This is a genomic window from Mesorhizobium sp. WSM4833, assembly GCF_055811095.1.
This window is the reverse complement of sequence record NZ_JBVVQG010000008.1, coordinates 1-56,978: the sequence shown is the minus strand read 5'-3', so window position 1 is coordinate 56,978 and position 56,978 is coordinate 1. Positions and strand designations below refer to the sequence as shown.

The window sequence follows — 56,978 nt, the reverse complement described above, 5'->3', positions numbered from 1 at the left end:
CGTCGCCGGCGCTCGCCTGCCCCCAGGACCACAGCATCAGCGCCAGGCCGATCACCGCAGCGCGCATGACCAGCAGCAGCACTCCTTGCGTGGTGCCGTTGATGGTGCCGCGCACCCAGGTGCGCCGTGTACGCGCACGCCATTTGGCGACGACCTTGGCCAGGCGGCGTTCTTCGCGCTCCTCGGCGCCAAAGCCCTTGACCACGGCGTTGCAGCTGACCGCGTCGGCCAGCGAGCCGCCGAGGCGGGTATCCCAGGTGTTGGCGAGCCTTGCCGCCGGCGCGACATAGCCAAGTGACAGCAGCGCCGTCACCGTGATGAACAGCACCGAACCGGCAGCAACGACCGCACCCATCAACGGCCAGAACCAGCCGAGCAGCAACGTCGACCCGACCAGCATGACGACCGACGGCAGCAGTGCGATGAGGATGGTGTCGTTGAGCAGGTCGAGCGCCCACATGCCGCGCGTCACCTTGCGGACGGTCGAGCCGGCAAAGCTGTTGGCATGCCAGTCGGTGGAAAAGCGCTGAACGCGATGGAAAGCATCGGCGGCGATGTCGGCCATCATCTTCAAGGTCAGCTCGACGATGCCCATGAACGCCAGGTTGCGCAACACGACGCCGGCCAGCGCCAGCGCCATCAACATCGAGAACGCCGTCAGCGCGGCATTCCAGGCAATCGCGTCGGCGCCGGCGCTGCTGGCGACGGCGTCGACCAGCCGGCCGGAATAGAGCGGCGTCAGCACATCGGCCAGCGTCGACAGCAGGAAGCTGGCCATGATGAGCGAAAGCCGCCACGGCTGGCGCCGCCAATGGGTGAGCGTGAAGCCGAGAACGCTGCGAAAGGCGCTCGCGCGCAAATCGATCTTAAAACGAGCCATGATGTCATTCGGGCACAAACGAGCCCGATCCCAGTAGGTCGAAAATTGAAGAAGCCGCGCAAGGGGCCAATGAGTGCCCGGAAAGCGGAGTGGCATATTTGGCGTCTCGCCCATAATCGGGCGGCGACCGGCATCGGCAAAAGCCTGTGCTCGATTCGGCATCGGCACGAAGGGCAAACCTTCGCGGAGCGCCGGATGAGACCTAGGCTTCGCGGCCTCGCATTACCATGTGAAATACTGCCATTCGGACCTCCCGCAAGACAATTGCGGAGCGGTTCTTATAGAGACGCTCCGATGCACCGCCAAGACGGGCTGACGCCAAAAGCGTATCTGGTCCAACCACTGCGATTATTTTGCAACAATGGCGGGCAAGCCGCGCCTCATTCAGGAACGCGATCCAAGCGCATGTAGCGGCCATCGGTCGATGGCTTGAACCCGAGCTTTTCATACATGCCATGGGCATCGCTGGTCGACAGGCTCCAATGGAAAACGGTCCTGACCTCCGGATGGTCGATCAGGGCCTGGACGAGCCGGCTTCCTATGCCTTGCCCGCGATTCTCCGGCCAGATGATGAGATCGGCGAGATAGGCGAATACGGTGCGGTCGGTGATCGCCCGGCCGAAGCCGACTTGCCTGCCATCGACATAGGCGCCGACGCAAAGCGAATTGGCAAAGGCGCGGCGATGGACTTCGTCAGTGCGTCCGGCGCCCCAATAGCTTGCCATCAACAGGTCCGATGTCGCACGGAAATCGATCCGTGACATGTCGAAGCTGATCTCACAATCGGGCATGGTTGTCTCCGGCCGCGCCGCGTGCGCTTTCGGTACCTAGCTGCGATCCCTGAAACGATTGGTGATGGGGTAGCGGCGGTCGCGGCCAAAATTCTTTTTCGTGATCTTCACGCCCGGCGCCGCCTGCCGTCGCTTGTATTCTGCGATGTAGAGCAGGTGCTCGATGCGCGTCACCGTCGCCCGGTCATGGCCGCGCGCGACGATGTCGTCGACACCCATCTCATTCTCGACCAGGCATTCGAGGATATCGTCCAGCACCGGATAGGGCGGCAGCGAATCCTGGTCGGTCTGGTTCTCGCGCAATTCCGCCGACGGTGCCTTGTCGATGATGTTCTTCGGGATCACCTCGCCCGAGGGGCCCAGCGCACCCGGCGGCACGTGGCTGTTGCGCCAGCGCGACAGCGCGTAGACCTGCATCTTGTAGAGGTCCTTGATCGGATTGAAGCCGCCATTCATGTCGCCATAGAGCGTGGCATAACCGACCGACATCTCGCTCTTGTTGCCGGTGGTGACGACCATTGAGCCGAACTTGTTGGAGATCGCCATCAGGATGGTGCCGCGTGCGCGGCTCTGCAAATTCTCCTCGGTGATACCTTCCTTGGTGCCTTCGAACATCTGCGTCAGCGCGTGCAGGAAGCCCTCGACCGGCTCGAAGATGGGCACGATGTCATAGCGGCAGCCGAGAGCGCGGGCGCAATCCTCGGCATCTTTGAGCGAATCCTTCGAGGTATAGCGGTAGGGCATCATCACCGCGCGCAGCCGTTCCTCGCCGAGCGCATCGACGGCCAGCGCCGCGCAGATCGCCGAATCGATGCCGCCGGACAGACCAAGCACGACGTTCTTGAAGCCGTTCTTGTTGACGTAGTCGCGCAGGCCCAGCATGCAGGCGCGATAGTCAGCCTCCTCCCGGTCCGGGATTTTCGACATCGGCCCTTCCGAGCAGACCCAGTGATCGCCTTGTCTCTTCCAGGTGGTGACGTCGACCGCTTCCTCGAACTGGCTCATCTGGAAGGCAAGCGTCTTGTCGGCGCCAATGGCAAACGAAGCGCCGTCGAAGATCAGCTCGTCCTGGCCGCCGAGCTGGTTGGCATAGATCATCGGCAGCCCGCATTCGATGACCTGGCGGATGACGACCTGGTGGCGGACATCGATCTTGGCGCGATAATAGGGTGAGCCGTTCGGCACCAGCAGGATTTCCGCCCCGCTTTCGGCCAGCGTCTCGCAGATATCGACATCGCCCCAGATGTCCTCGCAGATCGGAATTCCGATGCGCACGCCGCGGAAATTGACCGGCCCCTGGATCTCGGGTCCGGCCTGGAAGACGCGCTTCTCGTCGAACTCGCCGTAGTTCGGCAGATCGAGCTTGTAGCGTTCGGCGATGATCTTGCCGCCGTCGGCGAAGATGATCGAATTGTGCGTGCCGCTCTTGCGCTTCAACGGCGTGCCGATGATGACGCCGGGACCGCCATCCGCGGTGTCGGCGGCAAAGTCCTGTGCCGCCTTTTCGCAGGCTTTCAAAAAGGCCGGCTTCAGCACCAGATCCTCCGGCGGGTAGCCGGCGAGGAAAAGCTCGGTATAGAGCACGAGATCGGCGCCCTGACGTGCGGCATCCGCCCTCGCCTCGCGGGCTTTGGCGAGATTGCCTGATATGTCGCCGACAGTCGGATTGAGCTGGGCGACGGCGATGCGCAGGATGTCGAGCTTCTTGGTCATGCCTGCTGACTTAGCGCGGCAAAATTGCTCGGGCAATGGCGTTCGTTTGGACCAATTCGGAGCAAATGACGAATGTCATTCGTGTCCGGACCCATCGATTCGATCGTGTTGACCGATCGACGAATGCCGATCGTGGCAAGCGACCACGTATCAGTCGTCGCCCATATATTCGCGCAGCGCTTGCGGCGAATGGTTCTCGCCGATCGACATCGCCAGGATGCGTGAAATATGGCGGCGCGGCAAATGCGTCTCTGCTGCCCATTGATTGATTTGCCTCTGGATCTTGTCCAGGTCCTTCTTCGAAGTCGGGCTTTCGGCGATGTCGAGGCCGGCGTCGCGCAACGCCGCGGCCATATCGCCCGAGATGACGAACGCATCCCAACCCAGCCAGCGCAGGAAATACTGGCCCGTATTGCCGCCCAGCCGGCTGCCATGCTTGCCGAGCCAGGCCATCAGCCCGACCTGGTCATCATCGGGCCATTCCGCAAGGAATTTGCCGAAACCGCCATATTCCTTCGACACACGCGCGACAAAGGCAGCATTGTCGCGAACGGATCTGATCTTCTGCGGGTTGCGTACGATGCGCTGGTCGGCCGTCAGATCGTGCCAGAAATCATCGGGCTGGAACAACAGCCGCTTCGGCTCGAAGCGCAGAAACGCCTCCTCGAAGCCAGGCCATTTCTGCTCGATGACGCGCCAGACGAAACCGGCGGCGAAGACGCGCTCAGCCATAATGGAGAGAATGCGGTCATCGGGGATGTCAGCCACGGCGGCATTGTCAGGCGCCGGACCAAGCAGCGACGTCAGTTCCTCTTCGCCGCCCTTACGTTTTGCGGCGCGAGCGCGAATTTTCTTGAAATCGGCCATTGGTCCCTCGGCAACTGGAATCAATCTAACACTTCCCGTGTGAGCCGGCAGCCTCTACCTCTTACGGCAAGCCTAAGACCCTGGAGATGGCCATGAACAAGACGATCGACGATCTGGCGAACCGCTGGCTCAAGCGGCGGCCGGACGGCCTCAGCCAGCTCGAAAGCCGGGTGCTGCAATCGACGCTCGAACGCACCACCATCTCGCGCGACACCAACAAGGCCGTTGCCTTCCACCAGACCTTCGGCGACCGGCTTGCCGATACGATCGCCCGCATCGGCGGGTCATGGTCCTTCATCCTGACCTTCATCGCCTTTCTGGTCTTATGGACGGCGGGCAATGTCTGGCTGCTGTCGCGTGACGCCTTCGATCCCTACCCGTTCATCTTCCTCAATCTCGTTTTGTCGATGGTAGCCGCCTTGCAGGCGCCTGTGATCATGATGGCGCAGAACCGCCAGACCGAACGCGACCGCATCGACGCCGCCCACGATTACGAGGTCAACCTGAAAGCCGAGATCGAGATCATGGCGCTGCATGAAAAGCTGGATGAACTGCGCCACGGCCAGATTCTCGGCATGCGCGACGAGATCGTGCAACTGACCGAGATGATCAAGCGGATCGACGAAAGGCTGTCTTCGCAGCAGTCGGCTTCATGACCGACGCGATCCACCATTTCATCGAACAATACGGGCTGCTCGCGGTCTTTGTCGGTTGCATCGCGGAGGGCGAAAGTGCTGCCATTCTCGGCGGCTTCTTCGCCCACCAGCAGGTCTTCGTGCTGTGGCACGCCGTCCTTGCGGCCGGCCTCGGCGCCTTTGTCGGCGACACTTTTTTCTTCATCCTCGGACGAAGCTTTGCCGACCATCCCTATGTCGTCAGATTGCGCAAGCGGCCCGGCTTTCGCCGCGCCTTTCGCCTGCTCAACACCCATCCCGACATTTTCGTGCTGTCGAACCGCTATATCTACGGCATGCGTCTCGTCGGCGGCATTGCAGCCGGGCTCTCCAATATCACAGCGCCGCGCTTCGTCATCCTCAACGCGCTTTCATCGGCGGTCTGGGCGGTGCTGTTCGGTACGATCGGTTATGTCTTTGGACTTGGCGCAGAGCACTTCATCGGCCAGGCGCTGATGCATCACGAACGGTTGCTGATCGGTCTTGGCATCGGCCTGACCGTGGCCGTTGTGGCATGGCTCGTCGCCCGTCACATCGCCAGGAGGGAACGCGCCAGGGAAGGCTGATCGTCAATCCACGCCGAGCGCCTGATCCCCCCGATCGAGGATAAGCGGGACGATCAGGTCTTCCTCGTCGGCAAGATGTCTTGTCAGCATGGCGATCAGCCGGCTGTTTTCGTCGGCATAGGCGTCGGCTGCAAAGCGCTGTCTGTCCTCGCTCTCCTGAAGCGTCTTAATGAAGGCATTGGCCGCCTCGGCATTGCGCTCCAGCCCTTCATGGATGGTGTGGTGGTCGGCATCGAGAATCTCGAAGCCGCGCTTCAAACGGGGCTCGGCCTTGGCGAAGATCGGGAAATATTGATAATCCTCGACATTGTGGTGACCGTCGAGATGCCCAAGAAAATGATTGAGGCGCGGCGCGAACCAGCGCGCGAAATCAGGCGCCGTCAGCCGTCCCTCACGGAAGTCGTCAATGCCGTTGGCCAGCATGCCGCCAAGTTCGCGGAACATGTCGTGCCGCTGCAGCCACATATTGGCGATGCCGTGGACGTTGGCATGGTCCTGCCAGTTTTCACGCGGGTATTTTTCGACGAGCCAGCGCAGATCGTCTGGCAGGCCCACGCGTTCGAGAAGCAGAAAATTGGCGGCCCCGGCCATGACAGTCTCCTTTGGTGACTGCCATATAGGCATCGAAAGGCTAGATCGGTAGCCCAGTGATCCGCTCGATAATGGCGATGCCCCAGACACCGGCGACGATGAGCACCGAAATCAGCACCGCCAGCGAACCGCAATCCTTGGCCAACTGGATGTCGACATTGAACTCGCGGCTGAAAGCGTCGCATGCCGCCTCGATGCCGGTGTTAAGCACCTCGACCATGATCAAGAGCAGCACCGCGCCGATCAGCAAGGCATAACCGCGCCACGAGATCGAAACGAACCAGCCGAGCGGCAGTGCCAGCGCCAGCAGCATCAGCTCCTGCTGGAAAGCCTTCTCGCTGGCGGCCAGCTTGCGAAACGCCCGCACCGAATTGAAATAAGCGTCGATCAGCCGCTGCATGCCAAACCCCTTTGCGAATCACCGGCACGGGATAATGCAATGGCTGGCCAGATCAATGGAATAAGGTGACTTGTCCAAGATTCATTCAGCAACCGGTATGGACGATGTCGACTTTTCAAACTGCGGCAGCCCGTCGTCGATCGAATAATAGTCGCCCTTGTCACCGACGAAGATATGGCATTCCCCCTCAAGACCTGTCGGCTTGTCGAACGATCCCGCCATGACTGAAACGTAGTCCTGGTCTCGCGGCTTCCAGAACAGCACCGACCCGCATGCCTTGCAGAACCCACGCCTGGCGAAGGTAGAGGCTTCGTACCAGGTGATACTTTCCACGCCTTCGATCACGATGTCGACATTGGCAACATTGGTCGCGGCATAGAAATGTCCGCTCTGCTTGCGGCATTGCGAGCAATGACAATAGACGACGCCACGCAACGCTCCGTTCGTTCTGAAGCGGACGGCTCCACACAGACACGATCCCTGGTGACCACCACTCACGTCGATCCTCCTTGAAAGAAAAGTGCCTGGCATCGCCTTCAGGATTCCAGCTTTGCGGCGCACGCACGCAAGCAAATGCGACATTACTGGCGTGGAGAATCCGAAATTCGGTTTCATTTTGAAGCGTGCGATGCGCGAATCGCGAATTCGGGCCGCTGCACCGGCGTTGTTTCCAACTGTTGGACGCGCGAACCAGAGCTTTTACAGCCCGCAGACAGAGAAAACCCGCGGAACCTTCGCCAGTTAAGAGAACTTTAGCGACAGCGCATTTATGGTCACCCTGCAAGTGAAGGCCGTGGGTGGGGACGCATCCCTTCGCAAGTTGTTCCGAAGCGTCGGTCGCATTCCCCAGGGTTCGGCGACAAAAGGGGATCCGCGAATTCCGCGGATCATCCGAGGGGAAGAACCAGAATGCAGCCGGCAGCTGTCCCGACCGAACGAAGCACCGACATCGCAGCCAATATTGTCGCGACAATGCGCCAGTTGGGCGTGCTCGGCCTGCCGCGCAATTACGAGATCTTCTATGAGGCCCTGAGCGGCACCAATCGCGAACTCAGCCTGGCCGTCGTTTCGCTGAGCAGCCGGCCGACACAGGATGAACTGGATCAGATCGGGCGCACTTTCTTTGCCCACAACCATGGTCCTGGCATCGTCGAGCATGCCCGAGACGTCATTGCCAGGGAGCTCGAGGCGGTCGCTTCACTGCTGCGGAGCGAGCGCAGCCATATCGAGAAATACGGCAGGATCCTCGATGAGACATCGAGCGGCCTCAACGGCCGCAGCCTCCTCCCAGGATCTTTTGCACAAGATCGCCAACGCCATGGCGGTTGCCACCAATTCGACGATCGATCACGGCCGGCAGGTGGCCTCGACGCTCAGCGACAAGACGGCCGAACTCGAGACCGTCAAATCGAAGCTCGAGGAATACAAACGGTTGGCCGACACCGATCCCTTGACCCACATCTGGAATCGCCGCGCCTTCGACAAGGAAATCACCAGGATCTACAACAGCAACAGGGGTATCCTGTTCAACGCCCTGGTCCTTGCCGACATCGACCGCTTCAAGGACATCAACGACCGCTTCGGCCACCCGGTCGGCGACAAGATCATCCAGAGCATCGCCGATATCTTCCAGACCAGCATTCGCGGCGACATGTTCGTTGCTCGCACCGGCGGCGAGGAGTTCGCGCTGATCGTCGAGGGCGCCAGCGAGGACGCCACCTATGACGTTGCAGAGCGTATTCGTGCCCTGATCGAGCAGACGCCGTTCACCAGCAGCCAGACGGGCACGAATTACGGCACCGTCACCGTCTCGATGGGTATCTGCATGGCGTCCGAAGCCGAAGGACCCGAAGATCTCTACACCAAGGCCGACCGGGCGCTCTATCGCTCGAAGGTCAGCGGCCGCAACCGCGTCACCAGGCACTCGACGATGGCTGGCCGAGCCGGCAAGAGCTGGCTGCTCTACAAGAAGGACTGAGTCTCCCGTTTGCAGATCGTTTTGCGTCCGGCCCCTTTCCATATGAATTTTTGTGGCCTATATTTTCCACAGAAACAGGAAGGCGTCGCAATGCAATCTCAAACCACTGCCAAGACAGCCGAGAATGCAGTCCTGACCAAGGCAACGGTGCGCGCGGCCGATCTGCTGGACATCACCGCCAGAATGCTGGCCTCGGTGATCGGAGTTTCGGAGGCCACGGTTTCGCGCATGCGCAGGAACGAATTCGTGCTCGAGCGCGGCACCAAGCCATTCGAGCTTGCCGTGTTGTTCGTCAGGCTGTTCCGCTCGCTCGACGCCATTGTCGGCGGCGACGCGGTCGTCGCCCGGGCATGGCTGAAGAACGCCAACACGGCGTTCGACGCTGCTCCGCTTGAAAAGATCCTCACCATCACCGGGCTCGTCGATGTCATTGCCTATCTGGACTCCCGACGCGCTCTCGTCTGAGACCGTCGGCATCGACAGCAAGTACTGGCGCATGGTCGAAGCGCAGCACCATGTCTCGACGCTGAAAATCGTCGACACGCTCGACGAACAGGCGATGCTGGAAGACCTGATCGAGGAAACCAAGCCGCAAATCCCAATTGAATGCCGCCATCTCCACTATCTCCTGGCGACGCCCTTCCGCTACGGCTCGGTCTATCCGCACGGTTCGCGCTTCCGCCGTGCCGGCAGGACCAAGGGCGTCTACTATGCGGCCGAGACCATGATGACCGCGGTGGCCGAAATGGCCTTCTACCGGCTGCTGTTCTTTGCCGAGTCGCCCAAAACACCCTGGCCAAGCGACGCCGCCGAATACACGGCCTTTGCGGCCGCGATCAAATGCGCCAAGGTGATCAATCTCACCCGGCCGCCGCTCGATCGTGACGCAACGGCATGGACGCATCCGACCGACTATGCCGCTTGCCAGGCCATTGCCGATACTGCCCGCGAGGCCGGGCTGGAGGCGATCCGCTACCGCTCGGCGCGCGATCCCAAGGGCGCCAACATTGCGCTGCTGACCTGCCGCGGCTTTGCCAAGGCAAAGCCGATGGAGCCGCGGACCTGGCGCATCCGGCTTGGTGCGTTCGGCGTGCAGGCGATCTGCGAGTTTCCGGAAAAGCGCATCGAGTTTTCAAGGGCGGCGTTTGCTGACCCCAGACTCGCCGGCCTGCGCTGGGAACGCGGGCACTGAACCAACCAAAAGAAAAGCGCCGGATTTCTCCAGCGCTTTTTCCGTCAGCCGTTCAGGCCGAAATCGAGCTTAACCGTTCGCAACCTGCTTGTGCTGCACCGGGTGGCTCTTCTTGAGCAGGTCTGACACCAGGAACGCCAGTTCGATCGCCTGGTCGGCGTTGAGGCGCGGGTCGCAATGGGTGTGGTAGCGGTCCTGCAACTCCTCGGCGGTGATGGCGCGCGCGCCACCGGTGCATTCGGTGACGTTCTTGCCGGTCATCTCGACATGGATGCCGCCCGGATGCGTGCCTTCGGCGCGGTGCACTTCGAAGAAGGTCTGAACCTCCTTCAGGATGCGGTCGAACGGCCGCGTCTTGTAGCCGGCGGCCTCGATCGTGTTGCCGTGCATCGGGTCCGACGACCACACCACGGAGCGGCCTTCCTTCTGCACCGCGCGAACCAGCTTCGGCAGATGGTCGGCGACCTTGTCGGAGCCGAAACGTGCAATCAGCGTCAGCCGGCCGGGTTCATTTTCGGGGTTGAGCAAGTCGATCAGCTCCAGCAAGCCGTCCGGCGTCAGCGACGGACCGCATTTCAGGCCGAGCGGGTTCTTGATGCCGCGGCAATATTCGACATGCGCATGATCGGGCTGGCGGGTGCGGTCGCCGATCCAGATCATATGGCCCGAGGTAGCGTACCAGTCGCCGGAGGTCGAATCGACACGCGTCAGCGCCTCCTCGTAGCCGAGCAGCAGCGCCTCATGGCTGGTATAGAAATCGGTCTCGCGCAGCGCGTAGTTGGTTTCCGAAGTGATGCCGACGGCCTTCATGAAGTCCATCGTCTCGGTGATGCGGTTGGCGAGCGACTCGTATTTCTCGCCCTGCGGGCTGTCGGACACGAAGCCGAGCATCCAGCGGTGCACATTCTCCAGGCTGGCATAGCCGCCTTGCGCGAAGGCGCGCAGAAGGTTGAGCGTCGCCGCCGACTGGCGGTACGCCATCTCCTGGCGAGCGGGATCCGGAATGCGCGACTTCGGGTCGAATTCGATGCCGTTGATGATGTCGCCGCGATAGCTGGGCAGCGTCACCTCGCCCTTGGTCTCGTTGTCGGATGAGCGCGGCTTGGCGAACTGGCCGGCAACGCGGCCGACCTTCACCACCGGCTGCGCGCCGGCGAAGGTCAGCACCACCGACATCTGCAGGAAGACGCGGAAAAAGTCGCGGATGTTGTCCGCGCCATGCTCGGCGAAGCTCTCGGCGCAATCGCCACCCTGAAGGAGGAATGCGTCACCAGCAGCGACCGAAGCGAGCTGCTTCTTGAGCTTGCGCGCCTCACCGGCAAAAACCAGCGGCGGAAAGGTTGCGAGCTGGGCCTCCGTGTTCTTCAGCGCTGCAAGGTCCGGATAAGCAGGAACCTGCTTGATCGGCTTTGCTCTCCACGAATTCGGCGACCATTTCGTCATCGCTGCACCCAACGCTCTTTCCAGCGGCCTATACTCCGCCATTCCCGCCCCAATTGGGGATCGCGGCTCCATACACGAAGCCGATTTCCTATTCTAGACCGGAATTTCAGCGCTGGCGAATGGTCCGAGGCTAGCTACGCCGCCTTCTCCACCAGCCGTGCCAACTGCGTCATGACGACCGCCGAGCCCGCCAGCCTCTTCTCGGCTGTCGGCCAGTCGCGCACGAAGACGACACTGTGGTCCGGCCGGATCTTGGCCAACGATCCCTGTTCGCCAATGAACTTGACCAGCCCGACCGGGTTGGAGAATTCGCGCTTGCGGAAATGGATGACGACGCCCTTCGGCCCGGCGTCGAGTTTTTCGACATTGGCCTTGCGGCAGAGCGCCTTGATGAAGACGATCTTCAACAGATGCTTCACCTCCTCCGGCAGCGGGCCGAAGCGGTCGATCAGCTCGGCGCCGAAAGCGTCGATTTCCTCGGTGTTTTCGAGATCGCCGAGACGGCGATAAAGCGCCAGCCGGAGCTGCAGGTCCGGAACATAGCTTTCCGGGATCATCACCGCCGTGCCGACGGCAATCTGCGGCGACCAGCCGCCATCCTGCACCTCGCCCGAATCCTTCACCTCGGCGACGGCTTCTTCCAGCATCTGCTGGTAGAGTTCGAAGCCGACCTCCTTGATGTGTCCGGACTGCTCCTCGCCGAGAAGATTGCCGGCGCCTCTGATATCGAGGTCGTGGCTGGCCAGTTGGAAGCCGGCGCCCAGAGTGTCGAGCGATTGCAGCACCTTGAGCCTCCGCTCGGCGGTGTCCGTCAGCTTGCGGTTGGCCGGCAGCGTGAACAGCGCGTAGGCCCGCACCTTCGAACGGCCGACGCGGCCGCGCAATTGGTAGAGCTGCGACAGGCCGAACATGTCGGCGCGGTGGATGATCAGCGTGTTGGCGGTCGGAATATCAAGGCCGGATTCGACGATGGTGGTCGACAACAGCACGTCGTACTGACCGTCATAAAAGGCATTCATGATGTCGTCGAGTTCGCCCGGCGGCATCTGGCCATGAGCCACCGCCACCTTCAACTCCGGCACGGATTCCTTCAGGAAATCATGTATTTCCGAGAGATCGCTGATGCGCGGCACCACATAGAAGGAATGGCCACCGCGATAGCGTTCGCGCAGCAGCGTCTCGCGGATCACCAGCGGATCGAAGGGCGATATGAAGGTGCGCACCGCCATGCGATCGACCGGCGGCGTGGCGATCAGCGACAGCTCGCGCACCCCGGTCAACGCCAGTTGCAGCGTTCGCGGGATCGGCGTCGCCGACAGCGTCAGCACGTGCACGTCGGTCTTCAGGTCCTTCAGCCGTTCCTTGTGCTTGACGCCAAAATGCTGCTCTTCGTCGATGATCAGCAGACCAAGGTTCTTGAACGAGATCGCGGAACCGAGCAGCGCGTGCGTGCCGATGACGATGTCGACCTGGCCTTCGGCGATGCCTTTCTTGGTCTCGGCCAGTTCCTTGGCGCCGACCAGCCGAGACGCCTGGGCGACGCGGATCGGCAGGCCGGAAAACCGCAGCGAAAACGTCTTGAAATGCTGGCGTGACAGCAATGTCGTCGGCACCACCACCGCCACCTGAAAACCTTCCATTGCCGCGATGAAGGCGGCACGCAGCGCCACTTCGGTCTTGCCGAAACCGACATCGCCGCAAATCAGCCGGTCCATCGGCTTGCCGGCAGCAAGATCGTCGCGCACCGAATCGATGGCCGTCTGTTGGTCGTCGGTCTCTTCATAGGGAAAGCGGGCTGCGAACTCGCCATAGAGGCCTTCTGCCGGCACCAGTGGCGGCGCCGAGCGCATCTGCCGCTCGGCGGCGATGCGGATCAACTGACCGGCCATGTCGAGCAGGCGCTTCCTCAGCCGCGCTTTGCGCGACTGCCAGGCGCCGCCGCCAAGCTTGTCCAGCGTCGCCTCGGCCGTGTCAGAACCGTAGCGCGACAGGAGTTCGATGTTTTCCACCGGCAGGAACAGCCGGTCGTCGCCGGCATAGTGGATTTCCAGGCAGTCATGCGGTGCGCCGACCGCTTCGATGGTGCGCAGGCCAATGAAACGGCCAATGCCGTGGTCGGCATGGACGACAATGTCGCCGGCCGACAGCGCCGAGGCCTCGGCAATGAAATCCGAGGGACGCTTCTTGCGTTTCGAGCGCCGGATCAGCCGGTCGCCCAAAATGTCCTGTTCGGCGACGACGACCAGTTTTTCGGTCTCGAAGCCGGATTCGAGGGGCAGCACGGCCAGGGCCGCCTGCCCCGGCTCGAGCTTTTCGGCTTCCGCCAGCGTCACGACCTGCTTGAGGTTGCCGAGATGGTGTTCGGCGAGGATCTGGCCAAGCCGGTCGAGCGAGCCTTCGGTCCAGCCGGCGATGACGACGCGGCGGCGCGCCGCGCGCTCATCGGCGATGTGTTTGACGACGACATCGAACACGTTGGCGTTCGGATCGGCGCGCTCCTCGACGAAGCTGCGGCCGTGGCGCGAACCGGCGTGATAGACCTTCTTGGCGCCAATGTCGGGCGCGTCGAATGGCGTAAAGTCGATCGCTTCGCGCGGCCCGAGCGAGGTGATCAGGTTTTCCGGGGAGAGATAGAGCAGGTCCGGCGCGACTGGCTTATAGGGCACCGCATCCTTCAGCGCGCCGTCGGCCTGCTTCCTGCGCGCCTCGTAGTGATCGAGGATCAGCGTGTGGCGCTCGGCCAGCGCCTCATGCGCCAGATGGTCGAAGATGACAGGCGTGTCAGGCAGATAGTCGAACACCGTCTCCAGCCGTTCGTAGAAGAACGGCAGCCAGTGCTCCATGCCAGCGAAGCGACGCCCTTCGCTGACCGCCGCATAGAGCCCGTCGTCGCGCTGCGGTGCGCCGAAGGCTTCGATATAGGAGCGGCGGAAGCGGCTGATGGTTTCCGGCGTCAGCGCCACCTCGCTCATCGCTTGCAGCGCCATCGACTTGCGTTGACCGGTGGTGCGCTGCGTGGCGGCGTCGAACACACGGATCGATTCCAGCGTGTCGCCGAAGAAATCGAGCCTGAGCGCCTCGGTCCAGCCGGGAGCGAACAGGTCGAGAATGCCGCCGCGCACCGCGAACTCGCCGATGCCGCGCACTGTCGGCACACGCTCGAAACCGGACGTTTCCAGCCGCGAGACCAGTGCGTTCATGTCGATCTGGTTGCCGGGCCTGGCATGAAAAGTCTGCGCCTCGACCAACTCGGACGGCGGAATGCGCTGCAGCAGCGCATTGGCGGTGGTGAGGATGACGGCGCGGTGCGGCTTCTTCGCCAGAGCGATCATGGCGGTCAGCGCATCGAGGCGCTTGGCGGCCGCATCGGAGCCGGGCGAGACGCGGTCGTAGGGCAAGCAATCCCAGGCCGGCAGTTCCAGCACCGGCAGGCCGGGGGCCGCGAAGGACAATGCCTCGATGATCGCCGGCAGGCGCTGACCGTCGCGCGCGACGAACAGAACCGGCTTGTCGGGCGCGATCTCGAGCGCCGCCTGCACCAGCGCAAAGGCTTCGTAGCCGTCGGCGACGCCATCGACGATGAACTGACCGGCGCGGCCTTTCGGCAGACCGATGGTGGGAATGAGGCTCATGAAATCACGGTCTTGTTTTATCGCAATTCCGAACGGAAAACCGCTTCGTACTTTTCCTGGAATTGCTTGTGTTCAGAATGTCAGAGAGCGGCGGAAAGCCAGGATCTTTCGCAGGACGGCACAATCGATATCGGCCGGAACCGGGCGTTCGCCGGTGACCATAGGCAGGAATTCGGTATCGGGAATGTCGAGGAGCCTCTCATATTGGTCGATTTCCTCGTTGGTCAAGACGCCGATCTCAGCGTCGGCGAAAGTGCCGAGGATCAGGTCCATCTCGCGCATACCGCGATGCCAGGAGCGAAACAGAAGCTTGCGGCGGCGCACGTCCAGCCCCTCGCTTGATCTCGTCGTTCCGGTCATCGTACCGCATCCTTGCTTGCTGCGGCGCATATAGCGTGGATAGAAGGGGCTGTCAGCCTTGCGCTGCCGCCGTCGCAACATAAGCTGACATCATGCGCCCGACCATCCTCGATCCCTTGTTTGTCCCGATCACGTCGCTTGCAGGCGTCGGACCGAAAGTCGGCGCGCTGATCGAGAAGGTTGTTCCGGCCGATCTCGGCGACCGCGCGGCGCGTGCCGGCGATCTTCTGTTCGTGCTGCCGCACACCGTCATCGACCGGCGCAGTCGGCCTGGTATCGCGGGATCCGCGGAAGGCCAGATCGTCACGCTCGATGTGCGCATCGACCGCCACCAGCCGCCACCGCGTGGCAATAGGTCGGTGCCCTACCGGGTCTTCGCCCATGACGATACCGGAGAGATCGCGCTGACCTTCTTCCATGCTCACGCCTCCTATCTCGAAAAGGCGTTGCCCGAGGGCGAGCATGTCGTGGTCTCGGGCCGCATGGAATGGTTCAACGGCCGCCCGAGCATGGTCCACCCCGACCATATTGCGCTGGCCAGCGAGGCGGAAAACCTGCCGCTGGTCGAACCGGTCTATCCCCTGACAGCCGGGCTCTCGGGCAAGGTGCTGCGCCGGGCGATCGGCCAGGCGCTGACGCGCGTGCCTGAATTTCCCGAATGGCAGGACGGCGCCTTCATGCGGCGGCACACCTTTGCGGCCTTTGGCGATGCGCTTGCCCGCATCCACAATCCGGCCGACCCGATTGACGTCTCCATCGATGGTGCCGCCTGGCGGCGGCTCGCCTATGACGAGTTGCTGGCGGGCCAGGTCTCGCTGGCGCTGGTGCGAGCGAAAGTCCGCAGGCTGTCCGGGCGACCCCTGGTCGGCGACGGCCGCATCGTCGAAAAACTGCGGGCCGCACTGCCCTATTCGCTGACATCAAGCCAGGAGTTTGCGCTGGCCGAAATCAATGCCGACCTCGCCGACCCAGAGCGCATGCTGCGGCTTCTGCAGGGCGATGTCGGTTCCGGCAAGACCGTCGTCGCGCTGCTGGCCATGGCGCGTGCCGTCGAGGCCGGCGGCCAGGCAGCCTTGATGGCACCGACCGAAATCCTGGCGCGCCAGCATCTTGCGACCATCACGCCGCTTGCCGCCAAGGTAGGGCTTCGCATCGCCATCCTCACCGGTCGCGAGAAGGGCCGCGAACGCGCGGATACGCTGGCCGGCCTGGCAACCGGCGAGATCGACATCGTCGTCGGCACCCACGCGCTGTTCCAGGAGACCGTCACCTTCAAAGACCTCGTCTTCGCCGTCATCGACGAGCAGCATCGTTTCGGCGTCCATCAGCGGCTTGCCATCACCGCCAAGGGCGACGCGCCAGACATGTTGGTGATGACGGCCACTCCTATCCCGCGCACCCTGGTGCTGACCGCTTTCGGTGACATGGACGTGTCGAAACTGACGGAAAAACCGGCCGGCCGCCAGCCGATCCGTACCGTTACGCTGCCGCTCGAGCGGCTCGACGAACTGGTCGCCCGCATGGTGGACGCCGTCGCCGGCGGCCAGAAGATCTACTGGATCTGTCCGCTGGTCGAGGAATCCGAAGAGATCAAACTGATGTCGGCCGAAGACCGCTTCGCCTCGCTGAAACCATTGTTCGGCGATCGCATCGGTCTCGTTCACGGCCGTATGAAGGGTGCAGAGAAGGACGAGGCGATGCGCGCCTTCAAGCAGGGCGAGACACGCATCCTGATCGCCACCACCGTCATCGAGGTCGGCGTCGACGTGCCGGACGCCACCGTCATGGTCATCGAGCATGCAGAGCGCTTCGGCCTTGCCCAACTGCACCAGCTTCGCGGCCGGGTCGGACGCGGTGACAAGCCTTCCTCATGCGTGCTGCTCTACAAGGACCCGCTCGGCGAGACCGCAAAACGCCGGCTGTCGGTGATGCGCGAGACCGAGGATGGGTTCCTGATCGCCGAGGAGGACCTGAAGCTGCGCGGCGAAGGCGAATTGCTTGGCACCCGCCAGTCGGGCACGCCGGGCTTCCAGGTGGCTCGCATCGAGGCGCATGCCGACCTTCTGGAGGCCGCCCGCGACGATGCTAGGCTGATCCTGTCACGCGATCCGGAGCTGCAATCGCAGCGTGGTGAGGCGTTGCGCCTGCTGCTTTACTTGTTCGGTCGCGACGAAGCCGTGCGGCTTCTGCGCGCCGGCTGAGCCAGGGCGGCAACCGAAGGGTTGGCGAGCATCCCTTCGATCGGCTCGCCATTCACGACAACCATTTGCTTTACTTCGGGCGCCACCAGACCGGCGGAGACGATCAGCTTGGCGCCATCCTCGATCGTCATGTCGAGCGGCACGATGTCCGACTTCGGCACATACATCAGGAAGCCCGTGGTCGGGTTTGGCGTGCACGGCATGAATACGGCGATCAGCGGATCGCCTTCCTGGTCGAGCTTCTGGTTGATCTCGGTTTCCTTTTCACTGGCGACGAACACCAGCGACCACACGCCCTTGCGCGGATATTCGACCAGCCCGACCTGGCGGAACATGTCACCCTTGTTCGACAGCACGGTCTCGAAAATCTGTTTCAGCGAGCCGTAGATGCCGCGTACCAGCGGCATGCGGCCAAGCAGGCGCTCGCCGAAATTGACGATGGCGCGGCCGACGATGTTTGCCGTCAGGAAACCGATCAGCGTGATCAGGATAAGCGCCACGATCAGTCCGAACCCCGGCACCGGAAACGACAGGTAGGTGTCAGGGCTGTAGCGGGCCGGAATATAAGGCTTCACCCAGGAATCGACCCAGCCGATGAACGACCAGGCAATGTAGGCGGTGATCGCCAAGGGCGCGCAGACGATGAAGCCCGTGAGGAAATAGTTCCTCAGCCGGGTCATGCCGGAGGTCTTGGGAGCATCGGACATGGTTCACCGGAGCGCGGGTTGCAGCGCAACATTAGTGAACCGGACGAAGCTTTGGAACTGCGAAGTTTTTAAAGAGCCGATTATGCCGCTACTTCCAACGGCTCAATCTTCTCGAGCTCCGGCGCCAGCTTTCTGGCTTCGGTTTCAAGCTCATAGGCCTGTTGAAAATTCATCCAGAATTCGGGCGTGGTGTTGAAAAATCTGGCGAGGCGAAGAGCGGTATCGGGAGTCAGGCCGATCTCTTCTTTGGCAATGCGTTCGATACGGGTGCGCGGAAGGTTGAGCTTTTTCGCCAGCGCGCCTGCACTCATGCCGAGCGGGACGAGATATTCTTCACGCAGGAATTCTCCAGGATGAACTGGACGTGCGAACTTCGATGCCATTCGGCCCAACCTCCGGTCTGGAAGGCAAAACCTATTCCACCGTCACCGATTTCGCCAGATTGCGTGGCTGATCGACGTCGGTGCCCATGAACACGGCGGTGAAATAGGCCAGCATCTGTATCGGCAGCGCATAGATGATCGGCGAGATGATTTCGGGCACATCCGGCAGCACGATTGTTTCCATCGTCTTCACGCTCACCTGCGCTGCGCCCTTGCTGTCGGTGATCAGGATGATCTTGCCGCCGCGCGCCGCCACCTCCTGCATGTTGGAAACGGTTTTCTCGAAGATCCGGTCATGCGGCGCGATGACGATGACCGGCATGTTCTCGTCGATCAGCGCGATCGGCCCATGCTTCAGTTCGCCGGCTGCATAGCCTTCGGCGTGGATGTAGGAGATTTCCTTGAGTTTCAACGCGCCTTCCATGGCCAGCGGGAAGTTGGTGTCGCGGCCGAGATAGAGCACGTCCTTGTAGCGCGAGAGTTCGCGCGCGATCCGCTCGATCTGCTCTTCAAGCTTGAGCACCTGGTTGGCGTAGCGCGGCGCTTCCGAAAGCGCGCGCACCAGGGTTTTCTCCTGTTCCTTCGAAATCATACCGCGCGCCACGCCGGCGCGCACCGCAAGCGCGGCCAGCACGGAAAGCTGGCAGGTGAAGGCCTTGGTCGAGGCGACGCCGATCTCGGGTCCGGCAAGTGTCGGCAGCACGACGTCGGATTCGCGCGCCATGGTCGATTCGCGCACATTGACGATCGCGCCGATCTTCATGCCGGCTTTGCGGCAATAACGCAGCGAGGCCAGCGTGTCGGCGGTCTCGCCCGATTGCGAGATGAAAAACGCGGCATCGTTCTTCGAGAGCGGCATTTCGCGGTAACGGAATTCGGAGGCGACATCGATGTCGACGGGCAGGCGCGCGTAGCGTTCGAACCAGTACTTGCCGATCAGGCCGGCCAGATACGCCGTGCCGCAGGCCGAGATCGCCAGCCGGTCGATCTTGGCGAAATCGAACGGCAGGTCGAGCGGCTTCGACACTCCGGAGACGAAATCGACATAATGCGCCAAGGTGTGCGAGATCACCTCGGGCTGCTCATGGATTTCCTTCTCCATGAAATGGCGCCGGTTGCCCTTGTCAACCATGAAGCTGGTCGACAGCGACTGCTGGCGTTTGCGCTCTACCTTTGTGCCGCCGATATCGAAGATCTCAACACCATTGCGGCGCACCACCGCCCAGTCGCCATCTTCGAGATAGGTGATCGAATTGGTGAACGGGGCGAGCGCGATGGCGTCGGAGCCCAGGAACATCTCGCCATCGCCATGGCCGACGGCCAAAGGCGGACCGTTGCGGGCGCCGACGATCAGGTCTTCATCGCCTTTGAACATGATCGCCAGCGCAAAGGCGCCTTCCAGCCGCTTCAGCGCCTGGTGCGCGGCTTCGACCGGATTCAGCCCCTTGGCGAGTTCGCGGGCCACCAGATGCGCCACGACCTCGGTGTCGGTCTGCGACGAAAAAGAATAGCCGTCGCGGACCAGTTCGTCGCGCAGTTCGGCGAAATTCTCGATGATGCCGTTGTGGACGATGGCGACGCCGTCGGAAAAATGCGGATGCGCATTGGTCTCGTTGGGCACGCCATGCGTCGCCCAGCGCGTGTGGCCGATGCCGATCGTGCCATCGAGCGGCTCGTCCTTGAGCCGGCGCTCCAGGTTGATCAGCTTGCCTTCGGCACGGCGGCGGGCGAGTTCACCACGCTCGATGGTCGCGACGCCGGCCGAATCATAGCCACGGTACTCCAACCGCTTCAGCGCATCGACGATGAGCGGCGCAACCTGCGAGTGGCCGACGATTCCAACGATACCGCACATGCAGAAAGCCCCCGATTCCCCGGAAAACCAGCGCTATTTAGGGATGGCCGGCCTGCCGTGGAAAGTCACATTGCATTTCGTCCCGTATAACGGAACGCTCATTCTGTCGATGCACCATGACAGGCCGCTCTTGCAATCCGGTTACTGCAATCGTTCGGTTTGCGGGCTGGTCTTACTTTTTCTTCGCCGCCGCCGCCGAAGCAAAGCGCTCGCGCAACTCCTTGCCCTTGCCTGGAATGGTCTTCTGGCGGGCGCGGCCGAAGGCCAGCGCGTCGTCGGGCACGCTTTCGGTGATCACGCTGCCTGAGGCGATGTAGCCGCCCTTGCCGATGGTGACAGGCGCCACCAGCGACGAATTGGAGCCGACAAAAGCGCCCTCGCCGATGTCGGTGAAGAATTTCGAATAGCCGTCATAATTGCAGGTAATGGTGCCGGCGCCGATATTGGCCCCAGCACCGACACGGGCGTCGCCGATATAGGTCAAATGGTTGACTTTGGCGCCCTCTTCGATAACCGCCTGCTTGACCTCGCAGAAATTGCCGACCTTGGCCTTGTTCCTGAGATCGGCGCCCGGCCGCAGCCGCGCGTACGGCCCGACATCGCAATTGGACGCAATGGTGGCGCCCTCGATATGGCTGAAGGCATGGACCTTGGCGCCCGTGGCAATCTTCACGCCCGGACCGAACCAGACATGGGGCTCGACGATCGTGTCAGTGCCGATCTCGGTGTCGTGCGAGAAATACACCGTCTCCGGCGCGATCAGCGTCACGCCCGACAGCATCGTCTCATGCCGCCGGCGCGCCTGCCAGATAGCTTCGGCTTGCGCCAGTTCGGCGCGGTTGTTGATGCCGAGTGCGCTTTCGAAACTGGCTTCGGTGGCCACGACATCGAGGCCTCGCGCACTGGCGATCTCGACAATGTCGGTGAGATAATACTCGCCCTTTGCATTTTTGTTGCCGACCCGATCGAGCAGCGCCAGCGTATGGGCGCCGGCCACCGCCATCATGCCGGCATTGCAGAAGGTTATTTTCCTCTCCTCCTCGGAGCAGTCCTTCTCCTCGCGGATGGCGGTCAGCTTGCCGTCCTTTTCGATCAACCGGCCATAACCAGTCGGACTGGGCGGGCGGAAGCCGATCACGACGACGGCAGCGCCTTCAGCCAGTTTCAGCCGCGCCATGGTCAGCGCATCTGCATCGATCAGCGGCGTGTCCCCGAACATGACCAGGATATCGTCATAACCCTTTGATATTGCATCGCGCGCGGCAAGCACGGCGTGCGCGGTGCCAAGACGCTTTTCCTGCACGAAAGTCTCGGCCTTGGGCGCGAACTTTGCCGCGGCCTTGCGCATCTCGTCGGCGCCATGGCCGATCACCAGCGCCTGGCTGCCGGCACCCGCCTCTTCCGCTGCCTTCACCACATGGGCGACCATCGGCAGGCCGGCGATCTGGTGCAGCACCTTCGGCAGCACGCTCTTCATGCGCGTGCCTTCGCCGGCGGCGAGGATGACGGACAGGCAGGATCTCTGGCTCATGGATGGGCAACCATATGAAAGGGTTGGGAATCAAGACAGGATAGCAGTGGGCCCATGCTTCACCAATGCGGTTAAATTCCGGTGAGATGGCGGAGCAGCTGACTCTTAATCAGCGGGTCTTAGGACAGAATTCGGCAGTCAGCACCCCTACAACAGGCCGTGTTTCCTGAATTCCGCCTGCTCGTCACCCGATATCCAGCCAAACACCTTCAGCTTGCCATCGCGCTTTTCGACGAGATAGGTGACCGCAAAGTCGATGGTCACGAGACTCCCATCCTTGCGTTCATAGTCACCGGACCAGTTTACCTCAGCCACGCAATGGTCCTGATCGATTGGCATCACCGAGACATCGACGCAGGTCATTCTCTTGCTGCCGAGGGCACGACAGGCCTCAAAACCCTTTGTCATAATGGCCTTCAACTGCTCGCCATTCTCGCCAACCATGACCGCCGCCGGCGTCACCGAGACAAAACCCGCCGAATACATGTCCGCGACGTCGTTGAGATCGACGGTGTCGGCGATCGCGTCATTGTAGATTTTCTCATAGGCCCTGAAGAATTTTCGCACATCGGCCTTGGCTACCATTCTCGCCTCCCGGCTCGAAAAAGTGTTGGTCAACGGCACTGCAAATGCGGGCTGGTGTGCATCGTTCCCGTGCGGGGGGGGGAGACTACCCCAGCCGCCCCAGCACTGGAAAATTCTCCAGCAGCCAATACGACACGGTCTGCACGCCACCAGTCAGAAAAAACACACCGGCGATCACCAGCAGCGCGCCGATGGCCTTTTCGACGCGGCCGAGATGGACGCGGAATTTGCCGAGGAAGCGCATGAAGGCGCCGGAAAACAGCGCGGCGATCAGGAAGGGGATGCCCAGCCCGAGCGAATAGGCGGCGAGCAGCAGCGCGCCCTCGCCCACCGTCTCGCGGCCGCCGGCCAGCGTCAGGATCGGTCCCAGAACCGGGCCGATGCAGGGCGTCCAGCCGAAGGCGAAAGCCAGCCCCATGACATAAGCCGCGACCGCACTTGCCGGCTTTCCCTGTGACTGGAAGCGCGCCTCGCGTGACAGCAGCGGAATGCGCAGGACGCCGAGGAAATTCAGGCCCATCAGGATGATCAGCACGCCTGCGCCCATGGCAAGCGGCTCCTGCCAGACGCGTAGCAGCCGGCCGATGGTCGAGGCGCCGGCGCCGAGCGCGACAAAGACGGTCGAGAAGCCGAGCACGAAGGCGATCGAAGAATAAATCAGCGCGCCGCGTGCGCCTTCACGCGCTGTCGCACCCGCATTGCCACGGAAATCGTCGACCGAGACGCCGGCCATATAACAGAGATAAGGCGGCACCAGCGGCAGCACGCAAGGCGACAGGAACGAAATCGCCCCAGCCCCGACCGCGCTGACGTAGCCGATGTCCAATGCCATTTCCAAGAACTCCAATGTCGTGACGCCGATATAGCGACGCGCAGCCTTGTCCACCAATCACCATTGTGTTGGCAAGATCATCCATTGCCCGACGCACTTGCCAGGAAGAAACGACAGCCCGCAGGCGTTGATGCTGTGAGGCCGCGATTTCCCGCGCGTCTCCAGATATCAGTCAGGAGATTTCCATGAAAACCATAACCGCAGGACTGGCAGCGCTTCTGCTCAGCACCGCCGCATCCTTCGCTGCCGACGCGTGGAAGGAAGCCGAGGTCAATGGCGCCAAGATCTACACCGACGCCAATGGCATGACGCTTTACACCTATGACAAGGACGAGAAGGGCAAGAGCAACTGCTACGACAAATGCGCCACCAACTGGCCGCCGCTGAAAGCCGAAGCCGGCGCCAAGGCGGATGACGAGTGGAGCGTCGTCGACCGCACCGACGGCACCAAGATGTGGGCCTATGACGGCAAGCCGGTCTACACCTTCATAAAGGACAAGAAGCCCGGCGATGTAACCGGCGACGGCGTCGGCGAAGTCTGGCATATCGTCAAGGCCGACTAAGCACGCCAGTCCCGCTGCTGGCGGGACAAGGGCTGGTCGCCGGGCATCTCCATGCCATCCGGCGGCCGGCATCGAACAGCCCGTTATAATGTCGCCCGTCCTGGTTTGGGCAGCATTTCAACGACTCGGCGGAAAAATGAATCGGGTCGTTTCCGCTGACTCAGACCCACCATCTGCCTTTCCCAAATTCTGTGATTTTCTCCATACACTCTAAGAGTGTATTGCTGCGGACCGGCCCGCAATTTGGGCGCTTCCCCTTGACCGGATGCAAAAGCGCGGCCATGTGAGCGACAAATAGAACGAGATTTCGTCGCGCGCAGCGGAATTCTTCTGCCGCACCACAGCTGATATGAGACCTCATGGACGTCGTCGTCGTCGAATCGCCGGCCAAGGCGAAGACAATCAACAAATACCTCGGCAAGAACTACAAGGTTCTGGCCTCGTTCGGCCATATCAGGGACTTGCCGGCCAAGGATGGCTCGGTGCGTCCGGATGAGGATTTCGCCATGTCCTGGGCGGTCGACACCGCCTCCGGCAAGCGCCTCGCCGACATCGCCAAGGCGGTCAAGGACGCCGACGGCCTGATCCTCGCCACCGATCCGGATCGCGAAGGCGAAGCGATTTCCTGGCATGTGCTGGAAGTTCTGAAGCAGAAGCGCGCGCTGAAGGACAAGCCGGTCAGCCGCGTCGTCTTCAACGCCATCACCAAATCGTCGGTGCTGGAAGCGATGGCCAATCCGCGCCAGATCGATGCGCCGCTGGTCGATGCCTATCTCGCCCGCCGGGCGCTGGATTATCTCGTCGGCTTCACGCTGTCGCCGGTGCTGTGGCGCAAACTGCCGGGCGCCCGTTCGGCCGGACGCGTCCAGTCGGTTGCGCTGCGTCTCGTCTGCGACCGCGAATCCGAGATCGAGCGCTTCATCCGCGAGGAATACTGGCAGATCGCTGCACTGCTGGGCACGCCGCGCAACGAGAATTTCGAAGCGCGGCTGACCGCCTTCGATCGCAAGAAGCTGCAAAAGCTCGACATTTCCAACAAGGCGCAGGCCGACGACATCAAGTCGATGCTCGAAGGCGCAACCTTCAAGGCGGTGTCGGTGGAAGCCAAGCCGACCAAGCGCAATCCCGGCCCACCCTTCACCACCTCGACGCTGCAGCAGGCCGCCTCGTCGGGCCTCGGCTTCTCGGCCAGCCGCACCATGCAGGTGGCGCAACGCCTCTATGAAGGCATGGAGATCGGCGGCGAGACCACCGGTCTGATCACCTATATGCGAACCGACGGCGTGCAGATGGCACCCGAGGCGATCGACGCCGCACGCGATGCCATTGCCAAGGAATTCGGTCCGAAATACCTGCCGGAAAAGCCGCGCCAATATACGGCCAAAGCCAAGAACGCCCAGGAAGCGCACGAAGCGATCCGCCCGACGGATTTCATGCGCACCCCGGCATCGGTCAGGCAATATCTCGATTCCGACCAGATGCGGCTCTATGAGCTGATCTGGAAGCGCGCCATCGCCAGCCAGATGCAGCCGGCCGAAATCGAGCGCACCACCGCCGAGATCGAGGCGGTCAATGGATCGCGCACCGCGGAGCTGCGTGCCATCGGTTCGGTCGTTCGGTTCGACGGTTTCATCGCCGCATACACCGACCAGAAGGACGACGATGCGGAAGACGAGGAAAATCGTCGCCTGCCCGAGATCCGTGCCGGCGAGCAGCTTGCCCGCCAGGCGATCAACGCCACCCAGCACACCACCGAGCCGCCGCCGCGTTACTCCGAAGCGTCGCTGATCAAGAAGCTGGAAGAGCTCGGCATCGGCCGGCCTTCTACCTATACGGCGATCCTGAAGATGCTCGAGGACCGCGACTATGTCACCATCGACAAGCGCCGGCTGGTGCCGCAGGCCAAGGGTCGGCTGCTGTCGGCTTTCCTCGAAAGCTTCTTCAAGCGCTATGTCGAGTACGACTTCACCGCGTCCCTCGAGGAAAAGCTCGACGAGATTTCCGACGGCAAGCTCGCCTGGAAGGACGTGCTGCGCGATTTCTGGAAGGATTTTTCCGGCGCAGTCGCCGACATCAAGGAACTGCGCGTCACCGACGTGCTGGATGCGCTGAATGAAGAGCTGGCGCCGCTGGTGTTCCCCGCGCGCGAGGACGGTTCGAACCCACGCATCTGTCCGAAATGCGGCACCGGCAATCTGTCGCTGAAGCTCGGCAAGTTCGGCGCCTTCGTCGGCTGCTCCAACTATCCCGAATGCTCCTTCACCCGCCAGCTCGGCGATGCCGCCAACCCCAATGGTGAGAATGGCGGCGGCGAAGACGGCACCAAGATTATCGGCAAGGATCCCTATACGTCAGAGGAAATCACGCTGCGCAGCGGCCGCTTCGGCCCCTATCTGCAACGCGGCGACGGCAAGGAAGCCAAGCGCTCCAGCCTGCCCAAGGGCTGGACGGCAGAGTCGATCGACCATGAACGGGCGCTGGCGCTGCTGTCATTGCCGCGCGATGTCGGCCAGCATCCGGAAACGGCCAAGATGATCTCGGCCGGGCTCGGCCGTTACGGCCCGTTCGTGCTGCATGACGGCACCTATGCCAATCTTGAAAGCATCGAGGACGTGTTCTCGATCGGCCTCAACCGCGCCGTGTCGGTGATCGCCGAGAAGCAGCTGAAGGGCAAGGGTGGCCGCAATGGCGGCACGGCCGCTGCGCTCAAGGAGCTCGGCGACCACCCCGATGGCGGCGGCAAGATCGTCGTGCGCGACGGCAAATACGGGCCTTACGTGAATTTCGGCAAGGTCAATGCTACGCTGCCCAAGGGCAAGGATCCCCAGTCGGTGACGATGGAGGATGCGCTGGCGCTGATTGCCGAGAAGGAAGCCAAGGGCGGCGGCGGCAAAAAGCCGTTCCGCAAGGCGGCCGCGGCCAAAGCTCCGGCAACCAAGAAAGTTGCCGCCAAGAAGCCGGCTGCGAAGAAGCCGGCCGCGAAGAAAAAAGGGTAGGACAGCGTGGCGCGCAAGATCACCGGCAGAACCCACGGCGATCCGCGCACCGCCGACACCAGGGCCAAGGTCAAGGACGACTATCGGCCGTCGCGTGACGAAATCCTGCGCTACATTGCCGAAAATCCGGATCGCGCCGGCAAGCGCGACATCGCCAAGGCGTTCGCGCTGCGCGGCGATGACCGCATCTGGCTGAAGGACATTTTGCGCGACCTGCAGGACGAAGGCGTCCTCACCAAGGAGCGCAAGGGGCTGGCCCGCGTCGGCGCCCTGCCCCATGTCACGGTCCTCGATATTTTCGACCGCGATGCCGATGGCGTGCTTTTGGCGCGCCCAACCGAACACACAGCCAATGGGCCGCCGCCGATCGTTTCCATCCGCCTGTCGCGCAGTGGCAGTGGACCGGCGCCCGGCATTGGCGACCGCGTGCTGGCCAAGACCTTTCCGGCCGACGACACGAACGTCGCCCTGGGCGGCCCCGCCTACACCGGGCGGGTGGTGAAGATTTTCGAAAAACGTACCGATGCCGTGCTCGGTATCTTTCGCATCCTGCAGGACGGCACCTTCCGCATCGAACCGGTGGAACGGCGCCAGCCCGAACTGATCGTCGACAAGGAATTCCAGAACGGCGCCAAGAATGGCGACCTGGTCGAGGTCGAGCCGGCGCGAGCCTCCCGTTTCGGCTTGCCGAGAGCCAAGGTGCTCAACGTGCTGGGCTCTCTAACCAGCGAAAAGGCGGTCTCTATGATCGCCATCCATGCGCACGACATTCCGCATATCTTCCCGGCCGACGTCATCGCAGAATCCGAAGCCGTCAAACCGGCGACGCTTGACCATCGCGAGGATTGGCGCGACCTGCCGCTGGTCACCATCGATCCGGCCGACGCCAAGGACCATGACGACGCCGTCTTCGCCACGCCGGATCTCGACGAGAAGAACCCCGGCGGCGTGGTTGCCACCGTGGCGATCGCCGACGTCGCCGCCTATGTGCGCTATGGCACTGCACTCGACCGCGAAGCGCTGAAGCGCGGCAACTCGGTCTATTTCCCGGATCGTGTCGTGCCGATGCTGCCCGAGCGCATCTCCAACGATCTCTGCTCGCTGCGCGAGGGCCAGGACCGGCCGGCATTGGCGGTGCGCATGATCTTTTCGGCCGAGGGCCGCAAGCTCAGGCACACCTTCCATCGCGTCATGATGAAGTCGGCGGCAAAGCTCGCCTACCAACAGGCTCAGGCGGCGATCGACGGCGCGCCGGACGACAAGACAGGCCCGATCCTCGAAACCGTGCTGAAGCCACTGTGGGACGCCTATGCGATCCTGAAGCGCGGCCGCGATGGCCGCCAGCCGCTCGAACTCGATCTGCCGGAGCGCAAGATCGTACTCAAGCCGGACGGCACCGTCGACCGCGTCATCGTGCCGGAGCGGCTCGATGCCCACAAGCTCATCGAAGAATTCATGATCCAGGCCAATGTCGCCGCGGCCGAGACGCTGGAGGCGAAGAAGCAGGAGCTGGTCTATCGCGTCCACGACGCGCCGTCGCTCGCCAAGCAGGAATCGCTGCGCGAGTTCCTGCAGACATTGGGCCTGTCACTGGCGCGCGGCGCGCAGATGCAGCCAAGCCAGTTCAACGGCATTTTGGAGCGCGTGCGCGGCGCCGACAATGAAGGCCTTGTCAACGAAGTGGTGCTGCGCTCGCAGAGCCAGGCCGAATACTCGCCAAAGAACATCGGCCATTTCGGTCTCAACCTCCGCCGCTACGCCCATTTCACCTCGCCGATCCGCCGCTATGCCGATTTGATCGTGCATCGCGGACTTATTGCCGCACTCGGACTGGGTCCGGGTGGGCTGACGCAGGACGAAGCGGCACGGCTCGAAGATGTCGCGGTGCTGATCTCCGGCACGGAACGCCGCGCAATGGCGGCCGAGCGGGACACGGTCGACCGTCTGATCGCCGCCTATCTCGCCGAACGCGTCGATGACCGCTTCGATGCCCGCATCTCCGGCGTCACCAAATCAGGACTATTTGTCCAATTGCCGCAGTACGGCGCGGATGGTTTCATCCCGGTGTCAACTCTGGGCGGCGATTACTATATATACGATGAAACGGCTCGCTCCCTGTTCGGAGAACGCTCTGGCAAAGGCTACCAACTCGCGGACCGCGTCGAGGTCCGGCTTATCGAGGTGGCGCCGATGGCCGGCGCAATGCGCTTCGAGATGTTGACCGACCCAAAGCCTCTGCCGGGCTCCAAGCGGTCGTTTCACAAGGCCAAGGGCCGCGCCCGCGCGTCGCAATCGCGACCGGGTTCGCGCGGCAGGAGACGATGATGACAACAGCCATGGAAGAACAGGTTTTCGGCGGAGAACATCACTCGGGCCGGGCCGCACGCCCGCTGTGGACGGCGATGAAGCGCGGCCTGCTCGGCCGCTGCCCGCATTGCGGCGAAGGCAAGCTGTTTCGCGCTTTTACCAAGACCGTCGACACATGCGGCGTCTGCGGCGAGGAATTGCATCACCACCGGGCCGACGACCTGCCGGCCTACCTCGTCATCGTCATCGTCGGCCACATCGTGCTGGGCGCCTTCATGGGCGTTGAGGCGACGTCGACTTTGTCCATATGGCAGCACATCGCCATCTGGGTGCCGCTGACCATCCTTTTGTCGGTTGCGCTGCTGCAGCCGGTCAAGGGTGCCGTCATCGGACTGCAATGGGCCTTCTATATGCACGGCTTCGGCGGGGAGCACGACGTGATCGAGCCGCATCCCGGAGCCTAGGCCGCAGCCAAGAATGCTGCCTGGCGCAACATACCGACCGTGAAAGGCCACTTTCGCTTGCCAGAAGTTTCCGCTAGGTCCTGCGCATGGACGGTATGACCAAGGCGGAAGTCGACAGGATCGAGCGGAGCATGATCGCTCATAGCGACCGGCCAATTCGCCCGCGCGACGCGGCAACCCTCATCCTGCTCGACCGCAAGGACGACGACGTACTGGTTCTGATGGGTCGCCGCCATGCCGGCCACGCCTTCATGCCGGGCAAGTTCGTCTTTCCCGGCGGCCGCACCGATCCGGCCGATAGCCGCATACCGGTCGTCGCCGCCCTGCACCCGGAGCAGGAAGCCAAGCTGATCGCCGGGCCGGGGCGCACAAGCGCCGCACGAGCCCGCGCCATCGCCCTGTCGGCCATCCGAGAGACCTATGAGGAAGCCGGGCTGCTGATCGGCCGCAAGGGTGCTTTCGCAACCCCCAGATCCGACTGGCAAGGCTTTGCCGAACACGGCGTGCAACCCTCTCTCGACATGCTGCGCTTCGTCGCGCGCGCCATCACGCCGCCCAACCGGGTGCGCCGCTTCGACACCCGCTTCTTCAGCGCCTGGCGTGACGACGTCGCGGTCGAACTGCCCGGTGGCGGTCCGACCAACGAACTGGAAGAGCTGGTCTGGCTGCCGCTTGCCAAGGCCAGGGAAGCCGACATACCCGACATCACCCGAATGATCCTGGACGAGTTGGAAAAGCGCCTCGCCCATGATCCACTGTTGCGTCCAGGCGGTCCCGTGCCCTTCTACCGGCTTGTCCGCAGCCGCTTCATCCGCGAACTTCTCTAGAGCAATTCCAGGAAAGTGTGACGCGGTTTTCCGTCCGAATTGCGTAAGATCAAACAGACAGAGTATTCAGCATCCATGACGGTCGATACCCAACCAAAGGGCGACGAGCGCGTACACTGGCTGCCGATGGTGGCGGCGATCTCGTCGATCAGCGTCGTCGGCATCGCCATCGGCCTCGGCATGCCGCTGCTCAGCGTCATCCTTGAAACACGCGGCCACTCGGCTTCGATGATCGGCCTCAACACCGCCGTCGCCGGCCTCGCCTCGATCGCCGGTGCGCCGCTGGCGACCCCGCTCGCCATGCGCTTCGGCGTTGCCTGGACCATGATCGCCATGATCGCCGCCGGCGCGCTGGCCTTTGTCGGCTTCCATTTCGCACCCGATTTCTGGATGTGGTTTCCACTGCGCATCGTGCTGCACATTGCGCTGACGGTGCTGTTCATCCTGTCTGAATTCTGGATCAGCACCTCGGCGCCGCCGCACCGGCGCGGCCTTGTCCTTGGCATTTACGCCACTGTCCTGTCGCTCGGCTTTGCCGCCGGACCGTGGCTGTTCGCTCATCTCGGCAGTTCCGGTTTCAGGCCGTTCGGCGTCATCATCGCGTTGGTGACGCTGGCGGCCATACCCGTGCTGGCAGCACGCAACGAGAGCCCGTCGATCGCCTCGGATGGCGAAACCAGCAATTTCCTGCGCTACATCTGGCTGGTGCCGTCGGCGACCGCTGCCGTGCTGGTGTTCGGCGCGGTGGAAACCGGCGGCTTTGCGCTGTTCCCGATCTACGGCAGCCGAATCGGCTATTCCGAGGCCGATGCGGCCCTTCTGCTGACCATGATCGGCCTCGGCAATGTGTTGTTGCAGATCCCGATCGGCATGATCAGCGACCGCGTCAGCGATCGCCGCTACCTGCTGATTGCCTGCGCGACGGTCGGTCTTATCGGCACCGTGTTCATGCCCTTCTTCGCCCAGAATTGGCATTTGATGGCCGCGCTTCTGTTCGTCTGGGGCGGCGTCGTCGCTGCCATGTACACGATCGGCCTTGCCCATCTCGGCTCGCAGCTTTCCGGCCATGAACTGGCGTCGGCCAATGCCGCCTTCGTGCTGTGCTACGGCGTCGGCATGGTGCTCGGGCCGCAGGCGATCGGCATCGGCATGGATGCGTTCGGCCCGTCCGGCTTCGGCTGGTCGCTCGGCCTGTTCTTCGCCGCCTATATCGCTTTGGTCGCCGTCAGGTTGGTTCGCAAGATCCTGCTGTAGCGGGACTGCGGCCTGCCATGCATTTGGCACGGCACGGTGACAGGCTGCTGACAGAACCGTGTCAGGAGCACAGGGCTAAAAAGGTGTCCCAAAACACTTGAGGACACTTCCATGATCGACAGCGGCTTTGAAACCACATCGCTACGAATGACACTGCTTCTGCTCGTGACCTTCCAGGCTCCGGCCGCCGACGTCGACCGCATCATGGATGCCGTGGTGGCGATCGCGCCGCTGGCCATGGGCAAATATGACCGCAATGCCTATCAGTCGGCGCACGGCATCGAACGCTACAGGCCGCTTGACGGTGCGGCCGCCGGCGCCGAAACCGAATTGCGGCGGCGCCCCGGCACGGTCGAGGTTTCCTTCGAACTGCCGGACGACCAGGCGCTGGCCGCCCGCGTCGTCGAGGCGATTTTCCAGGCGCACTCCTACCAGGAACCGGTGATCCGCATTCAGCCGATTCTCGCCAGCCGTTCCAAGGGGCTGGACGACCGCGCCAATCCGAATCGCTGGTGGAACACGACCGGAGACTGGAAGAAGGTTGCGGCATCGGCGACGGAAACCGCATGATTTCCGCTCCCGAGCCGGCTCTGGTGGGTCGCACAAGGCCTACCGGGCTTGACTTTCCGGGCGCGTTCTTTATGTGTCGCGCCAAGTTTCCCGCGTCCGGGTGTTTCCCCGTGCTCCAGCGGCCAAAACCCCACGAACAAACGGACTGATATCATGGCCAAAGCCGCAAACATCAAGATCAAGCTTCTGTCGACCGCCGACACCGGTTTCTTCTACGTGACCAGCAAGAACAGCCGCACCAAGACCGACAAGCTGTCGTTCCGCAAGTACGACCCGGTCGCCAAGAAGCACGTCGAGTTCAAGGAAACCAAGATCAAGTAATCCGGGTTTCCCGCCGCAATGCCGAAACGCCGCCCAATGGGCGGCGTTTTTCGTTTGTAGCAGTTGATTTCGTTGCATCCGAGCAGAGACTCCAGCCAAAGGATTGACCCTTAGCCATGGTTGCGGCACCCTTGGCCGTGGGTTGGGTGTCACGAATAAGGCGCCTATGGATGTCGAAGAAGTTGAAAGCTGCAATCATTGCAGCCCTTGTCGCTCTGGCTGCTGGCTTTGCCGTCAGCAACGGGCTGATAAGCCAGCAGACGGCCGATGAGATCAAGGCCAGGACTGACCAGGTTCTGACCGAGGAAGAGGCCGCACCGCCTGCACCTCAGCCTGACAGCCCCGCTACGCCTTCCACGGAACCCGCACCGCAGGCTCCGACACCTCCCGCCGCGGCACCCCCGCAAGGATCACAACAGGGTCAATGAAGAAGCCTCGCCAGGATGGGCTCCTCTCGTGCGATCGCGCCATCTGAGTGTATCGTTTTAATACAATCGCCAATTGGTAGACTTGCACCACGGATAGGTAGTTAGTTTCAGCGTCAGGCAAAAAGGGGGGAAATGCCTCGCACTGGGAGAAAACGATGTCCGTACAAAAAGGCGACTTTCGAACCAACAGAGCCGACTACGTGATTGCCGCGATGCATGGCGGAGTGACCGCCGAAGACAGCGTTCGAGACGAGAACCTGGCAAGGAGAAAGAAGTCCCTGTGGCTGAAGGAGCGGCGATCGGCCAAATCGGCTGAAAATCCGTTGGACAGCTCGCCGCTGTCCAGAAGAAGCCCTCGCGGTTAGCGGTCTACAATCGCCTTCCGCGATCACACCATATCCGCACACAACCCACTCGCCCATATTGCAGGTGCCACCGTCGGTGTTGACTAACTCCGACGGTGGCCTAGTTCGCGGCGAAATGACCTCCGTTCTTTTGAGAAGACGGCGGGACTAAGGTCTTGCGCCCTAGACGCAAAGGTCCGAGCGATCCTGTTAGGTTCCGGAAATGTCTCTTGGACGTTCCGCTATTTTATCCAATTGAAATGTAGCGTTACCGTGTATGTCCCGCCCGATAGCGGCGCCTGATCCGGCTGCCCGCATCCGACCCGGCTGCGTCCCCTCAGCCGATGCGCTCGCCGCTTTTCGCATCGAACAGATGCAGCTGGTCCGGTTCGGCCGCCAACCGCACCACGTCGCCGGACTTGACGCCGGCACGGCCCATGGCAAAGACGCACAGCTGCTGGCTGGCTAGCTTGACGTAGAACTGCGTCGAAAGGCCGAGCGGCTCGACCACACCCACCTCGCCCTTCAACGCACCCTCGTCCGCCAGCTTGATATGCTCGGGCCGCAAACCGACGGTGATGGCGTCACCGTGGGTCAGTGGCAGGCCTTCCGGCAGCCGCAGCGCCTGGCCGTCGGCCAGTACGGCCTCCAACGTAGCGCCCTTGCGAACCGTCGCCGGCAGAAAATTCATGCCGGGTGAACCGATGAAACCCGCAACGAACATGTTGGCCGGCCGGTCGTAGAGATCGAGCGGCGCGCCGACCTGCTGGATCAGCCCGTCATGCATGACGACGATCCGGTCGGCCATGGTCATCGCCTCGATCTGGTCGTGCGTGACATAGACCGATGTCGTCTTCAGTTGCTGGTGCAGCGCCTTGATCTCGGCGCGCATATGGACGCGCAGCTTGGCGTCGAGGTTCGACAGCGGCTCGTCGAACAGGAAGACCTTGGGGTCGCGCACGATCGCCCGGCCCATGGCGACGCGCTGGCGCTGGCCGCCGGACAATTGCCGCGGCAGGCGCTGCAGGAAGGTGTCGAGCCCGAGCCGCTTGGCGGCGCCGTCCACCCTGGAGTCGATCGTCGCCTTCTCCGCCTTCTTCAGGAGCAGGCTGAAGCCCATGTTCTTCGACACGTCCATATGCGGATAGAGCGCGTAGGACTGGAACACCATAGCGATGTCGCGGTCCTTGGGTGCTACGTCATTGACCAGCCGCTCGCCAATGCGGATCTCGCCGCCGGAAGCCTCCTCCAGCCCGGCGATCATGCGCAAAAGCGTGGACTTGCCGCAGCCCGACGGCCCAACCAGGACGACGAACTCGCCATCGGCGATTTCAAGGTCGACCGCGTGCAGGACGCGGACGGCGCCATAGTCCTTGCGGACCTTCTCGAGCGTAACAGAGGCCATCGATCTATCCTTTGACGGCGCCGGCGGTCAGGCCGGTGACGAGATAGCGTTGCAGGAAGGCGAAGAAGATGCAGACCGGGATCAACGCCAGGATGGATGCCGCCATCATCTGTCCCCAATCGACGGCGAACTTGCCGATGAAGGTGAGCAAGCCGACGGCGAAGGTCTTCTGGTCGTCGCTGGAAATCAGCATTAGCGCGAACAGAAGCTCGCTCCAGGCGGCGGTGAAGACGAAACCGAGCGTCGCGCCCATGCCCGGCAGCGTCAGCGGCACGATCACCTTGCGCATCGCCTGTGCACGCGTGCAGCCGTCGATCATCGCCGCTTCCTCCAGATCCTTGGGAATGCCGTCGAAGAAGGACTGCATGAGGAAGGTGGCAAAAGCCGTGTTGAAGGCGGTGTAGATGATGATCAGCCCGGTCAGGCTGTTGATCAGTCCGATCTGACCCATCACGCGGTAGATCGGCGGAATGACCATCACCAGCGGAAAGGTCTGGGTCAAAAGCAACATCAGCGCCAGTGCTGCCTTGCCGCGAAAGGTGAAGCGCGACATGGCATAGCCGGCAAGCGTGGCGATGATTGTCACCAGTGCCGCCGTCGACACCGAGACGATGACGCTGTTGAGGAAATAGCGGGGGAAATCGGTGGCCTCGAGCACGGTGACGAAGTTCTGCAGCGTCATGTGCGACGGCCAGAAGGTGATGCCTTCGGAATAAAGCAGCCGCTCCGGCGTGACCGAGATCTTCAGCGTCCAGTAGATCGGGAACAAGGCAAAGAGCACGTAAGCCGCGATTGCCGCGTAGAGGCCGATGCCGCCGAAGAAGCGCTGCGAGGCTGTGCGTCCTGCGATCATCAGACGTGCCTCACCAGGGTGCGGCGGATACCGATCAGCGCAATCGCATAGGCAATGAGCAGGACCAATAGCAGCACGGCCACCGCCGAGGCATAGCCCTTGTCCAGCGATTTGAAGGCGCTGACATAGATGTAGACCGGCACCGTGTTGGTCGAGCCGGCCGGTCCGCCTTCGGTCATGACGAAGATCAGGTCGGCGAAGGTGGCGATCCAGATGGTGCGCAACATTACGGTGATGGCGATGGTCGGCGCCAGGAATGGCAGCGTCACCTTGGTAAAGCGCTGCCAGGGCGAGGCTCCATCGATGGCCGCAGCCTCATGCAGTTCCGACGGGATCGACTTCAGCGCCGCCAGGAGCGTGATGGCGAAGAACGGAATGCCGAACCAGATATTGGCGACGATCGGCCCCCACATGGCGGTTGACGGATCGGACAGCACATTGGTCGGCTCGGCCTTCAGACCCAATGCAAACAGCCAGTGCGGCAGCGGGCCGATGATCGGATTGAACAGCCAGGCCCAAGTCAGGCCCGACAGGAAGGACGGCACCGCCCAGGGCAGGAACACCAGGGCTTGTACAGCCTTGCGGCCGCGAAACGGCTTGTCGAGCAGAAGCGCCAGGCCAAGGCCGAGGAAGAACTGGAAGAAAAGGCTGGCGACCGTCCACCACAACGTGTTGACCAGCGCCTGGCCCAGCACCTGATCCGACAGCATCGCCTGATACTGGCCGAGCCCGACATATTCGGACTTGAAGGCGGAGAACTTGCGGAAGGAGTAGCTGATGCCGATGACCAGCGGCACCAGAAGCACCACGACCAGCAGGATGATCGCCGGGCTGAGATAGAGCCATGGCTCGATAGCGGCATGCGACAGCCGCTTCTTTCGAGGCTTGCCGACGGATCGTATTTCGGACACGGCATAGGTCATTGGGTGAGGATCGGCTCCCTGGAGTAGCGGATGGACAATGAGCGGGGAGAAGTGCCGGTTCACCCTCCGAAGCTGCAGCGCAGCGGCTGCGAAGGATGGGCAGGCAGATGAGGGGCAGCGCAAAGTAGGCAAAACTACCGCCGCCCCTCATCCGTCACTTCGTGACACCTTCTCCCCGTGAACGGGAGAAGGAAAGAACGCGCTTATTTCTTGTTCTTCGCCATCCAGTCCTGCTGTTCCTTGGTCAGGAAGGCAGCCCACTGGTCGGCGACGTCCTTGGCCGTCTTCTGGCCAAGCAGCACTTCCTGAAAATTCTTGATCGCCACCTGGTCGACGAAATTGCCGAGGTTCTCCAGATGCGTCGGCGGGGTGACCATTTCATATTTGGAGCTGTCGCTGAGCTCTGTGAACCAGCCCTTGAACTGCTCGGTCTTGAAATGGGGATCTTGGTCGGCACCGTTGTGGATCGGGACGACGCCGACTTCCTTGGCCCATTCCAGATTGTCCTTCGGCGACAAAAGGGTCGCCATCAGCTTCCAGGCGTCGTCCTTGTGCTGCGAGTTGGCGAACATGGCCCAACCGGCATAGCCGAGTGTCGGATAGGATTTGCCGCTCGGCCCGACCGGCAATGGCGCTACCGCGAAATCGTCGGCGCTCATCTTGTCGGCGATGCCGAGCAGCGCGTCCGGATCCTGGTTGAGCATGGCGCAGGTGCCGGAATAGAAGCCGGTGACCGTTTCGTTGAAACCCCAGCTCACCGCATCCTTCGGCGCCAGTCCGTCCTTGTACATGTCGGCCAGCATCTGCAGGCCCTTGACCGAGCCCTCCTCGTTGATCGTCGAAGTGCCGTCCTCGTTGAAGTAACCGCCCTTGCCGGCGGCGATGTTCATGAACATGTGCATGCCATTGAAGGCGCCCGGCCCGCCGCGCAGGCAGTAGCCGTACTTGCCTGGGAGCGCGGAAATCTTCTTGGAATCGGCGACGAAATCTTCAAGCGTCGCCGGCGGGCCATCGAGGCCGGCCTCCTTGAACAGTTTCTTGTTCCAGAACAGCGCGTTCACATAGTAGCCGTAGGGGATCATGAACTGGGTGTTGTTGACGGTCGAGCCGAACTGTTTCGCGCGGTCGCCAAGCGTCTTGGCGTCATCCCATTTGGCCATATACGGGCCGAGATCCTCGAGTTGGGCATTGTTGGCATAGAGGCCCATCCAGCGCTCCGGCATCTCGACCACGTCGGGCGTATCGCCGGCCTGCACCATGGTCAGGAATTTCTCGAACGCCTGCCCCCAGGGCAGCGAGATCAGCTCGACCTTGATGCCTGGATTGGCCGTTTCGAACTCGGCGATCTGCTTCTTCAGGAATTCGGTGCGTGGCGGGCTGGTGATGACTTCGACCATTTTCAGGGTCGAATCGGCCACAGCATTTCCGGCGGAAATCGCCAGTCCCGCAACGGTGGCAAGCATGACGGTCAGTTTTTTCATGTTCAAGACTCCCATTTTGAACCCGCTTGTTATTTTCTGGCTTTTTCGAAGGCTTGGGCGACATCCGCCCACAGGTCTTCGACACTCTCCAATCCGACATTGAAGCGGATGGTTCGGGGGCTGACGCCGAAGCGCGCCATCGAATTCAGGCCCGGCGTCTGCTCCAGCGACGCCTTGGCCGGCACGACCAGGCTTTCATGCCCGCCCCAACTGACGCCGATGCGGAAATATTTCAGCGCGTCGACGAAGACGGGGATGTCGATCTCGTCCGTAACCTCGAAGGAGAACAGCCCGGCATAGCCGGCCAGCGTCGCCTTGCCCAGGTGGTTCGAATAGACGGGATGGTTGACCCGCTCGACAGCGGCATGCGCCTTCAGCCGTTCGGCGATGGTCAGGCCGCTCTTCATGTGGTGCGGCAGGCGCAGCGGCAGCGTGCGCAGGCCGCGCAGCAAAAGCCACGCCTCGAACGGTGACAGCTTGCCGCCGAGATAGGAATAGGTCTGCTCGTTGATGTGCTTGATGTAGGCAGCCGAACCCGCCACGACGCCCGCGACCGTATCGCTGTGGCCGCCAAGGTATTTCGAGGCCGAATGCAGCACCAGGTCGACGCCATGCGTGATCGGCTTCTGGAACACCGGCGTCGCCCAGGAATTGTCGATCGTGGTGACGATGCCCTGTTCCTTGGCCAACCGTGTCAGATGCGCGATGTCCTGCAGCTCGAACATCATCGAGGTCGGGCTTTCCAGATAAAGCAGCTTGGCGCCGGGAAGTGCCGCCGCGACCGCATCCGGGTCGGAGCCGTCGACATAGTCGACCTTGATGTTGAGGCGCGGCAACAGCCGCTCGAACAAACGGTAGGCATCGCCATAGCAATTGCGCACCGCCACGATGCGCTCGCCCGCACCGACGAACGCAAGCACCGTGGCGCTGATCGCCGCCATGCCACTGGAGAAGCCGCGCGCGGCTTCTGCGCCCTCGAGCGCTGCCACGCGCGCCTCGAACTCCATCACCGTGGGATTGTCGCCGCGCGAGTAGATCGGCTGCCTTCGTTTGCCGGCAAAGGTATCGGCCATCTCGGCATAGTTGGCGAAGGTGAACAGCGAGGTCTGGTAGATCGGCGGCACCACCGCACCGCCGGGGAACGGTTCGTCATGCGCCAAAAGCGTGGCCGCTTCGGTGAGATACTCGTAATCGAAACCTGATGGATGCTCGTTCATGTCTGGCTCGAGAGTTTGAGTTTGGCCGCGCCGCGCTTGAGGTCGTCCTCGACGGTGGCGATCAGCTTGAGCGCCTCGGCGCGAGCGCCCTGCGGATCGCGGGCAGCAATGCGTTCGTAGATGGTCCGGTGATAGGGAAAGCTGGCGTGGCCGAAGTCACGCACGCCGAGCGGATGCTCCCAGAAGCGGTGAAACAGCTCATGCATGGCGGCGATGATCTGCTCGAACAGCGGATTGCCCGAGACCCGGTAGATCGCCTGGTGGAACTCCCAATCCTCTTCCGACGACATGCCCTCGCGCGTGCGGAACGCCTGTTCCATGATGTCGAGCTTGCGTGCGATCTCGGCAATATCGGCTTGGCTGGCGCGTTCGGCGCAAAGGGCTGCTGCCTCCGCCTCCAGCGCGCGGCGGATCTCCAGCGTCTGCATCAGGCTGGTGAAATCATTGCCGCCGGCCAGTGTCAGCGGCATGTGCAGCATATCAGGCGAAACAGCCGCCTTGAGATAGGTGCCGCTGCCTTGCCGGCGTTCGACGAGGCCGAGCCCTTCCCAGCGTGTCAGAGCCTCGCGCACGGTGTTGCGGCTGACCTTCAGCCGCTCGGCGAGAATGCGTTCGGTTGGGAGTCTGTCGCCCAGCTGCAGGGCTTCGGCGCGAACAAATCCCACCAACGCCTTCAACACGGCGTCGTCGCGCGCCGTGATTTGAATGGGTGGCAGGCTGTTCTGGTCCACATTTCCTCCGAGTGGTCCAATGGTCCAACCAATTCTGCACAGTTGAAAACTCCTGTCAACCAACTGTCAGGAGCACTGTCGGAGGAAGCGACGCAATATTCTCAAGGCGGTCGCGCGATCGCTTCGATCGCGTCTGCTAACCTGCGGCAGCAGGCGGCCCGAACCAGGTGGTCAGCGCGTCCACAAGGCCCCGTTGGGCTCCCGCCCCGGCCCAAGCCACATAACCATCGGGCCGGATCAAGGCCGCGTCGGGCGCAACGACACTCCCGAGAGCCGGGAGGTCCCAGATACCGGCGTAACCGGCGTCGATCTGCCGGACCCGTTCTGCCCAGGGCGCGATGTCCAGTCTGCCGGGCTCACCGAGGTTGAGCAGCACGGGCCGCGCGTCGTGCAGCAAGGTGAAGACCCGCAGCGGTCCGCCGGCGGTGGTCAGATCGAGATCGGGCATTCGCCGCCCAAGCAGCGGGTGCCCCTCGCCGAGGTCGTAGTGGACACCCAGGCCGGACATCTCGGCTGCGATCTTTTTGCGGGGTTCATCCATGCCGAGCAACTCGGCAACGGTGTCGGCCAAGGCCTTGCTGCGGTCATCCGTGCGGCGAAGCGCGACCTGCGCCATCGTGTTACGCAACACGCGGGCGGCAACCGGATGGCGCTCGGCATGATAGCTGTCGAGAAGGCTTTCCGGCGATATCCCCTTGATGACCTGGGCCAGCTTCCATCCAAGGTTCACCGCATCCTGCACGCCGATGTTGAGGCCCTGTCCACCCATCGGCGGATGGACGTGGGCGGCATCGCCGGCCAGGAGCACGCGTCTGTCGCGATATGCGGCAGCCTGGCGCGTCATGTCGGTGAAGCGGGAGAGCCAGGTCGGGCTGTGGACCCCGAAATCGGTGCCATAGATGGCAGCCAGCGCCTCGCTGAGCTCGCGTAGCGTCGGTTCGCCGCGCGCCTCCAGGCGGGGCTCCGTCAGCACGACGCCAACCTTCTTGCCGTCCTCGATCTTACCCAGGGCATGAATTCCGGAGGCGTTGCTGCGGAAGCCCCATGGCGGTTCTTCCGACATTTCGACCTCGGCAATCATCCAGCTCATCGTCGGATCCCATCCGGCGAACTCGATACCGGCCGCCTTGCGAATGGTGCTGCGGCCTCCGTCGCAGCCGACCAGATATGCGGCCCTCAGGCGGTGACCGGTGGACAGTTCGACGTTGACGCCGCTGTCGTCCTGGATAAACCCCGCAACCTCGTGTTCACGATAGATCGGCACCTTCAACTCGCCGACCCAGTCGGCCAGGATGCGCTCGATGTGGTTCTGCCGCAGCGCCAACAGGTAATTGTGCCGGGTTGGGAAGTCGCTGATGTCCAGGCGGATCATGTGAAAACCTACGGCCGGGCTCACTTGGCCCTGCGAGAGGAACCGATCGGCAATTCCGCGCTGGTCGAGCACCTCGATGGTGCGTGCATGGAGGCCGCCTGCGCGCAGGCCGGCAAGTTTCTGATCCGGCCGCCTTTCGACAATGGCAACGTCGACGCATGCTAGCGCCAGTTCGCCCGCCAGCATCAATCCCGTCGGACCACCCCCGGCGATCACGACCGCATGATCTGAAACCATTATCATCACTCCCGTTTTCCGCACCTTGGTTCGGGTCGGTTTTTACGGGAGGAGCTGGGTCTTGCCGCAAGCCCCTTGTGCGCCACATGTATGAAATGGAAGGGAACGGTATTGTTCCCCTGTTGGTTGCCGCGGAACAAGCGCTCGGGGCAATTTCCCCTAACGATATCCAGATTTTCAGGCGCAAAAACCCAGAGTCTCCCGTGCTTTGGCACGGAGCTCTGATGTTCATTGGAAAGAAGGGGGCCGGTCGGCGTTTGGCAGCGGTACGAGGAGGCCACTATGTGCCAGCGCCGGCCGGCCGACCCCACGGACCCAGGAGATGCGGCGGACCTGAGCATCATGGGGTATTCCCAGGGACCGGAGCCGGCGGTCTTTCCTCGTGCCGGCTTCGTCTTGGCCTGCACAGTCGCGCAAGAGCTTATGAAAATCAACAGTTTCTTAACCAAGGCTCGCGAATCGCTTGGATTAAGGTAAACGGGTAACCCTGTCGGGTTGACTGGATAATCGGGGCTGGATCACTACGCCGCCTTGGCGACGACCCGATTGCGGCCGCCGCTTTTGGCTTCGTAGAGCGCGAGATCGGCACGCTTCATCAGCGCCGCCACCGTGTCCACGCCCTTCAGCACCGACGACACACCGACGCTGACCGTGACTTCGATCGCCTTGCCGTCCTGGCCAATGGCGAAAGCCGCCTGGGCGATTTCGGCGCGAATGCGCTCGGCCACCTTCTCGGCCACCGCGCCCTCGGTATCCGGCATCACCACGACGAATTCCTCGCCGCCAAAGCGGCAGGCAAGGTCGATACCCCTGACATTCTTGCGCAGCCGCCGTGCGAATTCCCGCAGCACCTCGTCTCCGCCATCATGACCGTGCGCGTCGTTGATCGCCTTGAAGCGATCGAGGTCGGTGATCATCACCGACAGCGGCCGGCGCCGTGCCACGGCGCGATCGAACAGCGTCTGCAGATGGCTGTCCAGATAGCGGCGATTGTGCAGCCCGGTCAGACCGTCGGTCACCGCCATTTCGATTGTCTGGGTGACGCTGGCCCGTAGCTGGTCGTTGTAGCGCTTACGGCGCACCTGCGTGCGCAGCCGTGCCGTCAGTTCCTGCTGGTCGATCGGCCGCATGAGATAGTCGTTGATGCCAAGTTCCAGGCCGCGAATGATACGTTCCTCCTCGCCCTCCTCCGCCAGCAGGATAATCGGCACGAAGCGGGTGCGATCGAGCGAGCGCAACTGCGAACAGAGCCTCAGCGGATCGAAATCGGCGAACGCGGTCGAGATCATCACGCATTCATAGGATGTCTCGGCGGCCTGGAAGAAACCGGCATGCGGATCATGTGTGACGTCGAGGTCGGCCCGATCACGCAGCATCTTCTGGATGCGCTCGACGGATGTTTTGCGCTCGTCGATCAAAAGCACTTTCGGCGTCGTGTCCTCGGATGCGAAATTGCGGCTGAGCAACTCCTCGATGCCGATATTGCGCGTCGTCGAGGCGCGCAGCCGCAACTCGTCGGTCAGCGACTTCAGCCGAACCAGGCTCTTGACGCGCGTCATCAGCTGCAGGTCGTTGACCGGCTTGGTCAGGAAGTCGTCGGCGCCAGCCTCAAGCCCGCGGACGCGGTCGGAAACCTGGTCCAGCGCGGTGATCATCACCACCGGAATGTGCGATGTCGCCGGATCGCTCTTCAGCCGCCGACAGACCTCGAAGCCGTCCATATCAGGCATCATCACATCGAGCAGCACGACATCGACCTTGCCGTTCTCGCAGGTCTCGATCGCATCCGGCCCGTTGGTGGCGGTCAACACTTCGAAATATTCGGCCAGCAGCCGCACTTCCAGCAGCCGCACATTGGCAGGGATATCGTCGACGACGAGGATCCGCGCAGTCATTTCATAACGCTCCGACTCGGCTGAAGGGGCACATCACGCATCGCCCAGATAGGATTTGATGGTCTCGATGAAACGCGGCACCGAGATCGGCTTCGAAATATAAGCCTCGCAGCCACCCTGGCGGATACGTTCCTCGTCGCCTTTCATGGCGAAGGCGGTCACGGCAATGACGGGGATGACGTGCAGTTCGTCGTCCTCCTTCAGCCATTTGGTCACTTCAAGCCCCGACACCTCAGGCAACTGGATATCCATCAAGATGAGATCCGGCCGGTGCTGGCGTGCCAGATCGAGCGCTTCCAGACCGTTGCGGGTGCGCACGGTCTCGTAACCGCTTGCCTCGATGAGGTCCCGAAAGAGCTTCATGTTGAGCTCATTGTCCTCGACGATCATAACCTTCTTCGGCATCGATATCCCGTCCCGGCCGCCCTTCCGCTTCGAAGGCGACCGTCATGCGCCCATGTCTGAACGCACCAAACCCTGCTTCACTTTACGGCAATATGATTGACGAAACGGAAATCCGCGGCTGGAAAACAGCGCGAATTCTACCTCGTCGCCTGCGCGTCCAAAGGGCGCGCCACGCTCTAATGGCTTGCCGCAAGCAACTCTTGCCATTACTGCGGGAGAGACTCATTCCACACACCGAAGGTAGTGATGGCAAACGCAGCGTCAATGCGCGAAGAAGCGGAATCGATTGCCGTGAAGGCCCTGGGCTTTGTCGCCTCCGATCCGGAGCTTTTGCCGCGCTTTCTGGCTATCACCGGCATAGAGGTCCATTCGATCCGCAAAGCCGCCAGTGAGCCAGGTTTCCTGGCTGGTGTCCTGCAATTCATCCTCGCCCACGAGCCGACGCTGATGCGCTTTGCCGAGGAAACCGGCACCCCGCCGGCTGCTGTCGGCAAGGCCCTGCGGTCGCTGCCGCTGGGCGATGACAATCACGAGCATTCCATATGAGCGATGATCCAGAAACAGCGCGCCAGATCGAAGAACTGGCAGCCGACAACCGGCCGTTGCTGGTGCTCGATGTCGACGATGTCGTGCTCGAATTCATCCGCCCGTTTCCGAATTTCCTCAAGACGCGTGGCTATGGCCTGACGCTGGCCTCGTTCCGGCTGACCGGCAACATCGCAGAGACGGCCAGCGGCCGCCTGATCGAACAGCCCGAAGTCACGGCACTGCTGGGCGATTTCTTTGACACGCAAGCCGATTGGCAAAACATTACGGACGGCGCGGCAGAGGCCCTGGCAGGGCTTGGCGACCGCGCGGAAATCATCTTGCTGACGGCCATGCCACACAAACACCGTGCCGTGCGTCGTGTCCATCTCGACGCGCTTGGACTGAGCTACCCGCTTCTGACCACTGAAATGGCCAAAGGACCGGCAGTGGCCAAACTTCGCGGCAAGGCCGGCCGACCGGTGGTCTTCGTCGACGATCAGCCGCACAATCTGGCGTCGGTGCGGGAATCGGTCGCCGACGCCGAACTGTTCCACCTGATGGCCGACAATTCGCTGCGCGCATTCCTGCCCCCGGTGACGGACGATGTGGTCGTCGTCCAGGACTGGCACGAAGCCGCGCCGAAGATCGCAAGCGCGCTGGGGCTCTAAACTCCAGCCTTCAAGGGTTCAGTTTCGCACCTGCGCCGCCGCTGTCGTCCCCGCTGTCATCGTCGCCGTCACCATCGTCCACGCTGTCGTCCACGGCCGGATCAGCAGGCTTCAGCATGACGCCATTGACGGTGACCGAACCGTCGGCCTTGGCGTTGACGATCCATTCCAGCCGGCCATCGGGCAGCGTCTTGCCAAAGCCCTTCGCCATGAGAGCGACTGGCACGTATTGGGCCACCTCCGGTTCCGACTTTGCCGCTTCCTGCAGGCCTTCGACAAGCTTGTCGAAGCCGGCGACATCGACGGTCACGCTACCTTCGGGCTTTTCGCCTGGGAATGTCATCTCGCCTTCCAGGGCGATCTCCGTATCCTTGTTCTTCACGGTGCTGTGGCCAAGCACGACCTTCGGCGTCTTGGCCATGAAGTCGGCCTTAAGCTGCTCGCCGAATTCGGCAGACAGCGGCGGATTCTTATTGAGATCAAAGGCTTCGATCGCCTTCTTCGCCATGCTGTCGAGATCGATATTGGCGCCGCCAAAGTTCAAATCGACATCGGTGGGCAACAACCCCACGCTCCAGCTCGGGAGAAGCTGGGTCGGCACGGTCAGTCCCGATGCCTTGATGCCGTAGGTGATCGTGCCATTTTGGGCGACGCCGTCGGAGCCGAATACGGTGCTGAGCTGGGTGGCGCCGAAATTGCCGACCGGGCTTTCCACCGCGAAATCCTTGAAACCATAGGTCCCGTCGATACGCTGCCAAAGCGGTAAGGCGGCGAACAAAAGCGATTTGAGCTGCGCCTGGTTGGCCTTCAGCGTCGCCTCGTCCTCATTGGCCACTGCAAATGCCAGGAGATCGAGCAATGGCTTGGTCTGCACGCCCTTGCCGCTGGCTTCGACCGATAGTTCCGGCGACCTGACGGTGACCGGGAATTTCAGCCCGCTCTCGGGGTCATCGAAATTGATCGCTTCGAGAAAACTCGACACCTTCTGCGAGGTTATGAAATCGACGCCCCCGGTCGCCGACTTGGTCGCGGCAACGGTCGCGATGCCAGCGCCGGCGCTGGCCTCCATGTGCTGCTTGGCATCCTTCGACGTCATCGTCATGCCGGCCATCGAACTGGTGCCGCTGGTGAAGGCCGCCAGATTTGGATCGTAGACGCCCGAGCCCTTGCCATCCTTGATCGAAAACTGAGTGCTTTGCAGGCCTTCGGGTCCGTTGAACTCGAAGGAGGCGCTCTGGGAGAAATCCATCGAGACATCCCAGGATCCGTCGCTGCGCGGCTTGACCATCAGGGCGTAGGGCGCGAAGTCGAACTTCAGCAGTTTCTGGTCCGGAAATGATGCGGCAAGTGCCTTGAAATCGAACAGGATCTTGTAGGCACCACCTTCCAGCGAAACCTTCAAAATGCCTTTGTCGATGGCCTGCTTGCCGACATAGCGGGACAAGTCGTCGGACAATTGCTTCGCACCCTGACCGTCGACGGTCTGACTGAGAGCAGGGGCACTCAACGCAAGAAGGAACACGAATGGCAGGGCACGGTTCACGCGAATTCTCCGTTTGACCGAGAAGAAAGGCTTTGTCCGTCTGGTATGAAATTACCGCTGCAACCGCAAGGTGAGATCGACAACGGCATCCGGGCAGGCAATCTCGATCAAAGCACCAGCCGCATCAGCGGCCGACCGGCCTTGCGTTCCAACAGCCTCTCGAAACCAGCCTTCTCGAAGACCCGCGACGAGCCGACGAACAGGCCGATCGAACGCGAATCGCGAGACAGATCTATCGGACAAGCCTCGAGCAGCCGTGCACCGTTCTGGCGGGCAAAATCGATGCCGCCTTCGACGAGGCGATGCGTGATGCCCCTGCCGCGCGCCTTGCCGCGAATGAAAAAGCAGGAGATCGCCCAGACGGCCGGATCCGTGGCGTCGGCAGGATCGACCGGTGCCGACCCCCTGCCCTGGTTGTTCCATTCGGGCACGTCGGCGCGCGGTCCGATCTGCATCCAGCCAACCGCCTGACCGTCCTCGAATGCCAGCAGGCCCGGCGGCGGGCCGGCCTCGATGCGCGCCTTGATGTGGTCCTTGTTGCGTTCCCGGCTGCTCTCGCGGCGCATCGCCGGCGCCAGCCGGAAATGCGTGCACCAGCAACCGTAGCAGGCACCTTGCTTGCCGAAGAGGTCCTCGAATTCAGCCCAAAGCTCGGGCGCAAGCGGCGCTATGGTCGTGCTCATGCGTTCTCCCCAGGCCAGCCTTGTCGCTGGCCTTGCACTGTCGTACCATTGCTTCTGTTCTCTTTATGTTCGCAGCGATGGCGGCCTCTGTCAACAATCCCGATCACGGTTTTTGCCGCGACTGCCTGATGCTTCAGCGCAGCCAGACGCGCCGCTGCGAGCGCTGCGGCAGCCCCCGGCTTGCGCGTCATCCCGAGCTTTACCGGCTGCATCTGGCCCATATCGATTGCGACGCCTTCTATGCGGCAATCGAAAAGCGCGACAATCCAGCGCTCAAGGACAAACCGTTGATCATCGGCGGCGGCAAGCGCGGCGTCGTCTCCACCGCATGCTACATCGCCCGCATCCAGGGGGTGCGCTCGGCCATGCCGATGTTCAAGGCGCTCGAAGCCTGCCCGGAGGCGGTGGTCATCAGCCCCAACATGGAAAAATACGTCCGCGTCGGCCGCGAGGTGCGCGCCATGATGCAGGCGCTGACGCCGCTGGTCGAGCCGCTGTCGATCGACGAGGCGTTTCTCGACCTCGCCGGCACCGAACGACTGCACGGCCTGCCACCCGCTGTGGTGCTGGCGCGCTTTGCGCTGGCGGTCGAGAAGGAGATCGGCATCACCGTTTCGGCCGGCCTGTCCTACTGCAAGTTCCTCGCCAAGATAGCGTCGGACTTCCGTAAACCGCGCGGCTTCTCGGTCATCGGCGAAGCCGAGGCGGTCGGCTTCCTGGCGGCGCAGCCGGTGACCATGATCTGGGGTGTCGGCAAGGCGTTCAACGCAACGCTGGAGCGTGACGGCATCCGCACCATCGGCCAGCTGCAGCAGATGGATCGCGGCGACCTCATGCGCCGCTATGGCACGATGGGCGACCGGCTCTACCACCTTTCGCGCGGCGAGGATGTCCGCCGCGTCGATCCCGATCAGGACGCCAAGAGCGTATCGGCCGAAACCACCTTCGACACCGACATCGCGTCGCTGGAGGAACTGATCGCGGTTCTCAGGGGTCTTTCGGAAAAGGTTTCGGCACGGCTGAAAAAGTCAGGCATTGCCGGGCGCACCGTGGTGCTGAAACTGAAGAGCCAGGATTTCAAGCTGCGCACGCGCAATCGCCAGCTCGGCGACCCGACCCGGCTCGCCGACCGCATCTTTCAGACTGGGGTGGAGCTTCTGCGCAAGGAAACCGACGGCACGAAGTATCGGCTGCTCGGCATCGGCGTCAGCGACCTCTCGGACGACGACAAGGCCGACCCGCCCGATCTGGTCGACATCCAGTCGCGCAAGCGCGCCATGGCTGAAGGCGCCATCGATGCCTTGCGCGACAAGTTCGGCCGCAAGGCGGTGGAAACCGGCTACACATTCGGCAAGGGCCGCGATGCCCATCCGCCGGAGCCGCTCGAGGATTAGGTGCGCTGCAAGTCTATCCTGCTCGTCACCACGCTCTTGCCGGTTTTCGGGTCGGTGTCGATGACGGTCAGCCGCATGCCGTTCTCGCCGCGTTTCTCGACCTTCATCTGCGCCCTTCGGTCGCCATTGACCTCCTTGGCCCAGCGAATGCCCAGGTTGATCGCATTGCCCGAACGGCTGCCGTTGAGTTGCGCCGGTCCCGTGCGAGAGCCGACATAGGTGCCGCTGTATTTGGCACCTGTAACTTTCAGATTGGCGCTGATGGCCCGCGACACCACAATGAGACCGCGGCAATTTCCATCCAGCGATAGCGAGGTTGAGGTCGCATTCGACTTGAAGCTGCACGATACGCTGACGTTCGGAGCATCCGTGGTTACCTGGACAGTGCCCTTGCCGGCGAAATTGCCCTTGAACGACTGAAGAAATTGGGTCTCGTCGGCATGTGCTGCGCCTGCCGCAACCAATAGACCGCCGGTAAGCGCGAATTGCGCGAAGGATCTCATCGAAGCTCTCCTTGTCGTTTTCGAAAAAGGCGGGGCGGTCCACGAGCACGGCTGACCATCGGGACTCAACGCCACCTACCGTTTCAGGTTCCGTCCGCCACATGACTGTTTTACAACATCGGGCCAGTCGCGACTGGCCCAGAAGAATGCCTTGGCTAGCGGTTGCGGCAGAGGTGCTGGCCTGCGACATAGCGCGAATGGCACCCACCCCCTCGATCCCCAAGGCCGCGTTCTGGATGGCGCTGTCTATCGCCTCGTTCCTTGGCATGACGGTCGCCGGCCGGGCCACGACAGCGGAGCTCAACGTCTTCCAAGTGCTGGAGTTGCGCTCCGTGATCGGCTTCTTCATCCTGCTGCCGCTGGTGATGATGAGTGGCGGCTTTCAAGCCATGCGCACGCAGCGCCCGGTTGCCCATATCGCCCGCAACGTCATCCATTACACGGGCCAGGCGGCATGGCTCTACGCCCTCACCTTGATTCCGCTGGCCGTGTTGATCTCGATCGAATTCACCACTCCGATCTGGACAGCTATCCTGGCGGTGATCTTTCTGGGCGAAAGGCTGAACCGGCCCAAGTTGGCAGCGATCGCGCTGGGGCTGATCGGCGTGGTGATCATCGTGCGCCCCGGTGTCGGCTCGGTCGATCCTGGACATCTCGTCGTGCTGGGCGCCGCGGCCTGCTTCGGCATCTCGGTGGTCACCGTCAAGTCGCTGACCCGGACGGACAGCGTCGTACGCATCATCTGCTGGATGCTGATTGTCCAGTCGGTGGTCGGTCTCATCCCGGCGCTCTATACGTGGCGCAACCCGCCACTGGAGCTATGGCCATGGATCGTGCTGATCGCCTTCACCGGCATGTCGTCGCATTTCTGCATGGCCCGCGCGCTTGGCTATGCCGACGCGACCATCGTCTCGCCGATGGATTTTCTACGCGTGCCGCTATCGGCACTGATCGGCTGGCTGCTCTATAGCGAGCAGATCGACGCCTTCACCGCCGGCGGCGCGCTGCTGATCCTGATGGGCAATCTGCTCAATCTGCAGCGCAGGCAGATAAAGCCGGCCGAAGTGGCGGCGTCGTAGTCCCGCCGGCCGTCAGTTCCCTTCGTCGGGTATGTTGAGAAGATGGCCGCAGGCCTTGCAATGGACGGCGTCCGGCTCGTGCCGCCGCAAGCCGCACTGCGGACAGGGAAACAACACCTTGGCTGGCCGGAAGATCGCCTGAGCCAGTCTGACAAACAGCGATATGCCGATGATCATGGTGACGATTGCCGTCAGCTTGCCGGCCATGCCCGGCAGCACGATGTCGCCGAAGCCGGTCGTCGTCACCGTGGCGACAGTGAAATAAAGCGCGTCGATATAGTTTTCCAGGCCAGCGCCAGTGCGAAAGAAGAACGTGTAGACGAAGCCGGTGATGACGAACAGGAAGGTCAAAAGGTTGATGACCGCGTGGCTGGCCTCTCGCCACGGCCGCAGTCCTCGCATCTCGAAATGCCGCCAGAGCGAACCGCTGCGTGACAGCGACCACAGCCGCAGGATGCGCAGGAAGGCGAGATTGGCGAACGCCGTTGGCATCAGCAGCGTCAAGAGGATGAAGACATCGACCCACGACGTCGGCTGCTTCATCAGCCGCAGCATGTTCTTGGAGGCAAGCAGGCGGGCAGCGAGGTCCGCGGCAACCAGCGCGGCCGCCGAATAGTCGAGCCAGAGGAATGACGGCTTGTCCTGGAGAACCGGCGTCGCGATGAAGAAGGCGATGATGGCGAGGTCGATGACGACGGCCACCAGTTGGAACCGGAAAGCGGCCGGCGTGCGCCCATGATAAAGCCTGCGCAGCCGGTCACGCAGCCGCGCCAAGACTGAAACCGCCTGCGACCCATTCCTCTGCGCCGGCTTCATGCTGACTGCGCCGGCGTTGGCCGCAGCGACCGCCCGGCTGATTGCCGCGCCCCGAAAAGAGCGGGGGTCACACCAATTCCACTTCGACCACGCCCGGCACCGCGCGCATCGCCGAGGCGATCTGCGGCGAGATACGGTAGCGGTTCGGCAGCTCTATCTCGATTTCCCCCTCGCCTTCTTCCTTGATCAGCACGAAACTGACCTGGCCTTCGCCCCTGACGGTCAGTTGGCCGGCCAGCGTGTTGATCGGCGTGGCGTTGCGCACGAAGATACGCAGCGCCTTCTGGATGCGACTTGCCTCATCCTCCAGCGACTGCACCGAGTTGATGCGCAGATTGACGCCTTCCGGCCTGTCCTCGGCCGCAACGGTGATGACGACGGAGCGGCCGGCCTCGAGCAGGTCGCGATACTGTGCCAGTCCTTCCGAAAACAGCACGGCTTCGTACTGGCCTGACGTATCCGAAAAGGCGATGACGCCCATCTTGTTGCCGGTGCGCGTCTTGCGTTCCTGCTTGGATGTCACCGTGCCGGCCAGGCGGCCGGCGGCGGCACCGCGTTTGACGGCCGCCGAGAACTCGGCCCACGTTTGCACCCGCATCTTCTGCAGGGCCGCCTTGTACTCGTCGAGCGGGTGGGCCGAGAGGTAAAAGCCGACCACCTGGAATTCACGGTGCAGCCGGTCGGCGGCGAGCCACGGCTCTGTCGCCGGCAGATTGAGTGCCTGCGACTGGGCGCCGAGCGAGGCGCCGAAGATGTCGTGCTGTCCGGAAACCGCGTTCTGCTGCGCCAGCGACGCCAGCCCCATCATGCGCTCCACGCCCGCCATCATCGACGCGCGGTCGTGGCCGAAGCAGTCGAGCGCGCCGGCCATGATCAGGCTTTCGAAGACGCGCTTGCCGACGATCTTGGGATCGACCCGCTCGCAGAAATCGGCGAGGTTCTTGAACGGCTTTTCGCCACGCTGGGCAACGATGTGCTCGACCGCCGCGTCGCCGACGCCCTTGAGCGCTGCCAGCGAATAGTAGATGCGGTTCTCGCCGACCTCGAAGGGGCGAAAGCTCGATGTCACCGACGGCGCGAGAACCTCGATGCCGAGGCGCAGCGCGTCCTGGCGGAAATCGGCGAGCTTGTCGGTGTTGCCCATGTCGAGCGTCATCGACGCCGCCAGGAACTCGACCGGATAATGCGCCTTGAGATAGGCGGTCTGGTATGAAACCACCGCATAGGCGGCGGCGTGCGATTTGTTGAAACCATAGTCGGCGAACTTGGCCAGCAGGTCGAAAATGAAGTCGGCTTGCGGCTTGCCGACGCCACGCTCGACCGCGCCGGAGACGAAGCGCTCGCGCTGCTTGTCCATCTCGGCGCGAATCTTCTTGCCCATGGCGCGGCGCAGCAGATCGGCTTCGCCGAGCGAGTAGCCCGACAGCTCCTGCGCGATCTGCATCACCTGTTCCTGGTAGACGATGACGCCTTGCGTCTCCTTCACCAGATGGTCGATCTTGGGATGGATCGAGGCCATCTCCTCCTCGCCATGCTTGCGGGCGTTATAAGTCGGGATGTTTTCCATCGGGCCGGGTCGATACAGTGCGACCAGCGCGATGATGTCCTCGATGCAGTCGGGCCGCATGCCGATCAGCGCCTTGCGCATGCCGGCACTTTCCACCTGGAACACGCCGACCACTTCGCCGCGCGACAGCATGGCGTAGGTCTCGGGATCGTCGAGCGGGATGGTTGCCAGGTCGATCTCGATGCCGCGCCGGCGGATCAGCTTCACCGCCGTCTCCAGCACGGTCAGCGTCTTCAGGCCGAGGAAATCGAACTTCACCAACCCGGCCTGCTCGACATATTTCATGTTGAACTGGGTGACGGGCATGTCCGAGCGCGGATCGCGGTACATCGGCACCAGCTCCGAGAGCGGCCGGTCGCCGATGACGATGCCGGCGGCGTGCGTCGAGGCATGGCGGTAGAGGCCTTCCAGCTTCTGCGCCATGTCGAGCAGCGTCTGGACGATCGGCTCCCTCTCGGCCTCTTCGGCAAAGCGCGGCTCGTTGGCGATGGCGTCGGCGAGCTTGACGGGATTGGCCGGGTTCTGCGGCACCATCTTGGAGAGCTTGTCGACCTGGCCATAGGGCATTTGCAGGACGCGGCCGACGTCGCGCAGCACGGCGCGCGCCTGCAGCGTACCGAAGGTGATGATCTGGCCGACCTGGTCGCGGCCGTATTTCTGCTGGACGTAGCGGATGACCTCCTCGCGCCGATCCTGACAGAAGTCGATGTCGAAGTCGGGCATCGACACGCGGTCGGGATTGAGAAAGCGCTCGAACAGCAGCGAGAAGCGCAGCGGATCAATGTCGGTGATGGTGGTCGAATAGGCGACCAGCGAGCCTGCGCCCGAACCGCGGCCAGGCCCGACCGGAATGCCTTGCGCCTTGGCCCATTTGATGAAGTCGGCAACGATCAGGAAGTAGCCGGGAAACTTCATCTTGGTGATAATGCCAAGCTCGAAGTTCAACCGCTCGCGGTATTGCTCGACCGTATAGCCCGCGGTCGGGCCATGCATGGCAAGGCGCGCGTCGAGCCCCTCATGGGCCTGGCGGGCCAGTTCGTCGGCTTCCGCCTGCACGGCGGCGTCATTGTCGGCGACATCGCCGCCGGTGAAGCGCGGCAGGATCGGATTGCGGTTCCTCGGGTAATAGGAGCAGCGCAGCGCGATCTCGACAGTGTTGTCGATCGCCTCCGGCAGGTCGGCAAAGAGCCTTGCCATATCGGCCTGGCTGCGCAGGAAATTGTCGGGCGACAGCCGGCGACGGTTGTCGGCGGCGACGACCGATCCCTCGGCAATGGCAATCAGCGCGTCATGTGCGTCATAGTCGTCGCGAGAGGAAAAGAACGCCTCGTTGGTGGCGACCAGCGGCAGTTCATGGGCATAGGCCAGATCGATCGAGGATTTTTCGATCAGGCGATCGTAGCCGGAAACCCGGTCAAGCTCGACATAGAGCCGGTCGCCGAACATCTCCTTGAGAGTCAAAAGCCGGGCTTCGGCCAGATCGCGGCGATCTTCCTTGAGCGCGGTGCCGATCGGTCCGCGCGGTCCGCCGCTGAGGCAGATCAACCCGTCACAATAGCCTTCCATCATTTCGGTGGTCAGGTGCACGGCTTCGCCCGGCGGCGTTTCGAGGTAGACGCGGCTGACCAGCCTGACCAGATTGGAATAGCCCGCCTCGGTCGCGGCAAGCAGGACGACCGGCCGCATATCGGGACCTTGCCGTCGGCGGTCGCGCTGGCCATCGCTGTTTTCGCCGGAAAAGGCGAGCGCCGTCTGGCAGCCGATGATCGGCTGGATGCCGTCCTTCACCGCCTTCTGCGCGAATTCGAGCGCGCCGAACAGGTTGTTGGTGTCGGTAACGGCGATGGCCGGGGCTTCGTCCTTGACCGCATGAGCCACCACCTTGCCGATCTGCAAGGCGCCTTCCAGCAGCGAATAGGCCGAATGCACGCGCAAATGGACGAAGGGCCGCGCCGGGGCCTCCGGCCGCGCCGCAGCAATCGCCGCTTCGCGCTTCAAGGGATCGCGGGGGAGTTTTTCGTCGGCCATGGTGCTGCGTGAAGGTCCTTGAGTCGATGGAGATGTATTGTCCGGGACCGCGCCATGCCAGTCCAGCACAAACCACTGCTGATCACAGGCTGCCTGCCCGGCTAGCCCTAAGCAAACTCCATGATCACAGCGTCGACAGCCAGGCTGTCGCCAGGCTTGGCGTTGAGTTTGGAGACGACAAGGTCGCGTTCGGCACGCAGCACGTTTTCCATCTTCATCGCTTCGACCACCGCCAATGTCTCGCCTGCCTTGACCTCTTGGCCTTCGGCAACGGCAATCGACACGACAAGGCCAGGCATCGGGCAAAGCAGCAGCTTCGACGTGTCCGGCGCTACCTTTTCGGGCATCAGCCTTTCCAGTTCGGCGGTGCGCGGCAGCATGGCGCGCGCGGTCACCGACATGCCTTTCCAGGCGATGCGAAAGCCATTGGCGACCGGCCTGACCTGAGCCGTAACCTTGCGCTTGCCGACCGTACCGCGCCAGACCAGATCGCCCGGCCGCCAGTCGGATGCAACGGTCAGCGCCTTGCCGCCCGCGATCGACAGATCGACTTCCATCGGAATGGAAATCATGCCCTCGATGATGGACGCCGACAGATAGTCATCATCGATCTTCACGACCCAGTCGCGCTTCAGCGCTCCCGAATGCGGCGCCAGGCGCCCGCCCAGCCGATCAAGCCGATCACGTCGCAGCAGTTCCACTGCGGTCGCGATCGACGCCAGCACCGCTTTCTCGTCGTCGTTCGGCACGACCGGCGCGAAACCGTCGGGATATTCCTCCGATATGAAAGCGGTCGATATCCGCCCTTCCCGCCAACGCTGATGCTGCATCAAGGCAGCCAGGAACGGAATGTTGTGCTCGATTCCGTCGACGACGAAGCTGTCGAGCGCTTCCGACATGGCATCGATGGCTTCCAGACGCGTCGGCGCCCAGGTGCACAGCTTGGCGAGCATCGGATCGTAGAATATCGAGATTTCGGAGCCTTCGGTGACGCCGGTGTCGTTGCGGATGACGACATCGCCGAATTGTCCTTCCTCCGGCGGCCGGTAGCGCGTCAGCCGGCCGATCGAAGGCAGGAAATTGCGGTAAGGGTCTTCGGCATAGAGCCGGCTTTCCACCGCCCAGCCGTTCAGCTCGATGTCGCTTTGCTTCAGGCCAAGCTTTTCGCCGGCGGCGACGCGGATCATCTGCTCGACCAGATCGATGCCGGTGATGAGCTCCGTCACCGGGTGCTCGACCTGCAATCGTGTATTCATTTCAAGGAAATAGAACTTCTTGTCATTGTCGACGATGAATTCGACCGTGCCGGCGCTCTGGTAGTCGACGGCCTTGGCCAGCGCCACAGACTGCTCGCCCATGGCCTTGCGTGTCGCTGCGTCCAGGAATGGCGACGGCGCCTCTTCGGCGACCTTCTGGTTGCGTCGCTGGATCGAGCATTCGCGCTCGCCGAGATAGAGCGCGTTGCCATGCGCGTCGGCCAGCACCTGGATTTCGATGTGGCGCGGATCGACGACGAATTTCTCGATGAAGAGACGATCGTCGCCGAACGAACTCTTGGCTTCCGAGCGCGCGCGGTCGAAGCCATCGCGCACTTCGGCTTCGCTCCAGGCGATGCGCATGCCCTTGCCGCCGCCGCCGGCCGAAGCCTTGATCATCACGGGATAACCGATTTCGCCGGCGATCTTTTCGGCATGATCGGCATTCTCGATGACGCCGAGCCAGCCGGGCACGGTGGAAACCTTTGCGGCGTTGGCGAACTTCTTCGATTCGATCTTGTCGCCCATCGCCTTGATCGCCTTGGGCTTCGGGCCGATGAAAATGATGCCTTCCGCTTCCAGCGCCTCACAGAAGGCCGCCCGCTCGGACAGGAATCCGTAGCCGGGGTGCACGGCCTGGGCTCCCGTCTCCTTGCACGCGGCGATGATCTTTTCAGGGACGAGATAGCTCAGCACGGCTGGCGAAGGCCCGATATGCACCGCCTCGTCGGCCATCTCGACATGCACGGCGTCGCGATCGGCATCGGAATAGACCGCGACCGTGGCAATGCCCATCTTGCGCGCCGTCTTGATGACGCGGCAGGCAATTTCGCCGCGATTGGCGATCAGGATCTTGGTGAACATGCGAAATGTCATCCCTCGGGTCGGCCGTTCCTTTTATGGCCTGTGCTTGCAGGGTCAAGCCGACCATGCAATTCACTGCCTTTCAATCGACTTGCGATTCCAATTCATCGCTGTGGCCCAGTCGGGGAGCCAGCTGCCAGTTGATCGTGTCGGCAAAACCTGAAACCTTGGAAAAAAATTCGCATTGGAGGACGCCTGATGAAAACCCGCGCCGCTGTCGCTGTCGCCGCCGGAAAGCCGCTGGAGATCATGGAGGTCGACCTCGAGGGCCCGCG

General features: G+C 62.4%; 52 protein-coding genes (1 of these 52 running past the window's edge). 20 read left to right on the top strand and 32 right to left on the bottom strand.

All coding sequences use genetic code 11. From position 1 onward, the window contains the following. The 4 genes from AC0L2D_RS17375 to AC0L2D_RS17360 all read right to left on the bottom strand — a co-directional run. A protein-coding gene (locus tag AC0L2D_RS17375) for an ABC transporter ATP-binding protein (RefSeq protein WP_473541651.1) crosses the window boundary here: on the bottom strand, window positions 1-880 show its 5' end (the start). 926 nt of this gene lie to the left of the window's left edge; 880 of the gene's 1,806 nt are visible here — the first part of the coding sequence; the start codon lies at window positions 878-880; its stop codon lies beyond the left edge, outside the window. 380 nt (window positions 881-1,260) lie between these two features. Continuing rightward, a complete protein-coding gene (locus AC0L2D_RS17370; RefSeq protein WP_027161485.1) occupies window positions 1,261-1,671 on the bottom strand; it encodes a GNAT family N-acetyltransferase in 411 nt (136 codons plus the stop codon). A gap of 36 nt (window positions 1,672-1,707) precedes the next feature. Further along, window positions 1,708-3,384 carry an NAD+ synthase gene (locus tag AC0L2D_RS17365; RefSeq protein WP_013531895.1) on the bottom strand — a complete coding sequence of 559 codons (1,677 nt, stop codon included), beginning with the start codon at window positions 3,382-3,384 and terminating at the stop codon, window positions 1,708-1,710. A gap of 150 nt (window positions 3,385-3,534) precedes the next feature. Further along, the gene (locus tag AC0L2D_RS17360) at window positions 3,535-4,251 is read right to left on the bottom strand and encodes a DNA-3-methyladenine glycosylase I (RefSeq protein ID WP_027161484.1); all 717 of its coding nucleotides are present in this window, start codon (window positions 4,249-4,251) and stop codon (window positions 3,535-3,537) included. A gap of 92 nt (window positions 4,252-4,343) precedes the next feature. Here AC0L2D_RS17360 and AC0L2D_RS17355 point away from each other — a divergent pair, with 92 nt between their 5' ends. Next, a complete protein-coding gene (locus AC0L2D_RS17355) occupies window positions 4,344-4,907 on the top strand; it encodes a DUF1003 domain-containing protein (protein ID WP_024503559.1) in 564 nt (187 codons plus the stop codon). After that, the gene (locus tag AC0L2D_RS17350; protein ID WP_024503560.1) at window positions 4,904-5,491 is read left to right on the top strand and encodes a DedA family protein; all 588 of its coding nucleotides are present in this window, start codon (window positions 4,904-4,906) and stop codon (window positions 5,489-5,491) included. The genes AC0L2D_RS17355 and AC0L2D_RS17350 overlap by 4 nt, the downstream gene beginning before the upstream one ends. A 3-nt stretch (window positions 5,492-5,494) precedes the next feature. On the opposite strand, the gene AC0L2D_RS17345 is transcribed toward AC0L2D_RS17350, so the two are convergent. The 3 genes from AC0L2D_RS17345 to AC0L2D_RS17335 all read right to left on the bottom strand — a co-directional run bounded on the left by AC0L2D_RS17345 (window position 5,495) and on the right by AC0L2D_RS17335 (window position 6,980). Continuing rightward, window positions 5,495-6,082: a hemerythrin domain-containing protein gene (locus tag AC0L2D_RS17345; RefSeq protein WP_063167905.1), complete on the bottom strand. Its 588-nt coding sequence runs from the start codon at window positions 6,080-6,082 to the stop codon at window positions 5,495-5,497. Window positions 6,083-6,122: 40 nt separating this feature from the next. Then, on the bottom strand, window positions 6,123-6,482 hold the full coding sequence (locus AC0L2D_RS17340; RefSeq protein WP_024503562.1) for a diacylglycerol kinase: 360 nt from the start codon (window positions 6,480-6,482) through the stop codon (window positions 6,123-6,125). 81 nt (window positions 6,483-6,563) lie between these two features. Beyond that, window positions 6,564-6,980, bottom strand: a complete 417-nt coding sequence (locus AC0L2D_RS17335) for a GFA family protein (RefSeq protein ID WP_127369360.1) — start codon at window positions 6,978-6,980, stop codon at window positions 6,564-6,566. A gap of 751 nt (window positions 6,981-7,731) precedes the next feature. Between AC0L2D_RS17335 and AC0L2D_RS17330 the strand changes: the two genes are divergently transcribed. The 3 genes from AC0L2D_RS17330 (at window position 7,732) to AC0L2D_RS17320 (ending at window position 9,652) form a co-directional block, all read left to right on the top strand. Continuing rightward, window positions 7,732-8,460: a GGDEF domain-containing protein gene (locus AC0L2D_RS17330; protein ID WP_473541650.1), complete on the top strand. Its 729-nt coding sequence runs from the start codon at window positions 7,732-7,734 to the stop codon at window positions 8,458-8,460. Window positions 8,461-8,550: 90 nt separating this feature from the next. Continuing rightward, window positions 8,551-8,925: an MbcA/ParS/Xre antitoxin family protein gene (locus AC0L2D_RS17325; protein WP_473541649.1), complete on the top strand. Its 375-nt coding sequence runs from the start codon at window positions 8,551-8,553 to the stop codon at window positions 8,923-8,925. After that, a complete protein-coding gene (locus AC0L2D_RS17320; RefSeq protein WP_473541648.1) occupies window positions 8,885-9,652 on the top strand; it encodes an RES family NAD+ phosphorylase in 768 nt (255 codons plus the stop codon). Before AC0L2D_RS17325 ends, AC0L2D_RS17320 begins: the two co-directional genes overlap by 41 nt. A gap of 69 nt (window positions 9,653-9,721) precedes the next feature. Here the strand turns inward: AC0L2D_RS17320 and AC0L2D_RS17315 are convergent, their stop codons facing one another. The 3 genes from AC0L2D_RS17315 to AC0L2D_RS17305 all read right to left on the bottom strand — a co-directional run bounded on the left by AC0L2D_RS17315 (window position 9,722) and on the right by AC0L2D_RS17305 (window position 15,087). Then, on the bottom strand, window positions 9,722-11,095 hold the full coding sequence (locus AC0L2D_RS17315; RefSeq protein WP_013531905.1) for a class II 3-deoxy-7-phosphoheptulonate synthase: 1,374 nt from the start codon (window positions 11,093-11,095) through the stop codon (window positions 9,722-9,724). A 134-nt stretch (window positions 11,096-11,229) separates the two neighbouring features. Further along, on the bottom strand, window positions 11,230-14,727 hold the full coding sequence (gene mfd, locus AC0L2D_RS17310; RefSeq protein WP_473541647.1) for a transcription-repair coupling factor: 3,498 nt from the start codon (window positions 14,725-14,727) through the stop codon (window positions 11,230-11,232). A gap of 72 nt (window positions 14,728-14,799) precedes the next feature. Further along, window positions 14,800-15,087, bottom strand: a complete 288-nt coding sequence (locus AC0L2D_RS17305) for a succinate dehydrogenase assembly factor 2 (RefSeq protein ID WP_013531907.1) — start codon at window positions 15,085-15,087, stop codon at window positions 14,800-14,802. Between the two features lie 92 nt (window positions 15,088-15,179). On the opposite strand from AC0L2D_RS17305, the gene recG reads away from it, so the two are divergent. Continuing rightward, window positions 15,180-17,288 (top strand): ATP-dependent DNA helicase RecG, encoded by a 2,109-nt coding sequence (gene recG, locus AC0L2D_RS17300; protein WP_473541646.1) that lies wholly within the window; start codon window positions 15,180-15,182, stop codon window positions 17,286-17,288. Here the strand turns inward: recG and AC0L2D_RS17295 are convergent. The 6 genes from AC0L2D_RS17295 to AC0L2D_RS17270 all read right to left on the bottom strand — a co-directional run bounded on the left by AC0L2D_RS17295 (window position 17,240) and on the right by AC0L2D_RS17270 (window position 23,181). Continuing rightward, on the bottom strand, window positions 17,240-17,995 hold the full coding sequence (locus AC0L2D_RS17295) for a DUF502 domain-containing protein (protein ID WP_024503567.1): 756 nt from the start codon (window positions 17,993-17,995) through the stop codon (window positions 17,240-17,242). The two genes, recG and AC0L2D_RS17295, sit on opposite strands and share 49 nt — an antisense overlap. A gap of 80 nt (window positions 17,996-18,075) precedes the next feature. Then, a complete protein-coding gene (locus AC0L2D_RS17290) occupies window positions 18,076-18,378 on the bottom strand; it encodes a HigA family addiction module antitoxin (RefSeq protein ID WP_027161478.1) in 303 nt (100 codons plus the stop codon). A gap of 31 nt (window positions 18,379-18,409) precedes the next feature. Further along, window positions 18,410-20,233: a glutamine--fructose-6-phosphate transaminase (isomerizing) gene (gene glmS, locus AC0L2D_RS17285; protein WP_473541645.1), complete on the bottom strand. Its 1,824-nt coding sequence runs from the start codon at window positions 20,231-20,233 to the stop codon at window positions 18,410-18,412. Between the two features lie 172 nt (window positions 20,234-20,405). Next, window positions 20,406-21,764 carry a bifunctional UDP-N-acetylglucosamine diphosphorylase/glucosamine-1-phosphate N-acetyltransferase GlmU gene (gene glmU, locus AC0L2D_RS17280; protein WP_473541644.1) on the bottom strand — a complete coding sequence of 453 codons (1,359 nt, stop codon included), beginning with the start codon at window positions 21,762-21,764 and terminating at the stop codon, window positions 20,406-20,408. Between the two features lie 147 nt (window positions 21,765-21,911). Next, window positions 21,912-22,349, bottom strand: a complete 438-nt coding sequence (locus tag AC0L2D_RS17275; protein WP_473541643.1) for a nuclear transport factor 2 family protein — start codon at window positions 22,347-22,349, stop codon at window positions 21,912-21,914. An 85-nt stretch (window positions 22,350-22,434) separates the two neighbouring features. Beyond that, window positions 22,435-23,181: a cytochrome c biogenesis CcdA family protein gene (locus tag AC0L2D_RS17270; protein WP_013531914.1), complete on the bottom strand. Its 747-nt coding sequence runs from the start codon at window positions 23,179-23,181 to the stop codon at window positions 22,435-22,437. A gap of 185 nt (window positions 23,182-23,366) precedes the next feature. Between AC0L2D_RS17270 and AC0L2D_RS17265 the strand changes: the two genes are divergently transcribed. From AC0L2D_RS17265 to AC0L2D_RS17220, 10 genes are all read left to right on the top strand, one after another. Then, the gene (locus AC0L2D_RS17265) at window positions 23,367-23,744 is read left to right on the top strand and encodes a COG4315 family predicted lipoprotein (RefSeq protein WP_024503571.1); all 378 of its coding nucleotides are present in this window, start codon (window positions 23,367-23,369) and stop codon (window positions 23,742-23,744) included. 359 nt (window positions 23,745-24,103) lie between these two features. Further along, a complete protein-coding gene (topA, locus tag AC0L2D_RS17260; RefSeq protein WP_473541642.1) occupies window positions 24,104-26,740 on the top strand; it encodes a type I DNA topoisomerase in 2,637 nt (878 codons plus the stop codon). Between the two features lie 6 nt (window positions 26,741-26,746). Then, complete coding sequence (rnr, locus tag AC0L2D_RS17255; protein ID WP_064995802.1) at window positions 26,747-29,065, top strand: ribonuclease R; 2,319 nt, start codon at window positions 26,747-26,749, stop codon at window positions 29,063-29,065. Between the two features lie 11 nt (window positions 29,066-29,076). Next, complete coding sequence (locus tag AC0L2D_RS17250) at window positions 29,077-29,511, top strand: DUF983 domain-containing protein (protein WP_024503574.1); 435 nt, start codon at window positions 29,077-29,079, stop codon at window positions 29,509-29,511. Window positions 29,512-29,597: 86 nt separating this feature from the next. Then, window positions 29,598-30,338 (top strand): NUDIX hydrolase, encoded by a 741-nt coding sequence (locus tag AC0L2D_RS17245; RefSeq protein WP_027161472.1) that lies wholly within the window; start codon window positions 29,598-29,600, stop codon window positions 30,336-30,338. A 75-nt stretch (window positions 30,339-30,413) separates the two neighbouring features. Beyond that, window positions 30,414-31,592 (top strand): MFS transporter, encoded by a 1,179-nt coding sequence (locus AC0L2D_RS17240; protein ID WP_024503576.1) that lies wholly within the window; start codon window positions 30,414-30,416, stop codon window positions 31,590-31,592. Between the two features lie 111 nt (window positions 31,593-31,703). Beyond that, the gene (locus AC0L2D_RS17235) at window positions 31,704-32,162 is read left to right on the top strand and encodes a YqfO family protein (protein WP_024503577.1); all 459 of its coding nucleotides are present in this window, start codon (window positions 31,704-31,706) and stop codon (window positions 32,160-32,162) included. Window positions 32,163-32,315: 153 nt separating this feature from the next. Next, window positions 32,316-32,483: a 50S ribosomal protein L33 gene (gene rpmG / locus AC0L2D_RS17230; protein ID WP_006201775.1), complete on the top strand. Its 168-nt coding sequence runs from the start codon at window positions 32,316-32,318 to the stop codon at window positions 32,481-32,483. A gap of 170 nt (window positions 32,484-32,653) precedes the next feature. Next, on the top strand, window positions 32,654-32,911 hold the full coding sequence (locus AC0L2D_RS17225) for a hypothetical protein (RefSeq protein WP_024503578.1): 258 nt from the start codon (window positions 32,654-32,656) through the stop codon (window positions 32,909-32,911). A 155-nt stretch (window positions 32,912-33,066) separates the two neighbouring features. Beyond that, window positions 33,067-33,276 carry a hypothetical protein gene (locus tag AC0L2D_RS17220; RefSeq protein ID WP_127261081.1) on the top strand — a complete coding sequence of 70 codons (210 nt, stop codon included), beginning with the start codon at window positions 33,067-33,069 and terminating at the stop codon, window positions 33,274-33,276. A gap of 316 nt (window positions 33,277-33,592) precedes the next feature. Here AC0L2D_RS17220 and AC0L2D_RS17215 read toward each other — a convergent pair whose 3' ends face one another. The 9 genes from AC0L2D_RS17215 to AC0L2D_RS17175 form a co-directional block, all read right to left on the bottom strand. Further along, window positions 33,593-34,660, bottom strand: coding sequence for an ABC transporter ATP-binding protein (locus AC0L2D_RS17215; RefSeq protein WP_013531923.1), 1,068 nt, complete (start codon window positions 34,658-34,660; stop codon window positions 33,593-33,595). A 4-nt stretch (window positions 34,661-34,664) separates the two neighbouring features. Then, a complete protein-coding gene (locus AC0L2D_RS17210) occupies window positions 34,665-35,513 on the bottom strand; it encodes a carbohydrate ABC transporter permease (protein WP_013531924.1) in 849 nt (282 codons plus the stop codon). Then, window positions 35,513-36,436, bottom strand: coding sequence for a carbohydrate ABC transporter permease (locus AC0L2D_RS17205; RefSeq protein ID WP_063167897.1), 924 nt, complete (start codon window positions 36,434-36,436; stop codon window positions 35,513-35,515). Before AC0L2D_RS17205 ends, AC0L2D_RS17210 begins: the two co-directional genes overlap by 1 nt. Window positions 36,437-36,639: 203 nt before the next feature. Then, the gene (locus AC0L2D_RS17200) at window positions 36,640-37,917 is read right to left on the bottom strand and encodes an ABC transporter substrate-binding protein (RefSeq protein ID WP_127371094.1); all 1,278 of its coding nucleotides are present in this window, start codon (window positions 37,915-37,917) and stop codon (window positions 36,640-36,642) included. A 29-nt stretch (window positions 37,918-37,946) separates the two neighbouring features. Further along, a complete protein-coding gene (locus AC0L2D_RS17195; protein ID WP_473541641.1) occupies window positions 37,947-39,134 on the bottom strand; it encodes a PLP-dependent transferase in 1,188 nt (395 codons plus the stop codon). Next, a complete protein-coding gene (locus tag AC0L2D_RS17190; protein ID WP_013531928.1) occupies window positions 39,131-39,865 on the bottom strand; it encodes a FadR/GntR family transcriptional regulator in 735 nt (244 codons plus the stop codon). Before AC0L2D_RS17190 ends, AC0L2D_RS17195 begins: the two co-directional genes overlap by 4 nt. Before the next feature lie 136 nt (window positions 39,866-40,001). After that, window positions 40,002-41,474, bottom strand: coding sequence for an FAD-dependent monooxygenase (locus tag AC0L2D_RS17185; RefSeq protein WP_473541640.1), 1,473 nt, complete (start codon window positions 41,472-41,474; stop codon window positions 40,002-40,004). Window positions 41,475-41,995: 521 nt separating this feature from the next. Then, entirely contained in the window at window positions 41,996-43,369 is a 1,374-nt protein-coding gene (locus AC0L2D_RS17180) for a PleD family two-component system response regulator (protein ID WP_024503582.1), read from the bottom strand. Between the two features lie 33 nt (window positions 43,370-43,402). Further along, complete coding sequence (locus AC0L2D_RS17175) at window positions 43,403-43,774, bottom strand: response regulator (protein ID WP_013531932.1); 372 nt, start codon at window positions 43,772-43,774, stop codon at window positions 43,403-43,405. 246 nt (window positions 43,775-44,020) lie between these two features. On the opposite strand from AC0L2D_RS17175, the gene AC0L2D_RS17170 reads away from it, so the two are divergent. Further along, window positions 44,021-44,320: a DUF3572 domain-containing protein gene (locus AC0L2D_RS17170; protein ID WP_024503583.1), complete on the top strand. Its 300-nt coding sequence runs from the start codon at window positions 44,021-44,023 to the stop codon at window positions 44,318-44,320. Continuing rightward, entirely contained in the window at window positions 44,317-44,970 is a 654-nt protein-coding gene (locus AC0L2D_RS17165) for a hypothetical protein (protein WP_013531934.1), read from the top strand. Before AC0L2D_RS17170 ends, AC0L2D_RS17165 begins: the two co-directional genes overlap by 4 nt. A gap of 10 nt (window positions 44,971-44,980) precedes the next feature. Here AC0L2D_RS17165 and AC0L2D_RS17160 read toward each other — a convergent pair whose 3' ends face one another. Beyond that, window positions 44,981-46,513 carry a hypothetical protein gene (locus AC0L2D_RS17160; RefSeq protein ID WP_473541639.1) on the bottom strand — a complete coding sequence of 511 codons (1,533 nt, stop codon included), beginning with the start codon at window positions 46,511-46,513 and terminating at the stop codon, window positions 44,981-44,983. Between the two features lie 107 nt (window positions 46,514-46,620). After that, window positions 46,621-47,196 (bottom strand): GNAT family N-acetyltransferase, encoded by a 576-nt coding sequence (locus AC0L2D_RS17155; RefSeq protein WP_024503584.1) that lies wholly within the window; start codon window positions 47,194-47,196, stop codon window positions 46,621-46,623. A 65-nt stretch (window positions 47,197-47,261) separates the two neighbouring features. Between AC0L2D_RS17155 and AC0L2D_RS17150 the strand changes: the two genes are divergently transcribed. Then, on the top strand, window positions 47,262-48,590 hold the full coding sequence (locus AC0L2D_RS17150; RefSeq protein ID WP_337122299.1) for a DNA polymerase IV: 1,329 nt from the start codon (window positions 47,262-47,264) through the stop codon (window positions 48,588-48,590). Here the strand turns inward: AC0L2D_RS17150 and AC0L2D_RS17145 are convergent. Beyond that, on the bottom strand, window positions 48,587-49,093 hold the full coding sequence (locus AC0L2D_RS17145; protein WP_024503586.1) for a hypothetical protein: 507 nt from the start codon (window positions 49,091-49,093) through the stop codon (window positions 48,587-48,589). The two genes, AC0L2D_RS17150 and AC0L2D_RS17145, sit on opposite strands and share 4 nt — an antisense overlap. Before the next feature lie 197 nt (window positions 49,094-49,290). Between AC0L2D_RS17145 and AC0L2D_RS17140 the strand changes: the two genes are divergently transcribed. Then, window positions 49,291-50,172, top strand: coding sequence for a DMT family transporter (locus AC0L2D_RS17140; RefSeq protein WP_013531939.1), 882 nt, complete (start codon window positions 49,291-49,293; stop codon window positions 50,170-50,172). Window positions 50,173-50,184: 12 nt separating this feature from the next. Here the strand turns inward: AC0L2D_RS17140 and AC0L2D_RS17135 are convergent, their stop codons facing one another. From AC0L2D_RS17135 to AC0L2D_RS17120, 4 genes are all read right to left on the bottom strand, one after another. Further along, complete coding sequence (locus AC0L2D_RS17135; protein ID WP_027161463.1) at window positions 50,185-50,988, bottom strand: potassium channel family protein; 804 nt, start codon at window positions 50,986-50,988, stop codon at window positions 50,185-50,187. A 67-nt stretch (window positions 50,989-51,055) separates the two neighbouring features. Then, entirely contained in the window at window positions 51,056-54,583 is a 3,528-nt protein-coding gene (gene dnaE, locus AC0L2D_RS17130; protein WP_473541638.1) for a DNA polymerase III subunit alpha, read from the bottom strand. A gap of 107 nt (window positions 54,584-54,690) precedes the next feature. After that, window positions 54,691-56,703 carry an acetyl-CoA carboxylase biotin carboxylase subunit gene (locus tag AC0L2D_RS17125; protein WP_473541637.1) on the bottom strand — a complete coding sequence of 671 codons (2,013 nt, stop codon included), beginning with the start codon at window positions 56,701-56,703 and terminating at the stop codon, window positions 54,691-54,693. Between the two features lie 72 nt (window positions 56,704-56,775). Next, on the bottom strand, window positions 56,776-56,978 hold a 203-nt coding region (locus tag AC0L2D_RS17120; protein WP_473541636.1), incomplete at its 5' end, for a hypothetical protein.

Bases quoted from the DNA above. Each gene is read 5' to 3' on its own strand.
- AC0L2D_RS17365 (WP_013531895.1), bottom strand. From the start codon at position 3,384: ATGACCAAGAAGCTCGACATCCTGCGCATCGCCGTCGCCCAGCTCAAT.
- recG (WP_473541646.1), top strand. From the start codon at position 15,180: ATGCGCCCGACCATCCTCGATCCCTTGTTTGTCCCGATCACGTCGCTT.
- AC0L2D_RS17215 (WP_013531923.1), bottom strand. From the start codon at position 34,660: ATGGCCTCTGTTACGCTCGAGAAGGTCCGCAAGGACTATGGCGCCGTC.
- glmU (WP_473541644.1), bottom strand. From the start codon at position 21,764: ATGAGCCAGAGATCCTGCCTGTCCGTCATCCTCGCCGCCGGCGAAGGC.
- AC0L2D_RS17195 (WP_473541641.1), bottom strand. From the start codon at position 39,134: ATGAACGAGCATCCATCAGGTTTCGATTACGAGTATCTCACCGAAGCG.
- AC0L2D_RS17165 (WP_013531934.1), top strand. From the start codon at position 44,317: ATGAGCGATGATCCAGAAACAGCGCGCCAGATCGAAGAACTGGCAGCC.
- AC0L2D_RS17305 (WP_013531907.1), bottom strand. From the start codon at position 15,087: ATGACCGGAACGACGAGATCAAGCGAGGGGCTGGACGTGCGCCGCCGC.
- AC0L2D_RS17320 (WP_473541648.1), top strand. From the start codon at position 8,885: ATGTCATTGCCTATCTGGACTCCCGACGCGCTCTCGTCTGAGACCGTC.
- AC0L2D_RS17155 (WP_024503584.1), bottom strand. From the start codon at position 47,196: ATGAGCACGACCATAGCGCCGCTTGCGCCCGAGCTTTGGGCTGAATTC.
- AC0L2D_RS17370 (WP_027161485.1), bottom strand. From the start codon at position 1,671: ATGCCCGATTGTGAGATCAGCTTCGACATGTCACGGATCGATTTCCGT.
- dnaE (WP_473541638.1), bottom strand. From the start codon at position 54,583: ATGGCCGACGAAAAACTCCCCCGCGATCCCTTGAAGCGCGAAGCGGCG.
- AC0L2D_RS17325 (WP_473541649.1), top strand. From the start codon at position 8,551: ATGCAATCTCAAACCACTGCCAAGACAGCCGAGAATGCAGTCCTGACC.
- AC0L2D_RS17225 (WP_024503578.1), top strand. From the start codon at position 32,654: ATGTCGAAGAAGTTGAAAGCTGCAATCATTGCAGCCCTTGTCGCTCTG.
- AC0L2D_RS17295 (WP_024503567.1), bottom strand. From the start codon at position 17,995: ATGTCCGATGCTCCCAAGACCTCCGGCATGACCCGGCTGAGGAACTAT.
- AC0L2D_RS17270 (WP_013531914.1), bottom strand. From the start codon at position 23,181: ATGGCATTGGACATCGGCTACGTCAGCGCGGTCGGGGCTGGGGCGATT.
- AC0L2D_RS17245 (WP_027161472.1), top strand. From the start codon at position 29,598: ATGGACGGTATGACCAAGGCGGAAGTCGACAGGATCGAGCGGAGCATG.
- AC0L2D_RS17275 (WP_473541643.1), bottom strand. From the start codon at position 22,349: ATGGTAGCCAAGGCCGATGTGCGAAAATTCTTCAGGGCCTATGAGAAA.
- AC0L2D_RS17145 (WP_024503586.1), bottom strand. From the start codon at position 49,093: ATGAGATCCTTCGCGCAATTCGCGCTTACCGGCGGTCTATTGGTTGCG.
- AC0L2D_RS17240 (WP_024503576.1), top strand. From the start codon at position 30,414: ATGACGGTCGATACCCAACCAAAGGGCGACGAGCGCGTACACTGGCTG.
- AC0L2D_RS17355 (WP_024503559.1), top strand. From the start codon at position 4,344: ATGAACAAGACGATCGACGATCTGGCGAACCGCTGGCTCAAGCGGCGG.
- AC0L2D_RS17360 (WP_027161484.1), bottom strand. From the start codon at position 4,251: ATGGCCGATTTCAAGAAAATTCGCGCTCGCGCCGCAAAACGTAAGGGC.
- AC0L2D_RS17210 (WP_013531924.1), bottom strand. From the start codon at position 35,513: ATGATCGCAGGACGCACAGCCTCGCAGCGCTTCTTCGGCGGCATCGGC.
- AC0L2D_RS17340 (WP_024503562.1), bottom strand. From the start codon at position 6,482: ATGCAGCGGCTGATCGACGCTTATTTCAATTCGGTGCGGGCGTTTCGC.
- topA (WP_473541642.1), top strand. From the start codon at position 24,104: ATGGACGTCGTCGTCGTCGAATCGCCGGCCAAGGCGAAGACAATCAAC.
- AC0L2D_RS17170 (WP_024503583.1), top strand. From the start codon at position 44,021: ATGGCAAACGCAGCGTCAATGCGCGAAGAAGCGGAATCGATTGCCGTG.
- AC0L2D_RS17135 (WP_027161463.1), bottom strand. From the start codon at position 50,988: ATGAAGCCGGCGCAGAGGAATGGGTCGCAGGCGGTTTCAGTCTTGGCG.
- AC0L2D_RS17175 (WP_013531932.1), bottom strand. From the start codon at position 43,774: ATGCCGAAGAAGGTTATGATCGTCGAGGACAATGAGCTCAACATGAAG.
- AC0L2D_RS17180 (WP_024503582.1), bottom strand. From the start codon at position 43,369: ATGACTGCGCGGATCCTCGTCGTCGACGATATCCCTGCCAATGTGCGG.
- mfd (WP_473541647.1), bottom strand. From the start codon at position 14,727: ATGAGCCTCATTCCCACCATCGGTCTGCCGAAAGGCCGCGCCGGTCAG.
- AC0L2D_RS17235 (WP_024503577.1), top strand. From the start codon at position 31,704: ATGATCGACAGCGGCTTTGAAACCACATCGCTACGAATGACACTGCTT.
- AC0L2D_RS17315 (WP_013531905.1), bottom strand. From the start codon at position 11,095: ATGACGAAATGGTCGCCGAATTCGTGGAGAGCAAAGCCGATCAAGCAG.
- AC0L2D_RS17345 (WP_063167905.1), bottom strand. From the start codon at position 6,082: ATGGCCGGGGCCGCCAATTTTCTGCTTCTCGAACGCGTGGGCCTGCCA.
- AC0L2D_RS17290 (WP_027161478.1), bottom strand. From the start codon at position 18,378: ATGGCATCGAAGTTCGCACGTCCAGTTCATCCTGGAGAATTCCTGCGT.
- AC0L2D_RS17220 (WP_127261081.1), top strand. From the start codon at position 33,067: ATGTCCGTACAAAAAGGCGACTTTCGAACCAACAGAGCCGACTACGTG.
- AC0L2D_RS17265 (WP_024503571.1), top strand. From the start codon at position 23,367: ATGAAAACCATAACCGCAGGACTGGCAGCGCTTCTGCTCAGCACCGCC.
- AC0L2D_RS17200 (WP_127371094.1), bottom strand. From the start codon at position 37,917: ATGAAAAAACTGACCGTCATGCTTGCCACCGTTGCGGGACTGGCGATT.
- AC0L2D_RS17205 (WP_063167897.1), bottom strand. From the start codon at position 36,436: ATGACCTATGCCGTGTCCGAAATACGATCCGTCGGCAAGCCTCGAAAG.
- AC0L2D_RS17250 (WP_024503574.1), top strand. From the start codon at position 29,077: ATGGAAGAACAGGTTTTCGGCGGAGAACATCACTCGGGCCGGGCCGCA.
- AC0L2D_RS17330 (WP_473541650.1), top strand. From the start codon at position 7,732: ATGAGACATCGAGCGGCCTCAACGGCCGCAGCCTCCTCCCAGGATCTT.
- AC0L2D_RS17150 (WP_337122299.1), top strand. From the start codon at position 47,262: ATGTTCGCAGCGATGGCGGCCTCTGTCAACAATCCCGATCACGGTTTT.
- AC0L2D_RS17125 (WP_473541637.1), bottom strand. From the start codon at position 56,703: ATGTTCACCAAGATCCTGATCGCCAATCGCGGCGAAATTGCCTGCCGC.
- AC0L2D_RS17350 (WP_024503560.1), top strand. From the start codon at position 4,904: ATGACCGACGCGATCCACCATTTCATCGAACAATACGGGCTGCTCGCG.
- glmS (WP_473541645.1), bottom strand. From the start codon at position 20,233: ATGTGCGGTATCGTTGGAATCGTCGGCCACTCGCAGGTTGCGCCGCTC.
- rpmG (WP_006201775.1), top strand. From the start codon at position 32,316: ATGGCCAAAGCCGCAAACATCAAGATCAAGCTTCTGTCGACCGCCGAC.
- AC0L2D_RS17185 (WP_473541640.1), bottom strand. From the start codon at position 41,474: ATGGTTTCAGATCATGCGGTCGTGATCGCCGGGGGTGGTCCGACGGGA.
- AC0L2D_RS17140 (WP_013531939.1), top strand. From the start codon at position 49,291: ATGGCACCCACCCCCTCGATCCCCAAGGCCGCGTTCTGGATGGCGCTG.